This is a genomic window from Pseudomonas sp. GM_Psu_1, from assembly GCF_026544185.1.
In the GTDB taxonomy this organism is placed as follows: domain Bacteria; phylum Pseudomonadota; class Gammaproteobacteria; order Pseudomonadales; family Pseudomonadaceae; genus Chryseomonas; species Chryseomonas oryzihabitans.
The window spans coordinates 1-56420 of record NZ_JALNUX010000002.1 but is presented as its reverse complement, the minus strand read 5'-3'; the positions used below and the strand labels follow the sequence as shown (position 1 = coordinate 56420).

Genomic DNA, 56420 nt, shown 5'->3' with positions numbered 1-56420 from the left:
GTCAGCACCAATCCGGCCTTCAAGGACGCCGCCGGCGCCCTGCTGGGCGGCAACAACATGGCGGCGGTGCACCTGGCCAACGCCGTGGGCGGCAGCATCTTCCTCGGCTTCATCTCGGCGGTGGCCTTCGCCACCATCCTGGCGGTGGTCGCCGGTCTGACCCTGGCCGGTGCCTCGGCGGTCTCCCACGACCTCTACGCCAGCGTGATCAAGAAGGGCAAAGCCAACGAGAAGGACGAAATCCGCGTTTCCAAGATGACCACCGTGGCGCTGGGTGTGGTCGCCATCGCCTTGGGCATCCTCTTCGAGAAGCAGAACATCGCCTTCATGGTGGGCCTGGCCTTCTCCATCGCGGCCAGCTGCAACTTCCCCATCCTGCTGCTCTCGATGTACTGGAAGCGTCTGACCACCCGGGGCGCCATGATCGGTGGCTGGCTCGGCCTGATCACCGCGGTGGCCCTGATGGTGCTCGGCCCGACCATCTGGGTGACCATCCTCGGTCATGCCAAGCCGATCTACCCCTATGAATACCCGGCGCTGTTCTCCATCGCCGTGGCCTTCATCGGCATCTGGTTCTTCTCCATCACCGACAAGTCGGCGGCTGCCGAAGAGGAGCGGGCACGCTTCTATCCGCAGTTCGTGAGATCCCAGACCGGCCTGGGTGCCAGTGGCGCTGTGGCCCACTGACAGCCAGCTGCGACAAGACCAAGCCCGGATCTCTGATCCGGGCTTTTTTGTGCGCTGGCACCTGGGAGGCGGCGAGGGCGGGCAGGGTTAGCTGACGACGTCGGGATTTTCCGCCGCTGGCGCAGGTCCATGGAATAAGCCCGTCGCTTCGTATCATCCTGTTACGGCGGCGGTCGACCCTTGGCCTTCATGGAGAATGGCAGATGACTCTCTCGACCATCCTGGTTCTGGTGCTGCTGGTCCTGCTCATCGGCGGACTTCCGGTATTTCCGCATTCGCGCAGCTGGGGCTATGGCCCGTCCGGCATCGTGGGCGCCATTCTGGTCGTCCTGCTGGTACTGCTGCTGCTGGGCATGATCTAGGCCCTGACGGCCGCCTGAAAATGCCCCACAAAGGTGCGTTGGACAAAGTTCTTGCCCAATGCGGTGCAGCGCGGTAACGTCGGCTTTCCGGCCTGCCTTGCCGAGTGCTGTAAACAAAACCGGCGTCTGCGTGAGCAGACGCCGGTTTTGTTTTGCGCGTCAGTTGGCGACCGCGCCGTCCTGGCGGCTGCGCAGATAGAGGTCCAGCACCACCTCGTCGAGGATCGACGAAGCGCCCCAGGGGCGGCTGCTGTTGAGGATGGCGACCACCACCCAGTTGCGCGCATTGGCATCCCGTACGAAGCCCGCCAGGGCCCGTACGTTGTTCAGGGTGCCGGTCTTCATATGCGCCTGACCGGTGAGCGGCGAATTCTTCATGCGCTTGCGCAGGGTGCCGTCCATGCCCGCCAACGGCAGCGAAGAGATGAACTCCGGGCCGTAGGGACTCTGCCAGGCGGCGCGCAGGATCTCGGCCATCTCCCGGGCACTGACCCGTTCGGTGCGCGACAGCCCCGAGCCGTTCTCCATGATCAGGTGACTGGCATTGATGCCCTTGCGCGCCAGCCACGAGCGGATGACCCGCAGCGCCGCCTTGCTGTCGTCCGCATCCGCCGAGGTGCGGAATTGCGCCCCGATGGAGAGGAACAGCTGCTGGGCCATGGTGTTGTTGCTGTACTTGTTGATGTCGCGAATGATCTCGACCACATCGGGCGAGAAGGCCCGCGCCAGCACCTCGGCATTGCGCGGCACGCTGCCCTCGCGGGTACGGCCCTTGATGCTGCCGCCCAGTTCCTGCCAGATGGCCCGCACCGCGCCGGCGGTATAGGCCGGGTGGTCGAGCAGCGACAGATAGCTCTGGGCGTTACAGCCGTCCGGCAACTGGCCACTGACCACCAGGCTGGTACTGCCATCGGCCTGGGGCACCGGATTGAAGCGCACCTCCGGCCAGGCCGGGCAACCGCTCTTGCCGGTGGCGCGCATCTGGTTGTCGATGTTGACGTTGGTCAGCGGCGGATCCATGGAGACGCTGACCCGGCCATCGGCCGAGCGCACCACCATGCGCACCGACTTGAGATTGACCAGCAGCGAATCCGGACCGACCAGGAAGGTCTTGTTCTCGTCTTCGCCGTCGTCGTTGAAGGTCGGCAGATTGGGCTTCACGAAACGACCGCGATCCAGCACCAGGTCACCGGTGACTTCCAGGACGCCGTTGGCGCGCAGGTCACGCATGAGCAGCCACAGCCGCTCCATGTTCAGCTTGGGATCGCCACCGCCCTTGAGATAGAGGTTGCCGTTGAGGATGCCGTCCTTGAGGGTGCCGTCGGTATAGAACTCGGTCTTCCACTGGTAGGTGGGACCCAGCAGTTCCAGGGCGGCAAAGGTGGTGATCAGCTTCATGGTCGACGCCGGATTCACCGAGACGTCGGCGTTGTAGTAGTCGTTCTCGCCCGGGCCATCGAGGGGCAACATCACCAGCGACAGGTCGCTGCCGGGGATCTTGTTGGTCTGCATCGCCTTTTCGATTCGCGGCGGCAGGTAGGAGGTATCGGCACTGACGGGCAGGGAAAAGCCCAGGGCGCAGCAGCTCAGCAGCAGGCCCAGAGATCGGAAGGTCTTTCGCATCGGGACACACACCTTGGCAGGGTACCGGCCTAGTTGAAGAGAAAAGGGGCCGATAGACGTCGGAGTGTGGGCATTATGCAGTAAGGAGGGAGGGGCGAGCCAACCCCGCGGGGCAGGGCGCAGATAAAGAAACGACCGCCGTGGCGGTCGTTTCCGGAAAGGTCGGGATCAGTTGTAGCCCGTGGCGTCCTTGGTGCGGTCCGGACTGTTGGGCGAAGGGGGATTGCGCCCGTCGTCGGTCTTGGCGTGTTCGGTGCGCAGGGGCTTTTCGTCCTTGGGCAGTTCGCGTTCGTCGGCTTTGCGCTTTTCTTCGGCCATGGGATCCTCGTCTACGTGATTGCCGGTCAAGGTGTGACCGGTGCAGGCGTTTCGCCGTTCCCCTGGGGCGAGGAGCGGTCGGCGAAGGCGCCGGCGCTCTGCAGCTGGCGCAGGGCGTCGCCGAGCTGGCGGGCGAAGGTTTCCTCGATGGCGGTCCCGGCCTGATGGCTGGCGGCCAGGGGCAGGAACCAGACCCCCATCCAGGTGCGTACCGAACTGGCATTGCGCACCCGGGTGGACGGAGCGCTACCGGGTGCGATCCATTCGGCGGTCAGCACATAGTCGTCCTTGGCGGTACCCGGGACGAGAAAGAAGGTGGCGCCGGTGATCAGGCCACTGGCGATGGCGGCGGCGTAGGAGGTGCTGTTGTAGAGCTTGAGGCGCAGCAGGGCGTCGTCGGGCCTGCCGGGCTCCGGCACCAGGGTGATGCGGTCGAACAGATTGGAGCGTTCCAGGACCTCGCGCAGCCGGGGCTTCAGGCCTTCGCGGGCGACGGCGATCGACGTCGCGTCCTTGGCGTCCTCGACAGTGCCGCGATAGAAGTTGAATTCCACCAGCACCTTGGGCCGCTGCGGTTGCTCGCTCAGGGGCGCGCGGAACGGCTGGGAAGAGAGTTCATCGCCGGGAAAGGCGGCGCAACCGGCGAGCAGGAGCAGGCAGAGCAGGGCAGCGAAGGTTTTCACGAGACGCACCTCATCCCTAAGTGGCGATAGCAGAGGCTGGCGGGGCCAACGTCCGCGCAAAAAAAAGCCCAACCGGGGGTTGGGCTTTTTCGAGAAGGCGGGTGATTAGATCACCTGCACCTCATCGGCCTGCAGGCCTTTCTGGCCTTGCACGACCAGGAAGGAAACAGCCTGGCCTTCTTGCAGGCTCTTGAAGCCGTTACCCTGAATGGAACGGTAGTGAACGAACACGTCCGGGCCGCTCTGGGGGGTGATGAAGCCGAAGCCTTTCTCGTCGTTGAACCACTTGACGGTGCCAGTTTGGCGAGTAGACATGGATTTCTCCTTGAATAAGATGACGTTGTTGTCCGCGAAGGACGACAGTTTTGAAACGAGGAGAAACCCATGCCGCGAAAGCTGGCCCTGATGTACTCCAGGTTCTCGACAGGTCAGCCGCTCCGTGGAGACAGCCTCACCTGACAGCGAAGGATGGTCTCAGACTGGCTTGCGCAAAACAAGACCTTTGAGCAGCTCGATGTTGACTTTACCGACCATGGTCGAAGTGCGGGCTGAAGCGGGCGAACGGTGGTTGAAGGGGGGAGGCGTGGCGCGCTCTGGCACCGGGACCGGTCGATTGTGGCAAAGGCACCGTGCTGAATCGTTTCCCGGGCACGAAAGGGGCGCCGCGCGAAGCGCTGGGCAGCACCCGGCAGGCGCACGTTCATGGGCGCGTTCAGTCTCTTCGGCCAGTGGTAGCGAAACGGTGATGGCCTGCGCAATAAGGATAATGGCCTGGTGCTATTATCTTGTTCGAATCATTACCCCGGACCGCAACGGTCCAAGGACTTACCGTGAACAATGGGCTTGAAAGCGCAGGACGCGCCTTGGGCCACGGACTCGCCGGATACCGGGTCGAGCTCCGTCGCCTGAACCTCAATGAAATTCTCGTAGCCGTCTACCACGCCCACCAGTCGATCAAGCTGACCCAGCGCATCGTGACCAATGAACAGGCGACCAATCCGTTCTTGCTGAATGCGGTGGTGGCCGCCATGCGGGTCGAGGCTGACACCGTGGGTCTGTTCATCGAGATTCCCCTCGCCGACGACTGCCTTACCGCCTGAGTCGGACGCTTGCCAGAGGCGAGCCAAAGCGATCACCAGGCATCGCCTTCAAGACGCCCGCCGCCTCCACCTGCCGTGAGGCGTTCCTCCTCAAACAGCCTGGTCAGGTCTCCCGCACGGCAGTGTGCCGAGCGGTGGGGGCAAGGCCGATCGGGTCAAGATTCGCACTCACCCTGCTGCCAGCCACGCCTCGTGACCATTCAGCGACGAAGGGTCGCGACCAAGCGGTGACTCTGCTGATCGCGGTAAAATGCACCGCTTTCTACAGGAGTCTCCACTCATGGCCTTGCTGGGTCGCTTCAACAGCTTGCAGATTTTGCGCAACACCCCCATCGGTCTATTCCTGGATGCCGGCAATGACGGCGAGGTGCTGCTGCCGCGCCGCTATGCGCCTCGCGACGAACCCTGCGCCGAGGGCGACTGGCTCAACGTCTTCCTCTACCTGGACAGCGAAGACCGCCTGATCGCCACCACCGAGAAGCCGAAGGTGCAGGTCGGCGGCTTCGCCAGTCTGCGTGTGGTGGAGGTCGGCCGGGTGGGGATCTTCCTCGACTGGGGCCTGCCCAAGGACCTGCTGCTGCCGCATTCGGAGGAGAAGCGTCCGCTGCAGGTGGGCGATCATTGCGTGGTGCATGTGCACCTGGATGCCCGGACCCGGCGGATCGTTGCCACCGCGCGCCTGGATCGCTACCTGGATCGTGAACCGCCACGCTACAAGGTGGGTCAGCCGGTACCCCTGCTGGTGGTCGAGCGGACCGACCTGGGCTACAAGGTGATCGTCGACAACAAGCACTGGGGCCTGGTGCATCGCAACGAGGCCTTCAAGCCACTGCGCCTGGGGCAGCGGGAGCGGGGCTTCATTCGCGAGGTGCGGGCGGACGGCAAGATCAGCCTGACCCTGCAGCCTCAGGGAGCTGCCGCCGGAAGCGATCTCGCCGAGCAGATCATCGGCCTGGCCAAGGCACGCGGTGGGGTTCTGGAACTCAGCGACAGCAGTCCGCCGGCGCTGATCCATCAGCTGTTTGGCGTCAGCAAGGGCAACTTCAAGAAGGCCATCGGCCATCTCTATCGCCAGGGGCGGATCGTTATCGAGGACGACCGGATTTCTGTACGCGAGGACGCCGCGGGCTAGCGCCGCGGCGGGGTGTCAGATCGCTGTCGTGGCTGGGCTGCACCAGGGACTCGGGGTCGAAGGCGCGCGCCCGCTCGTCCGGCCCGGCTTCGCGCTCCAGATCGCCGACCAGGCGGGTGATGCGGTCGGCCAGCTTTTCCGAACTCAGACTCTCGCGCAACCGCTCGACCATGAGCGGCAGGGCGAAGGGTGAGGGATGGTCCAGCACCACTAGGCGCAGCGGCAGGGCGCCGGTGCGGATCAGCGTCTGCTGCAGGCGATCGGCATCGAGCTCCTGACGCAGGACCTCGGTCTGGGCCTGGCCGAGCAGCAGGTTGTCCGGATCGTATTGGCGAAACACCTGGTAGAAGAGGCTGCTGCTGGCCTGCAGCTGGCGATTGCTCTTGTGCGCCCCCGGATAGCCGGAAAAGATCAGCCCGGAGATGCGCGCGATCTCGCGAAAGCGGCGCTGGGCGAGTTCGGCGGCATTGAGGCTGGCCAGGGTGTCGCTGACCAGGTTGTCGGTGGTGAAGAGACTGGCATCGAGCAGCGCCTGCCAGTCCAGGCTGACCGGCGAGACCAGCTCCAGGCCGTAGTCGTTGACGGCGATGGAAAAGGTGCAGGGACGCCGCTGCGCCAGCCGCCAGGCCAGCAGGCTGGCCAGCCCCAGATGGGCGTGACGGCCGGCGAAGGGATAGAGGAACAGGTGCGAGCCCTCGCGGGATTCCAGCGTCTCGGCGAGCAGGTAGTGGGCGCTCGGTAGCGCCGACCACTGCCGCTGCACGTCCAGCAGCGGTTGCAGCAGGCGCATCTCCGGACTCTCGTAGCGCTGCGCCTCGGCGTCTTCCAGCAGCGCCAGGACGTGCTTGGCCAGGGTGTCCGAAAGCGGCATGCGACTACCGCTCCAGCGCGGGATGGCGGCCTTGCGCCCGGAGGCGCGGCGCACATACACCGTCATGTTTTCCACCCGCACCAGTTCCAGGGTGCGCCCGGCGAAGAGAAAGTGATCGCCGGGCCGCAGGCGGGCGATGAAACCTTCTTCGATGTTGCCCAGCCGATTGCCGCCGCCACCCTTGGACCAGAACTGCACATTGAGGCTGGTCTCGCTGACGATGGTGCCAATGCCCAGTCGATGCCGCTTGGCCAGCTGCTTGTCGGGGACGCGCCAGATGCCCTCGGCGTCGGGCTCGGCGCGGCGATAGTCCGGGTAGGCCGACAGCGAGGCGCCGCCGTTGCGCACGAAGGCCAGGGCCCAGATCCACTCGCCCTCGCTGAGGTCGCGATAGGCCCAGGCGCTGCGGATCTCCGGCAGCAGGTCATCCGGCTCGAAGCCGCCGCCCAGGGCAACGGTCACCAGGTGCTGCACCAGAACATCCAGGGGTTTGACCGGCGCCGTGCGCGCTTCGATCTCGCCCGCGGTGATGGCGCGGCGGGTGGCCGCGGCGTCCAGCAGGTCGAGGCTGTAGGTGGGTACCAGGGTGGCACGCGAGGCACGGCCCGGGGCATGGCCGCTGCGGCCGGCGCGCTGCAGCAGGCGGGCGATGCTCTTGGGCGAGCCGATCTGCAGCACCCGCTCCACTGGCAGGAAGTCCACCCCGAGGTCGAGGCTGGAGGTGCAGATCACCGCCTTGAGCTGGCCATTCTTGAGACCGCCTTCCACCCACTCGCGGGCCTGTTTCTCGATGGAGCCATGGTGCAGGGCGATCAGGCCGGCCCAGTCCGGGCGCGCCTGCAGCAGGGCCTGGTACCAGAGTTCGGTCTGGGCGCGGGTGTTGGTGAAGACCAGGGTGGTGGGGCTATCCTCCAATTCGCGGATGACCTGCTGTAGCAGGCGCATGCCCAGGTGCCCGGCCCAGGCGAAGCGCTCGACGCCGCCTTCGGGCAGCAGCGTATCCACCTGCAGGCGCTTGTCCTGGCGCCCCTGGACGAGATGGCCCGGGGCGCCGGCCAGCAGCACATCCAGCGCATGGGCCTGGTTGCCGAGGGTGGCCGACAGGCCCCAGGTCTGCAATCCGGGATTCCAGCGGCGCAGGCGGGCCAGGGCCAGTTGCGTCTGGGTGCCACGCTTGTTGCCGAGCAATTCGTGCCACTCATCGATGACCACCAGCCGAACCTGGCCCAGGGCCTCCTGGGCGTCTTCGCGGGACAGCAGCAGCGACAGGCTTTCGGGGGTGGTGACCAGCGCCGTCGGCAGGCGCCGATTCTGCCGCGCACGCTCGCTGCTGCCGGTGTCGCCGGTGCGCAGGCCCAGGGTCCACTCCAGTTCTTCGTCGAGTACCGGGCGCTCCAGGGCGCGCAGGGTGTCCGCCGCCAGGGCGCGCATGGGCGTGAGCCAGAGCACGGTGAGCGGCGGTGGTGCCTGCTTGCGCTTGCTGGGCAGGCCCTTGGCGGTGATCGGCTTGGGGGCGACGAAGGCATCCAGAGCGGCCAGCCAGACGGCGTAGGTCTTGCCCGAACCCGTGGTGGCGTGCAGCAGGCCGGATTCGCCGGCAGCGATGGCCTTGGCCACCTCGCGCTGAAAGGGAAAGGCCTTCCAGCCCTGGGCGGCCAGCCAGCGACTGCCTGGGCCCTTGCGCGTGCGGGGTGCGGTGGCCATCGAGGCGCTCCTTAGACCGGGTTCGAACGCCCGGTCATCTCGGCCGCCATGGCGGTGGCGTAGCTGTCGGTCATGCCGGCGATGAAATCGATCACCCGCATGAAGGCCTGGTGCAGCGTCCAGGACGGATCGGGCGCGCTGTTGCCCAGCAGGTCGAGGATGCGGCGGCTCTTGAACGAAGGCTCGCGTCCGCGGTGCTGTTCCAGGGCGGCGCCGCAAAAGGCATTGAGCAGGATTTCCAGGGTGGTGTAGGCGCCGATCTCGTGCAGGGTCTTGCGCTTGTCGTGGAAGATCTTTTCCCGGGCCAGGGCCTTGGCGCGCTGCACGCAGAGCTTGGCCGGACCGGCCATGTGCTCGACCAGGTCATCGCCCAGGGTGCCGGCGAGCAGGGCGTCCTGCTGGTCGACGAAGGCGCGGGCGGTGGCGTTGGTCAGGTGCTCGATGGCCTTGCCGCGCAGGATGGCCAGCTTGCGCCGCCGCGAATCCTTGGGGCCGAGCTGGCGATAGGTTTCCGGCAGGTCGTCGCCGACCAGGCCCAGCAGCAGGGCCTCGACCTCGGCATAGTCCAGCAACTCCATCTCCAGGCCGTCTTCCAGATCGATCAGGCCATAGCAGATGTCGTCGGCGGCTTCCATGAGGTAGACCAGCGGATGCCGTGCCCAGCGCTCCGGACCCAGCAGCGGCAGCTCGAGTTTCTCGGCGATCTGTTCCAGCAGCGGCAGCTCGCTCTGGTAGCAGCCGAACTTGTGCTTCTTGTAGCCAGGCGCCGCGGCATAGCGCGAGGTCCAGGGATACTTGAGATAGGTGCCGAGGGTGGCGTAGGTCAGGCGGGTGCCGCCGTCGAACTGGTGGTATTCGAGCTGGGTCAGTACCCGGAAGCCCTGGGCATTGCCTTCGAAGTGCAGGAAGTCCTGGCGTTCCGCCTCGCTCATGTCGTCCAGCCAGCCGCGGCCGGCGGCCTGGGTGAACCAGTAGCGGATGGCGTCTTCGCCCGAGTGGCCGAAGGGCGGATTGCCGATGTCGTGGGCCAGGCAGGCGGATTGCACCACCATGCCGAGATCGCTCGGATCGCACCACTCGGGCAGGGCACCCCTCAGACTCTCGCCCACGCGCATGCCCAGGGAGCGACCGACGCAGCTGACCTCCAGGCTGTGGGTCAGGCGGGTATGGATGTGATCGTTGCTGGTGACGGGGTGAACCTGGGTCTTGCGCCCCAGCCGGCGGAAGGCGCCGGAAAAGATGATGCGATCGTGGTCCTTGTGAAAGGGGCTGCGCCCCAGTTCATCCGGGCTGTGCAGGGGTTTGCCCAGCCGTTCGCGGATAAGAAGTGTCTGCCAGTCCAAGGCCGTCCTCGAGCTATCACCGATAAGGGGAGCGCCGGCGGTAGCCGTTCGGCGCTTCTGCGTTCTGACCTCGGCAACATACGATCATCACCGCTCAGTTGGCAAAGCCCGGCAATTGGCTGGCGTCCAGGTCGATCAGCAGCAGGCGCTGACCGCTCTCCAGGAATTGGCTGGCGGTCAGGCAGTACTGGTTGGTGGTGGCATCGCGATAGACCGTCGAAAGCGCCAGGCGCCGCTCGTTCCAGCCTTCGGCCAGCAGGGCATAGAAGTAGGGTCGCCAGGACCAGTTGTGGTTGAGGTAGCGGCGATTCTCGCGCCAGAACATGCCGTTCCATTCCAGGTTGGGGGTGATCTGGGTGCCGGTGCGGTCGCACTGGTAGATGCGCAGCAGCCCGGGAAACGCCTGGGGATCGGGCAGGGCGCTCAGGGGGCCGCCGTGTTCCGCCCAGGGCCTGAGCTGGGTGACGAAGTCGGCCAGTTGCTGGCGCAGCTCCAGCAGCCGGGTCTGCTGGGCCAGCTTGCCATCGACGAAGCGGCTGCGCAGGGCGGCGAAGCGCTGCTGATGGCTGTCGCTGGCGCCCAGCTCGGCGGTGGCCTGGGCGAAGAGGAAGCCCTGGACGTAGCGCGCACCGCACTCCAGGGCGAAGTCGAGTTCGGTCTCGGTCTCCACGCCCTCGGCGATCAGCCAGCACCCGGTCTTCTCGGCCATCTGCGCCAGGGCCTTGACCGCATCGCCACGGGTGCCACCCCGGGCCGCGGCCTGGAACAGGCGCATGTCCAGCTTGAGGATGTCCGGCTGCAGATCCAGCACCCGATCCAGTTGCGAATAGCCGGAACCGAAATCGTCGATGGCGATGCGGATGCCGAGTTCGCGATAGCGGGCGACGGCCTGGGTCAGGCTGGGCAGATCGCCAGCGGCCTCGGTGATCTCGTAGACGATCCGGCTCGGCGCGATACCGGAGCGCTCCAGCTGCGCCAGGCTGGGCAATTCGGCGCCCCTTTCCAGCTGACTGATCCAGCGCGGCGAGAGATTGAGGCTGAGAAACCAGTCATCCGGTGCGCTGGCGAAGCGCCGCAGCGCATCGTCCCGCAGCGTGCGGTCGAGGTGCAGCAGGTCCAGGGTCGGGGTGCTGGGATCGGCGAACAGGGGGCCGACGGAGGTATGGCTCCCGTCATCCTGGCGCAAGCGCCCCAGGGCTTCGACGCCGGCGATGCGCCCGGTCGCGGTGTCGATGAAGGGTTGGAAGAAGGCAGTGGGGTGGCCGGAAAACACAAGGCTATCCTTATCGTTTGAGTAGCGTTCGGCTTGACCATGCGATAAGGGTGCCAGATGACAGAATGGCTCCCGAGGGAGCCATTCTCTACCTAGCGCGGCGGTGGCAGCGGGTGTTCCGCCTGCCGTTGTTCACGATGGTGAGCCTGGAATCGGTTGACGATCGGATAGAGGGCCAGGCCGATGCGGGCCAGACGGCCCACCGCGCCCAGGCGTTTGCCGAACAGCGACAGGAATACCGTGGCGCCGAGCATCAGCGGCTTCTTCGCCGAGCTGGCGACCTTGTCCCGATTCGGCCGCACCAGATCGCCGATGAGGCTGATGGGGTTGTGCAGGGGCTGGGCGTTGTAGATCAGCTGCTGGCGATACATCTCCATGCGCAGCCGGACCAGTTCCTTGCGCTTGGCCTGGCTGGTGGCAGAGGTAAGCGGCTGGTTCATGGCAGTAGGCGCTCCCGGTTGCGGTTGAGTTCTTCCAGGGTGGCATGGAAGGGCGCGGCGCCCTTGACCAGGCTCAGGGCCCGCAGGATGCAGATCGCCAGCGCCACGGCATAGAAGGCGCACAGGCCCAGAGTCGCGGCCATGCGATAGGTATCCCAGAAGGCGATGATGACCGCCGCCGAGACGCCGACCAGCACCAGCAAGCCGAAGATCAGACTCAGCCCGGTAAAGAGGAACAGCTGGAAGGTCCGGACCTTCTCTTCCTGAACCTCGATGCCCAGCAGTTCCAGATGGCTCTGCAGTAGCCCTACCACCGCGCCGGCGAGACGCTTGACCGATGGCTTGGGCGCCTCGTCAGGCAGCTCCCGTGGAGGAGAGGAGGTGTCCATGGCAGTCCCCCAGGTTTAGCGGCGCGAGGCCAGCAGACCGATCAGGAAGCCGACGCCGGCAGCGATGCCCAGGGCCTTGAAGGGATTGTCGACCACGTACTCCTCGGTGGTCTCCTTGGCCGCAACGCCCTGGCGATAGAGATCGTCCTGCTTGGTCTTGAGGACGTCGCGGGAGCGTTCGAGGCTGGAACTCAACTTGGCGCGCAGCTCGTCCGCCTGCTCACCGGCCATGCTCGCGGTGTGCTTGAGCAGCTGCTCGGCGTCTGCCAGCAGGGTGTGAAATTCGTCGGTCAGTGCCTGCTCGGCCTCGCCCAGATGACGACGGACCCGGTCAGCGTTCTGCTTGTGTGCCTGCTCATCGATGTCAGCGGCAAGCTCGTCTTTGATCACGGGAGGGGTTTTGTCGGTCATGGCGCGCTCCTGGTAGGCGATGGGTATCCGTTTCAGCCCTTTCGAGTGAGCGCCTGGAGCAAAGGTTCCACCGGCCAGAGCCATCCGGGCGCGAGCCAGGCGCCTCTATAAGGTGACCAGACACGGCACCCGAAACGCAGCCCAAGGCGGACGAATGGTCATACCTTTTCGATTCAGCCTCGCCAAAAGTTCCATACCGAATACGGATTAGAAGAGCTGGCTCACAAAATCAGGCGCTAGCGCCATTGCTCGTCTTATTCAAGTAAGACACAAGAACTTTGCTGTTTCTATCACTGTCAGTTGCGTCGTATTTGATCGTCCATGCACTTCTAGACAAATAAGAGGGGGAAGAATGGAAAACGCCATAGATAGACTGACTGCCGCTTTCAGTACTTATAAATGCTCGGTTACGGCGCCTCGCCCTGACGGCAGTATTGTGCTGACGGTGCAGGATCAGCAGTGTGACGATGCGCGAGTGAACCGGGTGGTCAGCGCCCGGCAACTGGGCGAGAGCCAGCTGTTGAAAACGGTGATCGACGAGGTGCGCAAGGACGTGTCGCTGCGGGCCGGTGCGCTGGCGCCGCAATCCATGGCGGTGCTGCGGGCCACGGGCGCCAACATGCTGAGATATTCCGAGTAACACCACGGCTTCAAAGCTTCAGCGCGAGACTTGCAGTACGGATGCCCTCGGCATTCGTTGGTCTCGAACGTTGAAGATTAAAAGATGGCAATCAAGTAGTTAGCGTTAATCCCGCAACGCCTTCGTCAGCTCTTGCACTTCAGCAGACGGCATCCCGCGCAGGGAAGTTGAGTCGCAGGCAGCTGGTACATGGGGCAAGCGACGTCCACCACTCCCCAGGACGGAAAGCCCTGTCCGGCCTGCACGGCAGCCAGCCGCGCATTGGCGATCACACCATTGAGCAGCTCTTCTTCCCGATACAGCGCCTGGCGCAAGGTCGGCGAGCGATAGAGGATGCGTCCGCACCTGTCCAGCAGGGTAAAGGAAAACCGTCCGGTACGATCCGGCAAGGTCGGCCAGACCTTGAGCGGTGCCAGCTGTTCGTCGAGACGGGCGCAGGTCAGCTGATACAGCGAGGTGGGCGCCGGCTGCCGCTCGGGCGCCGCCGTTTCCAGACTGTCGAGCAACGGCGCGGCGTTCGCCGCCTGCATGAGACGAGGGGTGGAGCCTTCCATGGTATGCATAGCGCGGATCCCTGCTCAGTTCGCGACGGTCAGACGGGGCGCACCGCCAGTGCCACCGGCCAGCAGGGCCGTGACGCCATGGCCCTCGTCGATGGCGATACCCAGCCGGATGCTGTCGATCAGGCGCGCGAGGCGGGTGTGGTCATGCAATTGCTGCTTGCTGATCAACCGCTTGACCTTGACGCCACTGTCGTCGGACAGCGTCAGGCTGACGCTGCCGTCGAGACGTTCGATGCGGAAATTGACCCGAAAGTCTTGCTCGAAAGCCGCGGCGATGAGTTGGAAAGGGTTGTCCATGACGTACCTGACTGGCGTGAGCGGGGTCAGTGCCATTGACTTCCAGGGGCGGGGGTAGTTCTGGAGGAGATCCCAGAAGTATGACCGACGGCCCGTTTCAGCCGCTCACCTGAAGTTCGCGCTCGCTCCAGCACTGGGCGAAAGCCGCTTGCCAGTCGGGTAGCGGCTGCCCCAGCACCGCTGCCAGCTTTTCGGTGGACAGCCGCGAATTGATGGGGCGATGCGCCGGGGTGGGGTAGGAACTGCTGGGGATCGGATTGAGACGAGCCTTCAGCTGACCGGTCTCGCGCAGGCGCTGGGCGATCTGCTCGGCGAAGCCGAACCAGGAGGTGGTGCCGTTGGCCGTCAGGTGATAGGTGCCCCAGAGGCCATCGTCCTGGTTGCTGTGGGCCAGCAGGCGCTCGGTGGCGTCGGCGATGGTCCGGGTCCAGGTGGGTGCGCCGATCTGGTCGTCGACGATGTTCAGTTCGTCGCGCTCGCTGAGCAGCCGCACCATGGTGCGCAGGAAGTTGTTGCCCTGCCAGGAATAGACCCAGCTAGTGCGCAGGATGAGGTGGCGTTCGGCGTGTTCGCGCACGGCGTTCTCGCCAGCCAGTTTGGTCCGGCCATAGACATTGAGCGGACAGGTCGGATCCTCTTCCCGGTAACGGCCTTCCCTGGTGCCATCGAAGACGTAGTCGGTGGAGTAGTGGACCATGGGGATGCCCAGCTGCTGCGCCGCCCGGGCGAAGACCTGGGGCACCCGCTCGTTGATCAGGGTCGCGGTCTCGGCGTCGCTCTCCGCGGCGTCCACGGCGGTATAGGCGGCGGCATTGATGATGACATCGGGCTTTGCGGCCAGGACGCGGTCATGGAGCGCGTCCAGCTGGGTGAAATCCACCTGGGCCCGGCCGATGACGGTTACCTGGGCCTTGGTGGCCAGCAGTTTTTGCAGCGCCTGAGAGAGTTGGCCGTGTTGACCGGCGATGAAGACGTTCATGTGACTGAGCTGATTCCAGAAGGGCTGGCGCGTCCATGCCTGATTGACAGGGTGGGCGTCGCCACGACAGCCCTGAGCAAAAGCAGGCAGTCTACCCGATGACCGGCAGAGGACAAGGCTAGCCTTTGGCCTGCCCTCTGTCCTGGCTGTCGGCTCTAGCCTGCGGGCTGCCTCCGGCTACTGCCCTCGGCAAGGTGGCGCGAAAATTTGTTTCACGAATACTTGACAATTGTGCGACGGCTGACAGGTCTCCGTTGGTCATTTTCATCCGGAGTTGTGCACAAGTTGTGCTAGCGCTTGTCAAGCCCTCTTTCGCCCGGAGTTTTGCCTGCCGGAAATCCTGCTTTTAAATTAAGTTGTTGATTATGTTGAACTTATTAAAGTGATTAAAAAATGATCAACTTGTTTGAGGAGCCCGCAGAGCAAGGCTCCGGGTTCTTTTCCACCATGTTTTCAACAAAGTTATCAACAGAAGCTGTGGATTGTTCCGTCTCGCTGGGCCTCGGCAACCTTAATCGACGCTGAACGAAAGACCGGTCGGCAGCGTGCTCAGCCGCCCCGGTTTCGCTCAACCGGACAAGGCCAGTTGACGGCTCAGCAGGGCACGCAGCGAAGCCGGCTTCACCGGCTTGGGCAGGAAGTCCAGGCGCGCCTGGCGCACCTTGTCCAGGCATTCCGGGCGGCCATCGGCACTGATGACGATGCCGGGGATGTCCTGGCCCAGGGTCTGGCGAATCCATTCGGCGACATCCGGGCCGGTGTCGGCATCGCTCAGGTGGTAGTCGACGATGAGCAGCCGCGGCACCACGCCCTGGGCGAGCAGGGCCGCGCACTCCTCGCGGCTGCGTGCGGTCCAGACCTGGCAGCCCCAGCGGCCCAGCAGGCTGCGCAGGCCGAGCAGGATGCTGTCTTCGTTGTCGATGCACAGCACCGGATCGCCGGCCAGGGGCTGGGCCGCCTCGCTGGCGGCTGCGGCCTGGATGGCCAGGGCGGGGGCCAGGGGTACCTTGACGCTGAAGACGCTGCCATGGCCCGGCCAGGAGCGTACCGAGAGTTCATGACCGAGCACCCGGCAGAGACGGTCGGCGATCGCCAGGCCCAGGCCCAGGCCCTTTTCCGCGCGGGTCTGGTGGCTGTCCAGCCGCTTGAATTCCTCGAAGATCAGCTCGAGCTTGTCCGCCGGAATGCCTGGGCCGCTGTCCCAGACTTCCAGGCTCACGTGCTGGCCCTGACGGCGCACGCCGAGCAATACCCGGCCGTGGGCGTATCTCAGGGCGTTGGTGAGGAAATTCTGCAGCACCCGGCGCAGCAGCTTGCTGTCGCTGTTGACCACCAGGCGGCTGCTGCGGATGCGCAGGCTGGTGCCCTGATTCTGCGCCAGGGCCTTGAATTCGACGCCCAGGGCTTCGAACAGGGTGGCCAGGGAGAAGGGCGCCGGCGCCGCCAGGATGCGCCCGTTCTCCAGGCGCGAGATATCCAGCAGATCGGCGATCAGGTCTTCGCTTGATCTGAGGGCGCTGTCCATGTTGCGCACCAGTTCCTGGGCTTCCTGGGCCAGGCCGTCCTGGTGGGCGAGGGCGGCGGTGAACAGGCGCGCGGCGCTCAGAGGTTGCATCAGGTCATGGCTGACCGCGGTGAGAAAACGACTCTTGGACTGGTTGGCCGCTTCGGCGTGAGCCTTGGCTTCCTCCAGGGCCTGGTTGAGCTGGGACAGTTCGCGGGTGCGTTCCTCGACACGCTGCTCCAGGCCCTCGTTGGCTTCGCGCAGGGCGCGTTCGGCCTCGCGGAAGGCGGTGATGTCGGTAAAGCTCATCACGAAGCCGCGTCCGGGCATGGGGCTGCCGATCAGCTCGATCACCCGGCCATTGGGAAAGGTCCGCTCCGAGGTGTGGGGAATGCCCTGGCGCATCCGCTCCACCCGGCGTGCCACGTGCTCGTCGGGATCGCCCGGGCCACAGAGCCCGCGCAGGGCGTTGTAGCGGATGATCTCGGCAATGGGGCGACCGACCTGGATCATGCCGTCGGGATAGTCGAACAGCTCCAGGTAACGCTGATTCCAGGCCACCAGGCGCAGCGACTGGTCGACCACGCTGAGGCCCTGGGAGATGTTCTCGATGGCGCCCTGCAAGAGCGCCCGGTTGAATTCCAGCACCTCCGAGGCTTCGTCCGCGATGCGCACCACGTCGTCGACCTGCATGTCGCGGCCTTCGATGGCGGCCTTGACCACCGCGCGGGCGGAAGAGGCACCGATCACCCCGGCCAGCAGCCGCTCGGTCTGGGCGATCCATTCGCTGTTGGCGTTCATCCCCGGGTGATAGGTCAGGCCGCTCTGCTCGGCGAAGCGGCTGAAGCTCAGGCGGGCGCGCTCGTCGCCGACGAAACGCGCCGCGAGCAGCCGCAGGTCTTCCAGCTTGACCGCCAGCAGGGCGCGATTGCGCGGTCGGGGCAGGGCGTACTGGGCGATGAAGCGCCCGGCCTGCCAGTATTCCGAGACCCGGGTGCGCGAGAGCAGCGACACCAGGGCGAACAGCAGGAAGTTGCCGGCCAGGGAGACCAGGGCGCCGACGGTGGTCGGTTGCAGCGTCCGCTCCCCCGCGGGCTGCTCGAACCAGGCGAGGCCGGGAAAGGCCTCCAGCGACCATTGCAGACTGGTGGCCACCACCGGCAGCACCATCAGATAGCCCCAGAGCAGGGCTCCGGCGGTGAGACCGGCAAAGACGCCGCGGCGATTGGCGGCCTTCCAGAACAGCGCCCCGACCATGGCCGGTCCGAGCTGGGCGATGGCGGCGAAGGCGATCTGGCCGATGGTGGCCAGGCTGGCATTGGAGCCCAGCAGGCGATAGCTGCAATAGGCCAGGACCAGGATGACCACGATGCTGGCGCGGCGCACCGTGAGCATCCAGTGGCTGAACACCGCATGGGGACTCTCGACCTGACCGCGGCGCTTGAGCAGCCAGGGCAGCACGATGTCGTTGGAAATCATGGTGGAGAGGGCGACGCAGGCGACGATCACCATGCCGGTGGCCGCCGAGGCGCCGCCCAGAAAGGCCAGCAGGGCCAGCCAGGGACGCTCTTGGGCCAGCGGCAGGCTGATGACGAAGGAGTCCGGTAGCACACCGCCGGGCAGGTGCAACTGGCCGGCCAGGGCGATGGGGATGACGAACAGCGCGGCCAGCGCCAGATAGAGCGGAAACACCCAGCGCGCCAGGTTGACGTCCCGGGTGTCGGTGTTTTCCACCACGGTGACGTGGAACTGGCGCGGCAGGCACATCACGGCGATGAAGGCCACGCCGGTCTGGATCAGCAGCCCCGGCCAGTCCAGGGTTTCGCGCCAGTATTCCTGCAGTTGCGGCGCCTGCTGCGAGCGGGTGAGCAGATCGGTGAAGCCGTCGTGCAGGCCATAGGTGACCCAGAGGCCGACGGCGATGAAGGCGGCGAGCTTGACCAGGGATTCGAAGGCGATCGCCAGCATCATGCCGCGGTGGTGCTCGGTGACGTCCAGGTTGCGGGTGCCGAACAGGATGGCGAAGACCGCCAGCACCAGGGAGACGAACAGCGCGGTGTCCTGGGCGCGGGTGCTCAGGGACTCGGCATTGATGCCGGTCAGCAGGTTGACGCCGATGACGATGCCCTTGAGCTGCAGCGCCAGGTAGGGCAGGACGCCGACCAGGCAGATCAGCGCGACGACGATGGCCAGCGTCTGCGACTTGCCATAGCGGGAGGCGATGAAGTCGGCGATGGAGGTGATGTTTTCCTTCTTGCTGATCAGCACCATCTTCTTGACCAGTTGCGGCGCCAGCAGCAGGAAGAGGATGGGCCCCAGGTAGATGGGCAGGAAGGACCAGAGCTGGTCGGCGGCCTGGCCGACCGCGCCGAAGAAGGTCCAGCTGGTGCAGTAGACGGCCAGCGACAGGCTGTAGACCCAGGCCCGCAGGCGCGGCCTGAGCGGGGGCCGGCGATCGCCGTAGAAGGCGATGGCGAACAACAGGGCCAGATAGCCGAGGGTAACGGTGATGATCAGTCCGCTGGGCAGGGACATGGCGACTCCAGACATTCCAGGCGCCCATCGCGCCCGGACAAAGTGTCGCACCTTGGGGTGCCAGACGTCAGTTCTGGTGCGTTGGGGGATGCCAGTGGGTTGAGCCGGGCGGCCGGCCCTGTTAGGTTGGCGGGCTGATTCAAGAGCGAGAGACCGTCATGTTCCAAGCGCAGCCCATTTCCCTGCAACGTGGTGCGCTGCGCCTGGACCCCCTGGCGGAAGGCGACGTCCTGGAGCTGGTCAGCCTGGCCGAGCGCAATCGCGAAGCGCTGCACTACCTGAGCGGGCCCCTGCGTCCGGACTGGTATCGCCAGGCCCTGGCCGAGCAGCGCGAAGGACGCGCCTTGCCCTTTGCCGTGCGCATCGCCGACCGGCTGGTGGGCACCACCCGTTTTGCCGACTTCCTGCCGGCGCTGCCCGCCGCCGAGATTGGCTGGACCTGGCTCGACAGCGAGCAGCATGGCAGCGGACTCAACGGCAACATCAAGTACCTGATGCTGCGCCATGCCTTCGAGCACTGGCAGCTGGTGCGGGTGCAGCTCAAGACCGCCGCGACCAATCTCCGGTCCCAGGCCGCCATCGAGAAGCTGGGGGCGGTCCGCGAAGGCCTGCTGCGCCATCACCGGCGCCTGGCCGACGGACGTCTGGACGACACCGTGATGTACAGCATCACCGATCGCGAATGGCCCGAGGTGAAGGCGCGTCTGGAGGCGTCCTTCAACTAGCGGTGGCTCCTCGACTACCGTTCGTCGGCAGCCGCCGGCAGCGGTAGGGCTGGACCCCCTCTGCGTCGCTTGTCTGGCGCCGGTAATCCAGCGTAGCTGTCTTCCCGGGCCAACAGTTTTCCGCGAAACGGCCGACATGCCTGCTTAATGGCAAGAATTCGCCCGTCTCCTTTTGCGGATCGCTGTATGTCTTCACTGTCGCCTTCCTCTGCGCTGCGCACGCTGCGGGTCGTCTGGCCCTTCGTCATCATCCTGTCCTGCCAGGCGCTGGTCGCCATCGTCAGCCTGCAACTGCTGTCGACGGTGCGCGCCTATGTGTCCGCGGAAAGCCTGTGGAGCAAGAGCCTCGGCAACGCCATGCTGGCGCTCGGCGCCTACCTGGACGAAGGACGGCCCGAGTTCTATCACGCCTACCTCGCGTCCATCAGCGTCAACGACCTCGACCGGGCGGCGCGGCAGGAACTCGATAGCGGCGGCGACCGCGCCGAAGCGGCGCGGCTGCTGCGCCTGGCCGGCAACAGTCCGGACGACATCGACGGCCTCATCGCGCTCTTCCAGATGGCTCGCCATGTGGAACCCTTCGAAGGGGTGATCGCCCGCTGGCAGATCACCGATCCCTACATGGACGAATTCCAGGCCCTGGCGCGCACCGGCTTCGAGTTGATCAAGCTGCGGGGACCAGGACCGGCGCTGATTCCGCTGAAACGCCAGCTGCTCGATCTGCACGACCGGATGATGCCGGAAACCGTGGCCTTCTCGGAGCGCCTGGGGGTGGCGTCGCGGCAGCTGGTGGCGGCCCTGTTCATCGCCAACGTCCTGGTCGGCGCCTTGCTGGTGCTCCTGGCCATCTGGCGCATGCACAGCCTGGTGCAGCAGCGCTGGCGCTCCGAGCAGGCGCTGCAGGCGGAAAAAGAACATATCCAGGTCATCCTGGCGTCCCTCGGCGATGCCGTGCTGGCGCTGAATGCCCAGGGTCGGCTGCTCTATCACAACCCGGCCGCGGAGCGCCTGCTGGCGTGGCCGGGGCTGGCGGCGGGTACGCCCGTCACCCATCTGTTCGACATCCAGACCGAGGACCAGCCGGCGTCGACCCAGCCGCTGGCCGAGCGCCTGCGCAGCCAGGACTGGCTGGCGGGCAACGAGCCCCTGGCCCATCAGCTGGTACGCATCGACGGTACCCGGGTGCCGGTGGCCCTGACGGTGACCCCCCTGCCGCGGGGCGAGTCCGGCACCGGGGTGGTGCTGGTGATGCACGACCAGACCCGCGAGCGCGCCTTTCTGCACGATCTGGCCTGGCAGGCCAGTCACGATGCCCTGACCGGGCTGCTCAATCGCCGCGAATTCGAGACCCGGCTGGAGCGCCTGCTGGCCCGCGAGGACCTGGCCTGTGCCTCGCTGCTGTTCATCGATCTGGACCAGTTCAAGATCGTCAACGACACCTCCGGGCATTTCCATGGCGATCGCCTGCTGCGCCAGCTGTGCGAATTGCTCGCTCAGCAACTGGGCGAAGAGGATTGCCTGGCGCGGCTGGGCGGCGACGAATTCGGCGTCCTGCTGGAAAGCCGTACGCCGGCGCAGGTCGAGGCGGTCGCCGAGCGCCTGCGCTGCTGCGTGGGTAGCCTGCAATTCGAAGCGGCCGGACAGGGCTTTCGCGTCGGCCTGAGCATCGGCGTGGTGCACCTGGGAGGCCAGGCCCTGGCGCCCGAGGAGGCGCTGCGCCTGGCCGATCTGGCCTGCTACGCGGCCAAGGACAAGGGGCGCAATCGCATCCAGGTCTTTGCCCCGGGCGATGTGGAGCTGGATCAGCGCCATGGCGAGATGGCCTGGGTGCAGCGCCTGCACCGGGCGCTGGCCGAGGACAGGTTTCGGCTATACGTCCAGCCGATCCTGGGGCTGGGCCAGGAGACCGTCGCGGATCGCCACGTGGAGGTGCTGATGCGACTGGAAGAGGGCGAGCGGCTGATCGCGCCGGGCGCCTTCATCCCGGCCGCGGAGCGCTATGGCCTGATGCCGGACCTGGATCGCTGGGTGATCGCCGCGGCCCTGGCGCGCTTCGCCGAGCTGCCCGACGGGTTGCTCGACACCCTGGCCATCAACCTGTCCGGGCATTCGCTGGGCGAGGCGGGTCTGGCCGATTTCGTCAGGCAGCAGCTGCAGCGCTGGCAGATCGCGCCGGCGCGCATCTGCTTCGAGATCACCGAGACCAGCGCCGTGGCCAATCTGGAGGCGGCGCGGTTGTTCATGGACGAATTGCGTGGCCTGGGGGTGAGATTCTCGCTGGACGACTTCGGCGCCGGGATGTCGTCCTTCACCTACCTCAAGCACCTGCCGGTGGACTACCTGAAGATCGACGGCAGCTTTGTCCGCCACCTGCTGGAAGACGCCGTGGACAGCGCCATGGTCGAGGCGATCAATCAGCTGGGCCATCTCACCGGCAAGAAGACCATCGCCGAGTTCGCCGAGAACCCGGCGGTGGTGGCGGCGCTGACTGCCCTGGGGGTCGACTATGCCCAGGGCTACGGCATCGCCCGGCCGCAGCCCTTCACCGAGGACACCTGCCAGGCGCTGCTCCGGCAGGTGTGGCACGAGACTTCAGGGACGCGCGCCGTCGTCCTTGAAGCGGCGGAAGAGGGTGGCCAGTAGCGCCCCGGAGATGTTGTGCCAGACGCTGAACAGGGCGCTGGGGACCGCGGCCAGCGGCGAGAAATGCGCCGTGGCCAGGGCGGCGCCGAGCCCGGAATTCTGCATGCCGACTTCCAGTGCCAGGGATTTGCGCTGGGCCACTGGCAGCTTGCAGAACTTGCCGGTGAGATAGCCGAGCAGGAAGCCGAAGCCGTTGTGCAGGATCACCACCGCCATGATCAGCAGCCCGGATTCCGCGATACGCGCCTGGCTGGCGGCCACCACCGCGGCAACGATCACCACGATGCTCACCACCGAGGCCAGCGGCAGCACCTCGACCAGGGCGCCGACGCGCTGGCCGAGCAGGCGCTGGGCGACCAGACCCAGGGCGATGGGTAGCAGCACCACCTGCAGGATCGACCAGAACAGCCCGCCAAAGGAGATCGGCAGCCAGGTGGAGGCCAGCAGCCAGATCAGCGCCGGGGTCAGCAGGGGCGCGAGCAGGGTGGTCACCGCGGCGATGGCCACCGACAGCGCCAGGTCGCCCTTGGCCAGCCAGGTCATGACATTGGACGCCGTGCCGCTGGGGCAGCAGCCGACCAGGATGACGCCGACGGCGATCTCCGGCGGCAGGTGGAACAGCTGACAGAGCGCCCAGGCCACGCCCGGCATGATGACGAAGTGCGCCACCACCCCCAGCAGCACCCGCCAGGGGTGACGGCCGACCGCGGCGAAATCCTCGACCTTGAGCGTCAGGCCCATGCCGAACATGATCACCCCCAGCAGCGGCACGATGGCCACGCTCAGCGGCTTGAATACTGCGGGGGCGAAGAACGCCAGCAGGGCGGCGAGCAGCACCCAGAAGGCGAAGGTATTGCCGACGAAGCGGCTGAAGGCGGCCAGGGCACGCATGGCAAACTCCTTTTTTCAATAGGCAGAAAAAAGGCCGGTCTGCGCCGGCCTTGAGGTGAGCTTAGAGCCCCTGGGGCAATTCTTCACCACCCAGGGCTTCGATCAGCTGTGGCAGAAATTCCGCCAGGGTCATCATCATCAGCACGAAGCTGGCGTCCTGCTGGCCGAGGGCGTCTTCGCCGCCGTCCTGTTCGGCCTGGTCCTGCAGCAGGTCCTCGAACTTCAGGCGCTTGATGGTGACCTTGTCGTCCAGCAGCAGGGCCAGCTTGTCCTGCCAGGCCAGGGCCAGCTTGGTGACCAGCTTGCCGGCGCCCAGGTGGTTCTGGATCTCTTCGCTGGTCAGGTCCTGACCCTTGCAGCGCACCACGCCGCCGTCTTCGCCGGCATCGCGCAGTTCGCACTCGTCGAGGATGTAGAGGCCATGGGTGGCGTCACCGGCCTTGACCCAGTCGGTGAAGGTGGCCATGGGGGCCTGCTTGACGCCCAGCGGGCGGACCGGCAGCGAGCCCAGGGCATCGCGCAGGGTGGAGAGCAGGTCTTCGGCGCGCTTGGCGCTGGAGGCGTCGACCAGGATCCAGCCCTGCTTGGGATCGATGGCGGCATAGGTGGTCTGGCGCCGGATGAAGGCGCGCGGCAGGAAGGCCTGGACGATCTCGTCCTTGATCTGCTCCTTCTCCTTCTTGTAGACCTTGCGCATCTGCTGGTTTTCGATCTCGTCGACCTTTTCCTGCACGGCTTCCTTGACCACGCTGCTGGGCAGGATGCGTTCTTCCTTGCGCGCGGCGATCAGGAAGAAGCCCTGGCTTTCGTGCACCAGCGGCAGGTCCGGGCCCTTGCCGAAGGGGGCGACGAATCCATAGGTGGACAATTCCTGGCTGGCGCAGGGACGAGCCGGCTTGGCGGCGAGGGCGGCTTCGAGGGCTTCGGTCTCGAAGGCGACTTCCTGGGTGAGACGGTAGACGAGCAGATTACGGAACCACATGGTGTCACTCCCAAAAACGAAGCGCGCATTATCCGCGTCGCCCGCCCCGGAGGCCAACCCCGGATCGCGATGGTCGTCGGGAATGCGCGCTTTCTTAGGTGCGCCGGAGGGCAGCGCTAAGCCTTTGGAAGTGCTGGGAAAATTTTTTTGAAAAAGGGGTTGCCAGGTCGTAAACCCCTCCGTAGAATGCGCCCCACTTCGAGAGCAAACGGGTGATTAGCTCAGCTGGGAGAGCATCTGCCTTACAAGCAGAGGGTCGGCGGTTCGATCCCGTCATCACCCACCACTCGAGGTAATGCGCAGCGGTAGTTCAGTCGGTTAGAATACCGGCCTGTCACGCCGGGGGTCGCGGGTTCGAGTCCCGTCCGCTGCGCCATTCAAGGGTTGTCTGGTCCTGAACGCCAGCAACCATCGAGAAGCGGCCCTAGTGGCCGCTTTTTCGTTTGGGCGCGATTTTTCTGGTCGGGCTTTCTCGGGTTTTTCCTTCTCTATGTAGCTTGCTTGGGTCGAGGGTTCTTGCCCTTCGGCCTGTTCGCATGCCCCTGGAAAACGCTGCGCGGTTTTCCTCGCTACTGATTAATCATGGCCGCGGTGCTCCGCCGATATGGCTGCTTCTGCATTAGGGTTCTGATCGCGGCCATGGGCCGCTCCTACAGGCACGGATACCGCTGTAGGAGCGGCCCATGGCCGCGATCAGGGGGAGGGCAGGAGCGTTCAGCCCCGCACCGCATCCAGCACCGCTTCCAGCGGATGACGCAGGCGGCGGTCGTCGATGCGCTTGACCTGGCTGCGGCAGGAATAGCCGGTGGCCAGGGCTTCGCCCTGTTCCGCCGGGACGGCCACGGCGCGGGCCCAGGACTGGTCGTAGATCACCTTGGAGGTCGCCAGGTTGCGTGCCTCGTGACCATAGGTGCCGGACATGCCGCAGCAGCCGGTGCTTTCCGGCTTGAGGCCCAGACCTAGGCGTTCGAACACCTGCTGCCACTGGCTGACGCTGGCCGGGGCGTTGGTCTTCTCGGTGCAATGGCCGAGCAGGCGATAGACCTTGTCGCCGACCACCTTCTGCTCTTTCGGCAACACCTGCAGCAGCCATTCCTGGGGCAGCAGGACCTCGGGCATCCGGGCGATGCCGGGGACCTTGGCGTATTCCTGGCGATAGACCAGGGTCATGGCCGGATCCAGCCCCACCAGCTTGACGCCGAAGCCGGCCAGGCTGGCGAGCTGGGCCGCGTTGCGCCGTGCGGTGCGCTCGAAGGCGCCGAGAAAACCCTGCACCTGCAGCGGCTTGCCGTTGGCGCGATAGGGCGCGAGGAACACCCGCTGGCCCAGCCGGGCCGCCAGTTCGAGGAAGGCGGCGGTGAGCGGCGTCTCGAAGTAGCGGGTGAAGGCATCCTGTACCACCACTACGGTCCTGGCGCGCTCTTCCTCGCTCAACGCCAGCAGCCGCTCCGGCGTGGCGATCTGCACCTGCCACCGATGCATGACCGGCACCAGGTCGAAGCGGCTGAGCAGGGGACTGTCGACCATGCCGATGCGCTCGGCGAACAGCCGCTGGATCGGCGTCGCACCCATCACCGCGTTGTAGAGGCCCGGGGCGCGGGCGAACAGCGGCAGGCTGAATTCCAGGGAGCCGATCAGGTAGTCGCGGACGGGGCGCAGATAGCGACGGTGATAGAGTTCGAGAAAGCGCGAGCGGAATTCCGGCACATTGACCTTGATCGGGCACTGGCCCGCGCAGGACTTGCACGCCAGGCAGCCGGCCATGGCGTCATAGACCTCGCGGGAGAAGTCCGCCTCGGCCTGGCGGCCATTGCGCCAGCGCTGCGGCAGGGCCTTGAGCCAGTTCAGCGCGCCACGCGGCGCCGGGGCCAGGACATCGATGCCGGCCTGGCCCTGCAGGCGCAGCCATTCGCGGATCAGGGCGGCGCGGCCCTTGGGCGAATGGATGCGCTGGCGGGTGGCCTTCCAGGACGGGCACATGGCGTCGTCGGGATCGTAGTTGTAGCAGGCGCCGTTGCCGTTGCAGTGCATGGCGGTGCCGTAGCTCTGCCAGACGCGCTCGTCGAGGGTGCGGTCCAGCTCGCCTCTCAGGGTCACGCCATCGACCTTGAGCAACTCGGCGCCGCTGGCGAGCGGGGTGGCGATCTTGCCCGGATTGAGCTGGTTGTGCGGATCGAAGGCGCCCTTGAGCGCCTGCAGGGCAGGATAGAGGTCACCGAAAAGGGCCGGCGCGTATTCCGAGCGCACGCCCTTGCCGTGTTCGCCCCAGAGCAGGCCGCCGTATTTCTGCGTCAGGGCGGCCACCTGGTCGGAGATCGGCCGGACCAGCGCCGCCTGGCGCGGGTCCTTGAGATCCAGCGCCGGACGCACGTGCAGCACCCCGGCGTCGACGTGGCCGAACATGCCGTATTGCAGGTTGTGGCCGTCGAGCAGGGCGCGGAATTCGGCGATGAAGTCGGCCAGCCGCTCGGGCGGTACCGCGGTGTCTTCGACGAAGGGCTGCGGGCGGATCTCGCCCTGGACGTTGCCGAGCAGGCCCACCGCGCGCTTGCGCATGGTGTAGACCCGGGTCACGGCATTGCGGCCGACGGCCAGGGTGTGGCCGAGGCGCTCGACGGTAGGGTCCTGGCGCAGGTGCTCGAGGAAGCCCTGGACGCGGGCATCCACTTCCTCGGGATCGTCGCCGCTGAATTCCACCAGGTTGATACCCAGGGTGGGACGCGCGACGTCTTCGGGGAAATACTCCGCCACGCTGTGCCAGACGATGTCCTGCATGGCCAGCAGCAGGACCTTGGAATCCACCGTCTCGATGGACAGCGGCTTGAGTTCGATCAGGGCGCGGGCGTCGCGCAGGGCGTCCATGAAGCTGGCGTAGCGGACGTTGACCAGCACCGAATACTTGGGAATCGGCAGGACATTGAGTTTGGCCTCGGCGATAAAGGCCAGGGAGCCCTCGGCGCCGCAGAGCACGCTGTTGAGGTTGAAGCGGCCGTCCGCCTCGATCAGGTGCGCCAGGTCGTAGCCGGTCAGGCAGCGATTGAGCTTGGGAAAGCGCGCCTCGATCAGGTCGGCCTGCTGCTCGGCAATGTCCCGCGCGCAGCGATAGACGGCGCCGGTGCGGTCGTCGCGAGCGCAGAGGGCGTCCAGCTCGGCGTTGTCCACCGGGCGACTCTGCAGGCGCTCGCCGCCGATCAGGTAGGCATCCAGCTCCAGCACGTGGTTGCGGGTCTTGCCGTAGGTCACGCTGCCCTGGCCGCTGGCGTCGGTGTTGATCATGCCGCCGATGGTGGCGCGGTTGGAGGTGGACAGCTCCGGGGCGAAGAACAGGCCGTGGGGCCGGAGCGCGGCGTTGAGCTGGTCCTTGACCACGCCTGCTTGCACCCGCACCCAGCCCTCCGCGGCGTTGATCTCGAGGATCTGGTTCAGGTGGCGGGAGAGGTCGACCACGATGCCATCGGTGAGGGACTGGCCGTTGGTACCGGTGCCGCCGCCACGCGGGGTCAGGACCACGCCCTGGAAGCGCGACTCGCCCATCAGCCGGGCCAGGCGCTGGACGTCAGCGCTGTCCTTGGGAAAGACCGCCGCCTGGGGCAGGCGCTGATAGATGGAGTTGTCGGTGGCCATGACCGTGCGGCTGGCATGGTCCAGCGCGATCTCGCCCTGGAAGCCGCTGGCGGCCAGGGTGGTCAGGAAGTCGGTGTAGGCGGCGGCGAGGGGCGCCGGGGCCGGCAGGCGGGCGATCATGTTCATCAGGCGGGCTCTCTGGCGGCGGACGGCCGTCTCCTTCAGCGAGCGAAGGAATGGCGTCGACCTTTTCTGGCTATAGTAGGCATTCTCACCACAGCGCGGCGGCGCCACAACCGAAGATTCCGCCGCCTATGCCGGAAGATCCTGAATGAATCACCGTCGCCTGACGCCCTCCATGTCGCTGCTGCTGGCTTTCGAGGCGGCGGCGCGCCATGAGAGCTATACCCGGGCGGCCGAGGAGCTGTCGCTGACCCAGAGCGCCGTCGGTCGCCAGGTGCAGGCCCTGGAACAGTTGCTGGGATTGACGCTGTTTCGCCGCGAGGGGCGGCAGATCGTCCTTACCGATGTCGGTCGCGCCTACAGTCGCGAACTGGGCCTGGCCCTGGGGCAGATCCGCAGCGCCACCTTGCAGGCCATGGCCTTCGCCTCCGGCCAGGGCACCCTGCGCCTGGCGGTGCTGCCGACCTTTGGTTCCAAGTGGCTGCTGCCGCGCCTAGGCGACTTCTATGCCGCCCACCCCGGCATGCTGGTGCACCTGCATTCGCGCATCCAGGCGGTGGACTTCGCCGCCAGCGAGATCGATGCCGCCATCAGCGTCGGCAGCGGGGACTGGCCGGGGCTCCGTGCCCATCCGCTGCAAGCCGAGCACCTGGTGGTGATCGCCAGCCCGGCGACCCTGGCGGAATTGCCGGACGCCACGCCTGCCACCCTGGCCGACCAGCTGCTGCTGGGCGTGGCCAACAATCCCCAAGCCTGGGGCGAGTGGTTCCGGCATCACGAGCTGCCGCATCGGGCGATGCGCCCGGGGCCGAGTTTCGAGCTGACCTCGCACCTGATCCAGGCGGTACGCGCCGGCATCGGCATCGGCCTGGTGCCGCGGGTACTGGTGGAGGACGAACTGGCCCAGGGCGAGTTGCTGGCCTGTGGGCCGGCGCTGGTCAGTCGCCGCAGCTATTACCTGGTCTATCCGCCGCGCAACGAGGGGCTGCCGTCGCTGCAGGCCTTTCGGCAGTGGCTGCTGGCCGAGATCAATGAAGGAGAGGGACAGCCATGAGCAAGCCGGGACAGCGGGTACTGGCCGCGCTGCGGCAGATGATCCTGTCCGGCGAACTGGGCGCGGGCGAACGCCTGGCGGAGATTCCCACCGCCGAACGCTTTGCCGTGTCGCGCATGCCGGTGCGCCTGGCCCTGCGCACCCTGGCCGAGGAAGGCCTGCTGGAGCGCAGCGGTGCCCGCGGCTATCAGGTGCGGGCGCTGACCGGTGCCGATCTGGAGGGCGCCGTGGAAGTGCGCGGGGTGCTGGAGGGCCTGGCCGCGCGCCAGGCCGCCGAGCGTGGCCTGGACGCGCCGACGCGCGCCCGGCTGGAAGACTGCCTGCGCCGGGGCGATCTGCTGTTCGCCAAGGGGCATGTGCTGCTGGAGGATCTGGAGGAGTACCACGATCTCAACCGGGCCTTTCACCAGGCCATCGTCGCGGCCAGCGGCAATCCGGCCATCGGCCTGGCCCTGGGCCGCCACGAGCATCTGCCCTTCGCCTCGGTGAGCGCGCTGGCGGTGGATGCCGACAATCTCGAGCGCGAATACCGCCGCTTCAACTTCGCCCATCTGCAGCACCATGCGGTCTTCGATGCCCTGGTGCGCGGCCAGGGCGCCCGTGCCGAGGGCATCATGCGCGAGCACGCCCAGGCGACCCTGGGCTATGCACGCTGGTTCGGTGGGGAAGAGGGGGAGGCGGGGGCGGTGCGGGTGTTGGTGTAGGCCGGTTCCCTCACCCCGGCCCTCTCCCAGGGGGAGAGGGGGAGGCTAGGTGGGCTCGGGTCGTCAGAGATCCAGCACCAGCCGCTCGCCCTTGGCGCGGGAGCAGCAGGGGGTGAAGCGGTCGTTGGCGGCGTGCTCGGCCGCGGAGAGAAAGAGGTCGCGGTGCTCGGGTTCGCCCGCCAGCACCGGGGTCAGGCAGGTGCCGCAGAGGCCCTGACCACAGGACACCGGCAGGACGACCCCCATATCGGCCAGGACCTCGACCACGCTGCGCTCGGCCGGTACCTGCACGCGGCGCCCGCTGCGCGCCAGTTCCACCTCGAAGGGGCGCTGCTCGCCCTGGGCGGCGGGATCGGCGGCGAAATACTCCCGATGGATCTGGCCGGGTTGCCAGCCCTGGGCCTGGGCGGCGTCCACCACCGCGGCCATGAAGCCGGCCGGGCCGCAGACATAGAGGTGGTCGTCCGGCGCCGCCGGGCCGAGCAGGTGCTGGAAGTTGGGTCTCAGCGCCGGATCGTGCTGGTCGAAATGCACCCTGACCTGCTCGGCATAGGGTCGCGCCTTGAGCCAGGGGATAAAGGCCGCGTGTTCGCGGTCGCGCACCAGATAGCGCAGGGTGAAACGCGCGCCCTGCTGATAGAGCTGCTCGGCCATGGCCAGGAGGGGGGTGATGCCGATGCCTCCGGCCAGCAGCTGGGTGCGGCGCGCGCTCGGCACCAGGGCGAACAGATTGCGCGGCTCGCTGACCAGCAGGCGATCGCCCACCTGCAGGCGATGCATGGCCTGGGAGCCGCCGCGGGAGTCGGGGACGCGCAGCACGGCGATGCGATAGCGGGTCGGGGCGGGTTCGGGCGTTGCGCACAGCGAATAGTGGCGCAGCAGGCCGTCGCCCAGGGCGATCTCCAGATGGGCGCCGGCGGCGAAGCCGGGCAGGGGGCCGCCGTCGGCGCGGGCCAGGTCGAAGGCCAGGATGGTGGGCGCCTCGCGCTGCACGGCGGTGACGATCAGGTCGAGCATGGGAGGTCTCCTAGGCGATCTGCCGGACCGGGATGCCGGTGGCGGCCTGTTCGGCGGCCAGCAGGCGGTCGATGATCTGCCGCGACTGCACGCCGCCGGCGTCGATGTTGAGCTTGAGCAGGCCGCGCTCGGGATAGCGCAGGAGGTTCTGCTGCTGGCGTTCGAGCATCTCTAGGTCTTCGCCGAAGATCTTGCCCTGGCCCTCGCGGATGCTGGCGGTGAGCTCGGCATCGTCCGGCTTGAAGTTGCGCGCCATGCCCCAGAAGTACCAGATGGAGGTCTCGGTCTCAGGGGTGATGAAGTCCACCACCACGCTGGCGGCCTTGACCGCCGCCGGGGCGTCGTAGCCGCCATGGCCGGCATGGGCCACGCCTACCTCGATCATGACGTGGCTGGGCGGGGTGAAGCGGCAGATCTGCCAGCGATCCACCGGGACGTCATCGGCCAGGCCGTTGCCGCGCAGGGCCATGCGCCAGAAGGGCGGGGCGGAGATGTTTTCCATGTGCCGGCTGGTAATGACCTCGTCGCCTTCGACGCGAGTGGCCGGCGGCGCCTCGTCGATCTCCTTCTGGCCGATGCTGGAGGCGTGGACATAGGTCTCGTGGGTGAGATCCATGAGATTGTCGATCATCAGGCGGTAGTCGCACTGGATGTGATAGAGGCCGCCACCATAGGCCCAGTCCGGGCTCTCGGCCCATTCCAGGTGGGGGATCAGCGCGGGATCGGCCTTGGCCTGGTCGCCCGGCCAGACCCAGACGAAGCCGTGCCGCTCGACGGCGGCATAGGGGCGCACCGCGGGAAAGACGCCGACCCGCTGCCCGGGCATGCCCAGGGTCTTGCCGCCGCAGCCCATCTCCAGGCCGTGATAGCCGCAGACCAGGGTGCCGTCGCGGACGAAGCCCAGGGACAGCGGCGCGCCACGGTGGGGGCAGAAGTCTTCCAGGGCCACCACCTGGCCCTTGGCGTCACGATAGAAGACCAGGGGTTCGCCACAGATCTGGCGGCCCAGGGGCTTGTCCTGCACTTCGTCGGGGGTGCAGGCGACGTACCAGGCGTTCTTCGGGTACATGAACGAGACCTCTTGTTGTTGTGTATTGGATCCAATAATCGATTGAGGTCTTTAGGGGTGTCAATGCGGCTGCCAGGTCGTCGAGGGCGATTGCTGCTCGATAATCGCCCAGTAATTGGCCAGTGATCTGGGCCTTAAGGGAAGGGAATAGCCTTGATCGGCCAGCGCTTTCCGGGCAGGACAGAGGCTGGCGCCTGGATTCGATTGGAAAGCGGCATCTTGTGGATTGGATCCATATTTGCCAGCGTTAGCGGGCTGAGATTCCAACAACAAGAACCCAAGGATGCTCGCCATGTCAGTACGCCTCGCTGTCTTTCCGTCCAATCCCGGGCGCGTCCCGCGCGGTCGCCGTCACCTGTTCGTTGCGCGAGGTGGGCTATGACCGATCTGCGCGAGATCGTCGACCGGGGGCCCATGCGCGGCTTCCAGTACCTGGCCGTGCTGGTGTGCATCCTGCTCAACATGATCGATGGCTTCGATGTGCTGGTGATGGCCTTTACCGCGGCCTCGGTATCCCGCGAGTGGGGACTCTCCGGTGCTCAGGTAGGGCTGCTGCTCAGCGCCGGCCTGGTCGGCATGGCGGCCGGTTCGCTGCTGCTGGCGCCGCTGGCCGATCGCTGGGGACGCCGCCGGCTGATCCTGGTCTGCCTGCTGCTCTCGGGGAGCGGCATGCTGCTCTCGGCGCTGACGGGGTCGCCGCTGCAACTGGCACTGCTGCGCGGCCTCACCGGCTTGGGCGTGGGCGGAGTACTGGCCAGCAGCAACGTGATCGCCAGCGAATACTCGGCGCGCCGCTGGCGGGGTCTGGCGGTCAGCCTGCAGGGCATGGGCTATGCGCTGGGAGCGACCCTGGGTGGCTTGCTGGCGGTCTGGCTGCTGTCGCACTGGGGCTGGCGCGCGGTCTTCGGCGCGGGTGGCCTCATCACCCTGGGCGCCCTGCCACTGGTGCTCCTTGGTCTGCCGGAATCGCTGGATTTTCTGCTCACGCGGCGGCCGTTCGGGGCCCTGGTACAGGTCAATCGCCTGGCGCGGCGACTTGGCCAGCCTGAGCTCGCCGCGCTGCCACCGCAGGTGGCAAGCCCCAGCGCCGCCGGCACCGTTGGCCGGCTGCTGGCTCCGGCCTTGCGGCGGACCACCCTGCTGGTGTGGACGCTGTTCTTTCTGGCCATGTTCGGCTTCTACTTCATCATGAGCTGGACGCCCAAGCTGCTGACCACCCTGGGGCTTTCCGAGCAGCAGGGGGTGGCCGGTGGCGTGCTGCTGAGCGTGGGCGGCATCTTTGGCGCCGCCCTGGTGGGTCTGCTGTTCGCTCGCCTGCCGCTGTCCCGGGCGCTGGGCGGCTTCATGCTGACCACCGCGCTACTGCTGGTGGCCTTCGCCCATATGGACAGTTCCTACCTGGGCGCCCTGGCCATGGGGCTGCTGATCGGGCTCTTTGCCAATGGCTGCGTCGCCGGACTCTATGCGCTGCCGGCACTGGCCTATGCCGCCGAGGTGCGCGCCACCGGGGTGGGCTGGGGCATCGGGATTGGTCGCCTGGGCGCCATTCTCTCGCCGGTAGTAGCAGGACTGCTGCTCGATAACGGGTGGCCGCCGCTGCGGCTGTACCTGGTCTTTGCTGGCGTCTTCGTCGCGGCGGGGCTGCTGCTCCTGCTGACCCGCCCCGAAGGACGGCCGACGTCAGCAGGTTTGAGCGTGTCCGCGGGCAAGGCGCTGGGCTAGCCGCTTTTGGCAGGGTCATCATTTTGCCAAAAATAGTTAATTGACTTAACTAATTCCCTGGCGTAGCTTCAGTGCCATACCCACCCAACAACAAGAGGCACACGCCATGGGCAGTTACGACGGACGCTGGCAGACGGTCAAAGTGGACATCGAGGACGGTATCGCCTGGGTGACGCTCAATCGTCCGGAAAAACGCAATGCCATGAGCCCCACCCTCAACCGCGAGATGGTCGAGGTGCTGGAAACCCTGGAGCAGGACGCCACTGCCGGCGTGCTGGTGCTGACCGGTGCCGGCGAGGCCTGGACCGCGGGCATGGACCTCAAGGAATACTTCCGCGAGACCGATGCCGGCCCGGAGATCTTGCAGGAAAAGATTCGCCGCGAAGCCTCCCAGTGGCAGTGGAAGCTGTTGCGCATGTACGCCAAGCCGACCATCGCCATGGTCAACGGCTGGTGCTTCGGTGGCGGCTTCAGTCCGCTGGTGGCCTGCGACCTGGCCATCACCGCCGATGAGGCCACCTTCGGCCTGTCCGAGATCAACTGGGGCATCCCGCCGGGCAACCTAGTGAGCAAGGCCCTGGCCGATACCGTGGGCCATCGCACCGCCCTCTACTATGTGATGACCGGCAAGACCTTCAGTGGTCCCGAGGCCGCGGCCATGGGCCTGGTCAACCAGAGCGTGCCGCGCGACCAGTTGCGCGAGGTTACCACCGCCCTGGCCCGCGAGCTGCTGGACAAGAATCCGGTGGTGCTGCGCGCCGCCAAGGTCGGCTTCAAGCGCTGCCGCGAGCTGACCTGGGAGCAGAACGAGGACTACCTCTATGCCAAGCTCGACCAGTCGCGCCTGCAGGATCCGGAAGGCGGGCGGGAGCAGGGGATGAAGCAATTCCTCGACGACAAGAGCATCAAGCCCGGTCTGCAGACCTACAAGCGCTAGATCGCCACCGCCCCACATACAACAACAAGAGGTAGCGTCATGGTCGAGGTATCCCTGCTCATCGGCGGCGCCAGCCGCCCGGCCGGCGACGGTCGCAGCTATCAGCGTTGCCATCCGGTGACTGGCGCGGTGGTCTCCACGGTGGCCGCCGCCACCCTGGACGATGCCGACGCCGCGGTGGCCGCGGCCCAGGCCGCCTTTCCCGCCTGGGCGGCGTTGCCGCCAGGCGAGCGCCGCCGCCGTTTGCTGGCGGCAGCCGATGGCCTGGCGGCGCGCAGTGGCGAATTCGTCGCCCTGGCCGGGGAGACCGGAGCCATGGCCAACTGGTACGGCTTCAACGTCCACCTGGCCGCCAACATGCTGCGCGAGGCGGCGGCCATGACCACCCAGATCCAGGGCGAAGTCATCCCTTCCGACGTTCCCGGCAGCTTCGCCATGGCCTTGCGCCAGCCCTGTGGCGTGGTGCTGGGTATCGCGCCCTGGAACGCGCCGGTGATCCTGGGGACCCGCGCCCTGGCCATGCCCCTGGCCTGCGGCAATACCGTGGTGCTCAAAGCGTCGGAGCAGAGTCCGAGCGTGCACCGGCTGATCGGCCAGGTGCTGCAGGACGCCGGGCTGGGCGACGGCGTGGTCAACGTTGTCACCAACGCCCCGGAGGATGCCCCGGCCATCGTCGAACGGCTGATCGCCAACCCGGCGGTGCGGCGGGTCAACTTCACCGGCTCCACCCGGGTCGGTCGCATCGTTGGCGAGCTGTCGGCGCGCCATCTCAAGCCCGCCGTGCTGGAACTGGGCGGCAAGGCGCCGCTGCTGGTGCTGGAAGACGCCGACCTGGATGCGGCGGTCGCCGCGGCAGCCTTTGGCGCCTACTTCAACCAGGGGCAGATCTGCATGTCCACCGAGCGCCTGCTGGTCGACAGCCGTATCGCCGACGCCTTCGTCGAGCGCCTGGCGGCCAAGGTGCGCACCCTCAAGGCGGGTGATCCCAGTGCAGCCGACTCGGTGCTGGGCTCGCTGATCGACGCCAGCGCCGGCACCCGCATCAAGGCCATGATCGACGACGCCGTGGGCAAGGGCGCCCGGCTGGTCTGTGGTGGCCAGCTCGACGGCAGCATCCTCCAGCCGACCCTGCTGGATGGCGTCACCGCCGAGATGCAGCTCTATGCCGAGGAATCCTTCGGACCGGTCGCGGTGGTGATCCGTGCCGAGGGCGACGAAGCCCTGCTGCGCCTGGCCAACGACTCCGAATTCGGTCTCTCGTCCGCCATCTTCAGCCGCGACACCGCTCGCGCCCTGGCGCTGGCCCAGCGGGTGGAGAGCGGCATCTGCCATATCAATGGCCCCACGGTGCACGACGAGGCGCAGATGCCCTTCGGCGGCGTCAAGTCCAGCGGCTACGGCAGCTTCGGTTCGCGCGCCTCCATCGACCACTTCACCCAGTTGCGCTGGGTGACGCTGCAGACGGGGCCACGTCACTACCCGATCTAGCGTCCGCAGTCCCTAGCTCCTGTTGCAACAACAATAAGAGGCGCCTCCGGGCGCCAGCCCAGAGGAGAATTCAAGGTGAGTCACGTCACGCAAACCCGCGCGCCCGCCGATCAGCCGCTGCGCTATCGCCCGGTGACCCTGGGCCACCCCGGGGTCACGGTGGAAGAGCGCGGGGGACTGCTCTACATGGCCTCCCAGGAAGCCCTGACCCCACCGCCGCCGCGGCTGCTGGATCGCCTGCTGCACTGGGCCGAAGTGGCACCGGACCGCACCTTCTTCGCCGCACGGGAGGCCGGCGGCGCCTGGCGCGAATTTTCCTATGGCGAGATGCTGCAGCGGGTGCGCCAGCTGGCCGCCGCGCTGCTGGAGTTCGGCCTCTGCGCCGAGCGTCCGCTGGCGATTCTCTCCGGCAACGACCCCGAGCACCTGCAACTGGCCATGGCGGCGCTCTATGCCGGCATTCCCTTCTGCCCGGTGTCACCCGGCTATGCGCTGCTGTCCCAGGACCACGCCAAGCTGCGCCATGTCTGCGGTCTGCTGCAGCCGGGGCTGGTGTTCGTCAGCGACGGCCCGGCCTTCCAGAAGGCGCTGGATACCGTACTGCCCGCCGACGTACCGGTGATCGCGACCCGCGGCCAGGTGCAGGGTCGCAGCACCCTGGCCTTCGCGGCGCTGCTCGCCCGCGGCGAACTGGCCGCCGCCGAGCGCGCCTTCGCCGCCACCGGGCCGGACAGCATCGCCAAGTTTCTCTTCACCTCAGGTTCCACCAAGCTGCCCAAGGCGGTGACCACCACCCAGCGCATGCTCTGCGCCAACCAGCAGATGCTGTTGCAGACCTTTCCGGTGTTCGGCGAAGAGCCGCCGGTGCTGGTGGACTGGCTGCCCTGGAACCACACCTTCGGCGGCAGCCACAACCTGGGGATCGTGCTCTACAACGGTGGCACCTTCTACCTGGACGAGGGCAAGCCGACGCCCCAGGGCTTTGGCGAGACCCTGCGCAACCTGCGCGAGGTGTCGCCCACCGCCTACCTCACGGTGCCGCGCGGCTGGGAAGAGCTGGCCAATGCCCTGGAGCGCGACGCCAGGTTGCGCGAGCGCTTCTTCGCCCGCATGCGACTGTTCTTCTTTGCCGCGGCGGGGCTGTCGCAAAGCGTCTGGGATCGCCTGGATCGCATCGCCGAGGCCCACTGCGGCGAACGCATCCGCATGATGGCCGGCCTGGGCATGACCGAGGCCTCGCCCAGTTGCACCTTCACCACCGGACCGCTGTCGGTGGCCGGCTATGTCGGGGTGCCGGCACCGGGCTGCGAACTCAAGCTGGTACCGGTGGACGGCAAGCTGGAAGGGCGCTTCCGCGGTCCGCACATCATGCCCGGCTACTGGCGCGATGCCGCCCAGACCACCGCCTGCTTCGACGAGGAAGGCTTCTACTGCTCCGGCGATGCGCTCAAGCTGGTCGACCCGGCCAATCCGCAACTGGGCCTGATGTTCGACGGCCGCATCGCCGAGGACTTCAAGCTGTCGTCCGGGGTGTTCGTCAGCGTCGGTCCCCTGCGCAATCGCGCGGTGCTGGAGGGGACGCCGCTGGTACAGGATGTGGTGGTGGCGGCGCCGGATCGCGAGTGCCTGGGGCTGCTGGTCTTTCCACGCCTGGCGGACTGCCGGCAACTGGCCGGGCTGGACGATACGGTCGATGCCGCCACGGTACTGGCCAGCGCCCCCGTGCAGGACTGGTTCGCCGCCTGGCTGGGGCGCCTCAATCGCGAGGCCTCGGGCAACGCCAGCCGCCTGGAATGGATCGCCCTGCAGGAAGAGCCACCATCCGCCGACCGCGGCGAGATCACCGACAAGGGCTCGCTCAACCAGCGCAGCGTCCTGGCCCATCGCGCCGAGCGGCTGGACGCCTGCTACCGGGGAACGGCGCCGCTGTTGATCAGGGCGTAATTCGGCGGCTGGGGTTGCCCTCACCCCAGCCCTCTCCCAGAGGGAGAGGGGGCGTTCAGTGCCACTGCGTGACTTCCGTAGGTTGCGATTGAGCGTAGCGAAGCCCCACAAGGGGGTGAGTGGCTGACGACATCCCTCATCCTAGCCCTCTCCCAGAGGGAGAGGGGGCGTTCAGTGCCACTGCGCGACTTTCGTAGGTTGCGGTTGAGCGTAGCGAAGCCCTACAAGGGGGGCTGACGACATCCCTCATCCCAGCCCTCTTCCGTGGGAGAGGGGCGTTACGCGAGGGCGGCGGAGACTGGCGCCAGGGGCCGCCGGCCCTTAAGCCCGATCACTCATCCTTGCGTGGCTTGCGCTTCGCCTGATCCGTGCCGTACAGGGGCTTGCCGCCCAGGCTGCGGGTGAGTTCATCCGCGGCTTCGCGCAGGACCTCGTACAGGGTCTGGGCGCGTTCCAGGCTGAGGCGATTGGCCGGCCCCGAGATCACCAGAGCACCCAGCAGCTCTTCCTGGGCGTCATAGATGGGCAGGGCGACGGAAGAGGCGTGCGGATCGGTGGCACCGCAGGAGTAGAAAGGGGTAATCCCCGCCTTGGCCACCGCGTAGGGCGTCTGCAGGGCCTGGGCACCGGCCGCCTGGTCCATGGGACGCATGTCGCCGGGTTGGAGGTGCAGACGCAGGCGATGCGGGGAATTCACCCGGTACTGACAGAGTCGGTAGGCGCCGTGTCGTACATAGAAGGAGGCGGTTTCGCCACTCTCTTCGGTGAGCTGATGCAGCCGCGGCATGATATGGCGGCCGACATCGTGGGAGTCCTGATAGACGGCATTGAGGCGCACGACCTCGCTGGCCAGGATGTAGTTGCCATCGGCGAGCCGGGTCACCAGGCCGTATTTTTCCAGGGACACCACCAGGCGCATGATGGTGCTCTTGATCAGACCGGTGCGATTGGCCAGTTCGGCGAGACTCAGGGCGGCATCGCCGATGCGAAAGGCGGTGAGAACGGTCAAGACGCGATCAGCAGAGGCAACGCCGGAAACGCCTGGGCGAGGACGGTTGGTGTTCAAGCGAGTGTTCCTAAAGGGCAGCTATCGCCCCATTATCCGCGAGCGCCCGGTGTGCGCCTAGTGAGTCACTCACACCGGTCAGCTGTCCAGGCGCTGCTATCCACCTTTATTGATAGCTAGACATTTCAATGGCAATGGCCCACCCGCCCCGAGGTGAGCGTCCACCAATGCCCCGATCATGCCGTCAGGGCATTGCTTTGCTTGCGCCGCCGCTCAGATCGCCGCGCTGCGTTCCTGGATCTCCTGGCGCAGGAGCCGGTCGTTCTCGGAGTAGTCCAGGCTCTCTCCCCCGGGAATGCCGAAGAGGTATTCCACCCTCGTTTCCAGGCAACGAATGACCAGGCCGGCGGCCCTCATCATGGGTCCTGTATTCCTTTTTGAAGTGGGAAGGGCGTTCCGGGCTGGCGAGTGAAGCTGTGGGAATTCATGAGCGATCCTTTAAAAAAGAAATGTCATTTCAAAGTATATTTTTTGGCGGCTTCAGGAGTCTGGCTCACGCTGACCTTTAGGCCGTAAAAGGCTTGATAGGACTTTTTTGGTTACGAATTTTCGGCAGCGTAGCCAATGCCCTGTCTCGTTTACGAAATGGCATTCCATTATCTTGCTTCAACGGGTGCCGGCCGAGAGATCTTCCTTGCGGCCGGAAACGCTATCCCGTGATCAGCCAACGCCGGCAGCGTCGCCCTGGACGCCGCTGCCGCGCGTGACGCCTGGCCACGTCCATTCCAACAAAAACAATAGAGAGCTATCCATGACCAAGACCGCGAGTGCTGTGCTTGCCTCTTTCCTGGCGCTGTCCCTCAGCTCCTTCAGTGCGCAGGCCGCCTGGCCGGAAGACCGGCCGATCGAATTCCTGGTCGCCTATGCCCCCGGTGGCAGCACCGATGTCATGGCGCGTGCGATGCAGCCCTATCTGGAGAAGCGCCTGGGCGCGAAGATCGTCATCGTCAACCGCCCCGGCGCGGCGGGCGAGATCGCCTACACCATGCTGAGCAAGGCGAAACCCGATGGCTACACCTTCGCCTTCATCAATACCCCCGGCTTCCTCAGTACCCGGGTCCAGCGCAAGGTCGGCTACGACCCGGCGAAGATTCGCCCGGTGGCACGCATCGTCGACGACCCCACCGTGCTGGCGGTCCCCAAGGATTCCTCCTACAAGACCCTGGCCGATTTCACCGCGGCCGCCAAGGCCGCACCCGGCAAGTTCTCGGTCGGCACCTCCGGCGTCGGGACGGATGACCACCTAATGATGGTGGAGCTGCAGCAGCTGACCGACATCAAGCTCACCCACGTGCCCTTCAGCGGCGCTTCCGAATCCCGCACCGCCCTGATGGGCGGCCATATCAGCGCGGCCGGGCAGAACATCAGCGAGATGAACGCGGACGACGACTTCCGCGTGCTGGCGCAATTCTCCGCCGAGCGCATGCCGCAGCAGCCCAATCTACCCACTGCCAGGGAGCAGGGCGTCGACCTGGTCATGACCTCCGAACGGGGCATCGCCGCCCCGTCCGGGGTGCCCGAGGCCATCGAGCAGCGGATGGCGCAGGCGGTGAAAGAGGTCATCGAGGATCCGGCCTTCGTCAAGCAGGCCGGGGACCTGTCGCTGCCGCTGGCCTATCTGTCCGGCGAGGACTGGGCCGCCCAGATGCCGGCGCAGCTCGCGGGTTACCAGAAGCTGTGGAGCGTCTCGCCATGGGTGCAGTGACACGCGCGGCGCGCGGTAGCCGCCCCGACTTGCTCGCCAGTGCCATCTTCATCGGCCTGGGGGCGCTGGTGCTCTGGTCGTCGAAGGATCTGCCGTTCGGCAGCGCGGCCATGATGGGGCCGGGCTATCTACCGGTATTGGTCGGCTCGCTGGTGATCATCCTCGGCGTCGTCATCGGTCTGCTGGGTCTGTGGCAGCACGCGGAGTCCATCGGCGCCGTACAGCTCAGGCCTTTGTTGATCCTGTTGGCTTCCGTGGGCGGCTTCGCCCTGGCGGCCGAGTATGCCGGCTTCATCGTCGCGGCGGCCGGGCTGGTGATCTTCGGCAGCATGGCCGACCGCGAGTGGCGGCTGCGCGAGGTGCTGATCTCCAGCGTGGTGCTGACCCTGTTCGGCGTGCTGGTCTTCATCTATGGACTGGATGTCCAAATGCGTGTGGGGCCCTTCTGATGGAGATCTTCGACGCGCTCTACCTGGGCTTCTCCGAAGCCATGAGCCCGACCAACCTGGCGTTCTGCCTGATCGGCGCCCTGCTCGGAACCCTGATCGGCGTGCTGCCAGGCATCGGGCCCACGGCCACCGTGGCGATCCTGCTGCCGATCACCTACTTCCTGCCACCGCTGGCCGCCCTGATCATGCTCGCCGGCATCTTCTACGGTGCGCAATACGGCGGCTCGACCACGGCGATCCTGGTCAATCTGCCGGGCGAGGCCTCGGCGGTGGTCACGGCGCTGGACGGCCATGCCATGGCCAAGCGGGGGCGGGCGGGAGCAGCGCTTGCCACCGCCGCCCTGGCGTCCTTCTTCGCCGGGACCGTCGCCACCGTGGCCCTGGCGGTGGCCGGCCCTGTGCTGTCGCGCTTCGCCCTGTCCTTCGGGCCGGCGGAATACGTGGCGCTCACCGTCTTCGGTCTGCTGGCGGCGACCATCCTGGCCAGCGGATCGGTGATCAAGGCGGTCGGCATGGTCTGCCTGGGACTGCTGCTCGGCATGGTGGGCATGGATGTCAGCAGCGGCACCACGCGCCTGACCTTCGGTTCCACCGATCTCTACGACGGCATCGACTTCGTGGTGATCGCCGTGGGCCTGTTCGGCATCGCCGAGATCGCCGTCAACCTCGAATCCCGCGAGGCCCGCGGCACCCTGGCCGGCAAGATCACCCGGCTGTGGCCCACCCGCGAGGACTTCCGCAGGGCCTGGCCGGCTACCCTGAGGGGCACGGCGTTGGGTACCTTCCTCGGCGTCCTGCCCGGCGGCGGTGCGACCCTGAGCGCCTTCAGTGCCTATTCGCTGGAAAAGAAGGTCTCCAAGACGCCGGAGCAATTCGGCACCGGGATGGTGGAAGGCGTCGCCGCGCCGGAGTCGGCCAACAACGCCGGCGCCCAGTCGTCCTTCATTCCGCTGCTGACCCTGGGCATTCCGTCCAATTCGATCATGGCCATGATGCTCGGCGCCATGATGATCCACGGCATCACCCCGGGGCCCTCGGTGATCACCAACCAGCCGGCGCTGTTCTGGGGTCTGATCGCCAGCATGTGGATCGGCAACCTGATGCTGCTGGTCATCAACCTGCCGCTCATCGGCGTCTGGGTGCGGCTGCTGCAGGTGCCGTATCGGCTGCTGTTCCCGGCCATCCTGCTGTTCTGCTGCGTCGGGGTCTACAGCGTCAACAACCGCGGCTTCGATGTCGCCCTGGTGATCATCTTCGGGCTGCTGGGCTATCTGTTCCGCAAGGCCAAGTGCGAGCCGGGTCCGCTGCTGCTGGGTTTCGTCCTCGGCCCCTTGCTGGAGACCAACCTGAGACGCGCCCTGCTGATTTCCCAGGGGGATCCGTCCGTGCTCGTCCAGCGGCCGATCAGCGCCACCCTGTTCGCCGCCTCGGCCATCCTGCTGGTGATGATGGTGTTGCCGGCGTTTCGCCGGAAGCGGGAAGAGGCCTTCCAGGAGGAAGAGGCCTGAGGGGGGAGGGGGCGACGGGCTGAGCTCGCCGCCCCCTCGGCGTGCTAGCGACAGGCGACGTCGAAGGCCTGGGCGATGGTGTCGAGCAGGGCGCTTTCGGAGTCCTGCTTGCGGCGCGCCATGGCGAGTTGGCGAGTGGGCGCGGCGGTGCCGAGGGAGACCTCCCTTATCTCATAGGGCCCCAGGTGTTCCGGGCGCAGTCGCGGCAGCACCGAGACGCCCAGACCCAGGCCGACCATGGCGACGATGGCGTCGGCGCTGGGGACATCGAGCAGGGCCTCGCACTGGGGCACCAGGCCATCGACGAAGCGCGCCGCCAGGCGACCGACCACCAGCTTGCGATCCAGCCTGATCCAGGGATAGCGCCGCAGATACGCTTCGGGCTCCAGGGGCGCGAGCTGCGCTGGCACCACCAGTACCAGCGGCTCACGGAGCAGGTCATGCCAATGCAGCCGGGCCGAGCCGCCGCCTGGTGGTCTGATTAGGATGGCGGCATCCAGGCGATCCGCTTTCAGGGCGGCGATCAATTCGGGCGTATTGTGCCGCTCCAGTTGCAGGGTGATGCCGGGAGCGCGTTGCTGCAGTTCGGCGACCGCCTTGGGGAGCAGGGTGGTCAGGACCGAACCCGTCACCCCGAGACGGACGCGACCGGTCAGCGGCTGGGCGCGCTGATTGCGCAACTTCTCGAGATCGGCCAACGGCCGGGCCATGGTGTCGATCAATTGTCGGGCGAACCCCGTGGCTTGCACCGCCCGACCCGAGCGATCAAACAGTGACTGGCCGAAGTAGGCCTCGAGCTGCTTGATCTGCAGGCTGACAGCGCTGGGGGTCAGGTTCACCGCCTCCGCGGCGGCGGCGAAGGAGCCGCGCTCCACTGCCGCCTGCAAGGTCAGGAAGGCTTCGATCTTCATGAGTTTTTCTCGTCTTTGGATCGACGAAGAATAACTTTTCTTGGCGGGTCGGGCGCCTAAGATGGCCAAAACGACCAGGCCAGCGGCATGAACCAGACGAGCAGACTGCAAGACTATCCCTTGGCGTCCCACACCCTGCCCAAGGGCAGCGGCGGCTACCGGATACCCCGACGCCTGCAGGCGATTCTGTCCCTCGATGACTTCGAGGTGGCCGCTCGCCGCCACCTGCCCACGCCGCTGTTCGCCTACGTCAGCGGTGGCGCGGAAGAGGAAAAGTCGCTGCACGGGAACCGCTCGGGATTCGATCGCTATGCCTGGGTCCCGCGCGTCTTCACCGATACCTCGGCGCGCAGCCTCGAAACGACGCTCCTGGGGCAGCGCTACAGCGCGCCCTTCGGCATCGCGCCCATGGGCATCAGTGCCCTCACCGCCTTCGAGGGTGACCTCATCCAGACCCGGGCGGCCAGGGAGGCCAATATCCCGGCGATCATGAGCGGCTCCTCCCTGCTGCCGATGGAGGCGGTGGTGCAGGAAAATCCGGACGCCTGGTTCCAGGCCTATATGCCGGGCGAAGACGCCAAGATCCTCGCTCTCCTCGAGCGGGTGCAGCGCGCCGGTTTCAAGACGCTGGTGGTCACCGCCGACGTACCGGTGTCGGCCAATCGGGAGAATCTGATTCGCGCACGCTTTTCCACGCCGTTGAAGCCGGATCTGCACCTGGCCTGGGAGGGCATCACCCACCCGCGCTGGCTGCTGGGTACCGCCTTGCGCACCCTGCTCCGGCGGGGCATGCCGCACTTCGAGAATTCCGGCGTCGGCCGTGGCGCGCCCATCGTGTCGGCCAATGTGATGCGCGATTTCGGCGCCCGCGATCATTTGAGCTGGCGGCATCTGGCGCTGATCCGCCGCCACTGGCCGGGCACCCTGGTGGTCAAGGGCATCCTCGATCCGGCGGATGCCGTGCGCGCCCGGGAGGTCGGCGTGGAGGGCATCATCGTTTCCAACCACGGCGGACGCCAGCTGGATGGCAGTGTCGCGCCCCTCGCCATCCTGCCGCAGGTGGTCAAGGCGGTCGGTTCGGATTATCCGGTGATGATCGACAGCGGCTTCCGCCGCGGCGGTGACATCCTCATGGCGCTCGCGCTGGGGGCGACCTTCGTCTTCGTCGGTCGACCGATGAACTATGCCGGTGCCGTGGGCGGCCAGCCGGGCATCAAGCATGCGATCGGCATCCTGGCCACCGAACTGTCGCGCAACATAGCGCTGCTGGGGATCCAGAGTCCCGGCGAGGTCCGTCGCGACAGCCTCAGGATCGTGCGGTAACCACGGCCGATCTGCTATTTGATGATAGGCGGTAGGTATCCTTGGCCGTGCCGCTGAACAGCGCTGCCCGGTCATCCTTGTCCCAGCCCTGGGTCAGGCGCTTGAAGGCGTTCCAGAGCACCCCGTAGGAAAACATGCCCTTGTCCACGGGAAAGTTGCTTTCGAACAGGCAGCGCTCGGCGCCAAAGGCTTCCACGCAGGTCAGCACATAGGGCCGCCACAGGTCCGCCAGCTCCGCTGAGCTGGGCGGCGTGGCTCTCTCGTCGAAGGCGAAGCCGCCGACCTTCATGCCCAGGCCACCCAGCTTCAGGCGCAGGTTGCTGCACCTGGCCAGTTCCCGGATGGCCAGGGACCAGGTCTGGAACACCTCCTGGCGTTGGTGCGCATAGGGTCCGGCGCCAAGCGGGCCGCCGAAATGATCGAGGACGATCAACTGGTCGGGGAATCTGCGGGCGAGGGCCAGGACCTCGTCGAGCTGGGTGTGGTACGCCCAGATGTCGAGCGAGAGGTCATGCCGGGCAAGACAGGCCACGCCTTCGTGGAAGCGCTCGTCCGTGAGCACCTTGGCCGGCGGTGGTCGCGGATTGGATACCAGGCGCGGATCGCCATGCCAGGCAGTGGCGTTGCGGATGCCGCGCAGGCGTCCGCCGCTGCGCGCCTGCATTTCTTCCAGAACCGGGACGATCCCCTCGCCCTGGCGGAGGTCGGCGCCGGCGACGATGGCGGCGCAGAGCCGGCTCTCGCCATAGAGACCGCTGGCGCTCTGGGCCGCTATTCCGGCCGCGAATTCCACTTCCCCCACGGCATCGAAGGGCGCGGCCCGGTCCGCGCCGTACATCGACCGGCACTGCACATAGACCGAGGCCAGGATGCGATGGCCGCTACCGGTGTCCGCCAGGTACTCGGGCAGCAGGTAGCGCTGGCCGGGTCGGTCCCAGAGGTGGTGATGGGCGTCGATGATGGGCAGCTCGGGCTCCAGGATCGGTTCCTGGACCTGGGCCAGCCAGGCCTCGCGTACCGGGGCGTGGGGGGAAGCCGGAGCCTCAGCCATGGTGACGGCTCCAGGAGCTTCCTTTGGACGCTGAGCGAAGGCTCAATTCTGCATGCCCCAGCGACGCACCGTGAGCACCTCGATGCTGCGGAACACCAGGCCTTCCACCACCAGGCCGATGATGATGACCATCAGCAGGCCGGCGAAGACGTTGGAGGTCTCCAGGGCGTTGCGGTGCTGGAAGACGTACCAGCCCAGGCCGCCCGAGTTGCCGGAGACGCCGAACACCAGCTCGGCGGCGATCAGGGTACGCCAGGCGAAGGCCCAGCCGATCTTCAGGCCGGCGAGGATCGAAGGCACCGCCGCCGGGATCAGCACCTTGGCTACCAGGCGGATGCCGCGCAGCCCATAGTTGCGCCCGGCCATGCGTTGGGTCTGGCTGACCGAGAGGAAGCCCGAGTAGGTGTTGAGCGCCACCGCCCAGAGCACCGAGTGGACGATGACCAGCATCAGACTCTGGACGCCGAGGCCGAACCAGAGCATGGCCAGCGGCAGGATGGCGATGGCCGGCAGCGGATTGAACATGGCGGTGAGGGTGGCGAGGATATCGGTGCCCACCCGGGTGGATACGGCCAGGGTGGTCAGCAGCATCGCCAGGGCGATGGCCAGGCCATAGCTCACCATCAGTACCTTGAGCGAGCTGAGCACGGCGAGGGGTAGGGCGCCATTGACCAGATCGGTCCACAGCGCGACGACGGTGTCGCTGAAGGTCGGGAACATCAGCGGGTTGTCCAGATAGCGGGTATAGACCTCCCAGATCAGCGCCAGGGCGATCAGCACCAGGGTGCGGCGCACGCCGGCCTGGGCGAACAGGCGCTCGGCCAGGCCCAGGCGCCGGGCGATGTCGCCGACCTGGCCGGGGGCGACGGGGGTGTATTCGAGGTCCGGGCGCGGTTGCAGGATGACGGCGGGCTTAGTCATGGGCGGTCTCGCTGGCGTTGGGGCCGAACAGCATCTGGCTGATGCGATTGTGGAAGGCGGTGAAGCCGGCGGCGCCCTGCTGACGGAAGCCGTACTGGCTGGCATCGAGCTCGGCACGGACCTGGCCGGGATGAGGGCTGAGCACCAGGATGCGCGAGCCGAGCAGGATGGCCTCCTCGATGGAGTGGGTGACGAACATCAGGGTGAAGGGCGACTGCTCCCAGAGCCCGAGCAGTTCCTCCTGCATGCGCCGCCGGGTGAGGGCGTCGAGGGCGGCGAAGGGTTCGTCCATCAGCAGGATGGCCGGCTCCATGGCCAGGGCGCGGGCGATGGCCACGCGTTGCTTCATGCCACCGGAGAGCTGGTGCGGATAGGCATCGACGAATTTCTCCAGGCCCACCTTGACCGCGGCGGCCCGGGCGCGGTCGCGCAATTCGCCGGCGGGGAAGCGCCGGGTTTCCTGGAGCGGGAAGAGGATATTGCCGAGTACGGTCTTCCAAGGCATCAACTGGTCGAATTCCTGGAACACCATCATGCGATCCGGACCGGGTTCGCGGACGTCCTGGCCCTGGAGGCGGATGTGGCCCGCCGCCGGTTCGAGAAAGCCCGCGACGCTCTTGAGCAGGCTGGATTTGCCGCAGCCCGAGGGGCCGAGCAGGATGAAGCGGTCGTATTCGCGGACCGCGAAGGACACCTGGTGCGTCGCGGTGATCAGCTGTTCGCGGGTCTTGTATTGCAGGGTCACATTTTCGACCTGCAGCAGGCAGGCAGGGCTATCCGGTACGGCGGTGGGTGCGGAGGTCGGTACGGCGTTCATGTCAGTTGCCCTCGCCGGTGGCCACGGGATCGAAGAAGACCTGCTGCCAGCGTTGCGGTGCCTCCTTGAGAGCACCGCTGCCGACCATGAAGGTGGCCAGAGTCATGACGCCGATAGGCTGCACCGACCATTCGCCACTGACGCCACGCAGCATCTCTTCCACCTGATCGAGACTCAGGCTGGAGGGCTCCGACTGCAGGAAGAGTTCGGCAGCCTTGCGCGGCTCGGCCTTGATGAAGTCCTGGGCCTGGCCGATGGCGGCGACCACGGCGGCGCTGAGTTTCGGGTTGCGCTTGACGAACTTGCCGGTGGTGGTCAGCACCCCGCTGGTCATGCGCAGGTCGAGTTCCTTGGAAAAGTCGAAGAGCTTGGTGACCTTGGCGTCCTTGGCCAGCAGATAGCTGTAGGGGTTGGGGCCGATGTAGCCGGTGATCCCGGCCTTGTTGAGCAGGCTGGCGGTGGCGTCGGGATGGGGCAGGGCCACCATGAGGTTGTCCAGCCGGTGTGCCTGGCCCGGGCCGAAGGTGCGCTCGGCGGCCATCTGCAGCAGCAGAGCCTGCTGGCCGGTGGGAGAGCTCACGGCGATCTTCTGGTCGGCCTTGAAGTCCTTGAGTGATTTGATCGAAGGGTCGTTGACGAACAGGGCGTTGTCGCCGGCGACAAGGGCGCAGAGCGCGCGGATATCGAGTGACTTCTGTGTCTTCTGCCAGGCCACCAGGGTACCGGGCAGGCCGTAGCCGCCGATGTCGATGTTGCCGCTGATCAGGGCGTCGTTGATGGCCGGCGAACCGCTGATGCGCTTGATCTCGAACTGGGTGTCGGGCTGGCCGGCGGCCTTGGCCTGCTCGCGAAAGAAGCCCAGCTTGTCCGCCAGGGTCACGGGCAGATAGGCGTAGCCGTACTGGATGGCCAGGGTGACCTGGCTCTGTTCGGTCTGGGCCTGAGCGGGGAGGACGGTAGCCAAGGTGAGGCTGGCGGCCAGACCCAGGACGCGGGCGAGCTGACGCAGGGCGGGACGGGACGAGCGGCCGGACGGGTGCAGCATGGCGTTCTCCTTGTTATTTTTGAAATGCCATTTCTTTTAAGGAGTATTTAGAAAAGCCTTGCCTGTCAAGCAGCCTTGAGGATGCAGCCTTCGTTAGCTGAAAACTTTTGCTTGCAATTGGCCTTGAGTGTTTTATTTTTGCAACGGCATTTCGTTAAAAATAAAATTGCATAGCCCTTTTTGCCGAGGGGCTTCAGCCTCTCTCAGGTGCCTGGTCATGAGCTTTTTCGCTGCGCCGCCGACTATCCAAACCGCTGTCTTCACCCGCCTGCCCGATCGCTATCGCCAGCCGAAGCGCACGGCCTGGGCGGATGCCAACCGCCAGGGCAGGGCGATCGATTCCTTCCTCGAAGGCCCTTCTTTCGATCGACAGGGCAATCTCTATGTCACCGACATCCCCAATGGACGCATCTTCCGCATCGATCCCCAAGGGGAGTGGGAACTGGTCTGCGAGTACGACGGCTGGCCCAATGGCCTGAAGATCCATCGTGACGGGCGCATCTTCATCGCCGACTACAAGCGCGGCATCCTGCTGCTCGATCCGCTGCGCGGCGAGGTGGAGACGCTACTGGGCAGCGCCGGCTCGGAAGGCTTCAAGGGGGTCAACGACCTGGTGTTCTCGCCGGCCGGGGATCTCTACTTCACCGACCAGGGCCAGACCGGCCTGCAGGATGCCAGCGGCCGGATCTATCGCCTGAGCGCCGACGGCCAGCTCAGCTGTCTGTTGAACACGGTGCCCAGCCCCAATGGCATCGTCTTCGATCCGCGGCTCAACCACCTGCTGATCGCGGTGACCCGTGCGCAGCAGATCTGGCGTATTCCTCTGGGCAACGGCTCGCTGATCGGCAAGGTCGGGGTCTTCGCCCAGCTCCACGGTGGCCTCGGTGGTCCGGACGGCCTGGCGCTGGATGAGGAGAGCAACCTATATATCGCCCATACCGGTTTCGGCTCGGTCTGGCAGCTGTCGCAGGTGGCCGAGCCCCTCGCGCGGTTGAAATCCTGCGCGGGCATCAGCAACACCAACCTGGCCTTCGGCGGCCCCGAGGGGAGCAGTCTGTTCATCACCGAATCCGAGACCGGCAGCATCCTGCGGGTGGAGACCAGCGTACGGGGACTACCCCTGTTCTCTCATCTGTAAACAGCGCTCCGGCGCCCTTGTCAGCTCCACAATAATTACAACAGAGGTTATCCATGAGTCAGACCCCGCTGGGCGGCCAGCCGCCCTTGACCGATGCCGAAGGCGAACAGGTATTGCATCGCGCCCTGTGGCGCATCCTGCCGTTCATCTTCGCCTGCTATGTGATCAGCTACCTGGATCGCACCAACGTCGGCTTCGCGGCCATCAGCATGAACAAGGACCTGGGCCTGACGGCAACCATGTTCGGCTGGGCAGCGGGTCTGTTCTTCTTCGGTTATTTCATCTTCGAGATTCCCAGCAACCTGCTCATGCAGCGCTTTGGCGCGCGGATCTGGATTGCCCGGATCATGATCAGCTGGGGCCTCATCTCCATGGCCACGGCCTTCGCCACCGGTCCGGTCAGCTTCAGCATCCTGCGCTTCCTGCTCGGGGTGGCCGAGGCCGGCTTCACCCCGGGGGTCTACCTCTACTTCACCTACTGGTTCCCGGGGAAGTGGCGCGCCAAGGCGACCGCCGCCTTCCTGTTGGGCATCCCCACCGCCAACATCATCGGCTCGCCGCTGTCGGGCTTCCTGCTGGACATCCATGACTTCATGGGGTTGAAGAACTGGCAATTCCTGCTGGTGGTGGAAGCCTTGCCAGCGGTGCTGCTGGGTATCCTCTGTCTTTTCGTGCTGGTGGATTCGCCGGCCAAGGCGCGCTGGCTGTCGACTCGCGAGCGCACCTGGCTGACCGAACGACTGGCCCGCGAGCAGCGCGAGATAGGCGCGGCCCATGGCTCCACCCTGCGCGCTGCCCTCACCAATCCCAAGGTCTTCGTGCTGGCCGCCATCAACTTTTGCGGCATCGTCGGCTCCGTGGGGATCGGGATCTGGATGCCGCAGATCATCAAGAGCCTGGGCATGCAGAACACCACCGTGGGACTGGTGGCGACCATCCCCTATATCCTCGGCGCCGTCGCCATGACCCTTTGGGCGCGGCAGGCCAACCTGAGTGCGCACCGACTGCCCTATGTGGCCGGCGCGCTGGGGCTGGCCGCCTGCGGTCTGGTGGGCGCTGCGCTCTCGGCCGATCCGCTGTTGCGCATGAGTTGTCTGAGCGTGACGGTGGCCAGCATCCTGTCCTTCCAGGCGACCTTCTGGGCCATTCCCTCCAGCTTCCTGACCGGTAGGGCGGCAGCGGGCGGATTGGCGCTGATCGTCTCCATCGGCAACCTCGGCGGCTTCGTCGGGCCCTTCGCCATCGGCCTGGTCAAGGATGCGACCCAGAGTTACTCCGGACCCTTCTACGTGGTGGCCTCGGTACTGGCGCTGGGTGTCGTCATGATGCTCTGGCTGGGCGACCCGAGTCGCCGGGCGCCGGTGAAGCCAGTTGGTGGGACCGGGTTGGAGCCTGCGGGTCGCACCTGATTCAGGGGCGAGCCAGGAAGGGGGCGGCGATGAGCCGCCTTCTGCTTTTGTGGCTGGCTGCTCTTGGGCGAGAGGCCAGCGCTCCGGATAGGACCGGGCAGGAGATGCTGGCGGGATGCCGGCAGCTGGCGTCCTCGAACGTTGACGCCTCTCGATGGCGCGTCTCTTCGCAGCAGGGGGCTGGCCGCCTTGCCCTATGCTCCTGACACGTCGCGAGGCTGGTTGGCTTGAGTCGTCGTGGTGCGACCCTCCTGTCCCGGTTACTGCGCGACCTGTCGTGCCCGTCCAGAAGGGACAGGTTGAGTTCGACGAGCGCCAATGGACCCGATGCACAATAAAAAAGGCAGCACCAGGCTGCCTTTCTTCATTCGGGATACGGACTAGGGGAGGGCGCAACCCTTCTTCTTGAGCGATTCCAGCACCCAGCTACGGTCGTTGGTGCCTTCGGCGATCTGCCGCATCTGCTTTTCTTCCGCCGCGTGCTTGGCGGTGGCGCGGTCATAGACCTCGGCGACCTGGTCGTAGGGCACGCAGAGCAGGCCGTCGTCGTCGCCGATGATCAGGTCGCCCGGCTCGATGACCATGCCGTCGATGGCGATGGGCACGTTGATCTCGCCCGGGCCGTCCTTGTAGGGGCCGCGGTGGGAGATGCCGGCGGCGAACAGGGGGAAGTCACCCGCGCCGATGTTGGCGGCATCGCGGATGGCGCCATTGATGACGATGCCGGCCACGCCGCGCTTGACCGCATAGGCCACCATCATCTCGCCGATCAGGGCATTGGTCAGGTCGCCACCGGCATCCACCACGATGACGTCGCCCGGCTCGGCGATGTCCAGGGCGTAGTGCAGCATGAGGTTGTCACCCGGGCGCGCCTTCACGGTCAGTGCCGGGCCGGCCAGCACGCCCTGGCGGTGCATGGGACGCAGGCGCGAGCCGCCGGCGGTCATGCGGTTCATCGAGTCGCTGACATTGGCGACCGGAACCTCACGATAACGCGCGACCCATTCGGCTGCGACCTTGCGTTGGGCATTGAGAACTCTGAATCCGATGGTCATGGGCATTTCTCTTGTGGGCTTTGTTGGATGCCGCTGGAGCGGGTGTCGAATTTCAGAATGGCATTTCTTTTTTAAACATTCAACGGTCGGATGGGTGGCGTTAAATTCCAGGTTACGTTCAGTATTGCAACGCTATTCTATTATGCTAAGGTCAAGGCCTGCTCATCTGGCTGTCCGCTCGACGGACGACGTCATAACAACAAGGGATAACCCACATGACCCGCACCCTGCTTCTCACCGGCCCCGAACTCGCGCCCGACGCCATGGCCCTGGCTGCCGCCCACGGCATCCGCGTGGTACCCACCCAGCCCTACATGCCCCATGACGAGCTGGTCGCGCTGATCCGCCAGGAGCAGCCCGACGCCATCATCGTCCGCCAGGGCAAGCTGACCCGCGAGATGATCGAGGCCTCGGCCAAGCTCGAGATCATCGCCAAGCACGGCGTCGGCTACGACACCATCGATCTGCAGGCGGCGGCCGACCGAAACATTCCGGTCACCATCGCCCTGGGCGCCAATGCCCAGTCGGTGGCCGAGCACGCCTTCGCCCTGATGTTCAGCGTGGCCCGGCAGACCCCCTGGCTGAACGCGCGGATGCATGCCGGGCACTGGGACAAGGCCCAGGCCAATGGCACCGAGTTGTTTGGCAAGACCCTCGGCCTGGTGGGCCTGGGTTCCATCGGCAGCGTGCTGATGGACCTGGTGGCACCGCTGCGGATGCAGGTGCGGGTCTACGATCCCTACCTTCAGAGCCTGCCGGTGCGTGACCACGTGCGCCGGGAGGAGAGCTTCGATAACCTGTTGGCCGAGTGCGACATCATCAGCCTGCATTGCCCGCTGACGGAGGCCAACCGCCACCTGTTCGGTGCCGCCCAATTCGCCCGGATGCGTCCCGGCAGCCTGCTGATCAATACCGCCCGCGGCGAGTTGATCGACACCCAGGCGCTGGTCGCGGCGTTGCGCGACGGCCAGATCGGCGGTGCCGGCCTGGATACCTTCCACCCCGAGCCGCCGCCGGCCGACAGCGCCCTCTGGGGCCTGACCAACCTGGTCGCCACGCCGCACGTGGGCGCCAACACCACCGAGGCCCGCGACCGGGTCGGGCTGGTGGCGGTGCAGCAGGTACTCGATCGCTGGAACGGCAAGGCGGTGGAAACCCGTGCCGTGGTCAATCGTCACCTGATCGCGGCCTGATCCTCGCGTCAGGGCGGGCGGTCTCCTTCCCGGAGCCGCTCGCTACGTCTATCTCCACAACAATAAGACGGAGAGCCTGCATGACCTCTTCCACGTCCGAAATCAGTGAACTGGAACGCGCGACGATGCGCCGCGTCGCCTGGCGCCTCCTGCCGTTCCTGATCGTCTGCTACCTCATCGCCATCATCGACCGTGGCAACATCGGCATGGCCTCGCTGCAGATGAACCAGGATCTCGGCCTGACGCCGGCGATCTTCGGTTTCGCCAGCAGCCTGTTCTTCTTTTCCTATTTCCTGGTGGAGGTGCCGAGCAACCTGGCGCTGCAGCGCTTCGGTGCGCGCATCTGGATCGCCCGGATCATGATCACCTGGGGCCTGATCTCGGCCGGCACCGCCTTCGTCCAGGGCGCCAACTCGCTCTATGTGATGCGCTTTCTGCTGGGCGCCGCGGAAGCCGGCTTTTTCCCTGGCGTGCTGCTGTACCTCACCTACTGGCTGCCCTCCAACTATAGAGCGCGCATGGTCGCCATCTTCATGGTGGCGATCCCGGGCGCCAATTTCCTGGGTTCACCGCTCTCCGGCCTGCTGCTGAGCCTGGACGGCTGGATGGGCATGCGTGGCTGGCACTGGCTGTTCATCCTGGAAGGCATTCCGGCGGTGCTGCTGGGTATCGCCTGCCTGTTCGTGCTGACCGACCGTCCGGAGCAGGCCAAATGGCTGAGCGACGAGCAGCGCAACTGGCTGACGCTCAAGCTGGCCGAGGAGCGCAATCGCAAGACCAGCATCGGCCATATCTCGCTGTGGCAGCTGCTCAAGCACAAGGATATCTGGGTAATGGCGCTGATCTATTCCGGCGCCTCGGCGGCCGGTAGCACCATGAGCGTCTGGGCGCCGCAATTGCTCAAGTCCTTTGGCCTGTCCAACCTGGAGGTTGGCCTCACCAATGCCATTCCCTATGGCCTGGCCTCGGTGGCGATGGTCCTCTGGGGGCGCAGTTCGGATCGCACCGGCGAGCGTCGCTGGCACACCTCGCTCACCATGCTGTTGATCGCCGTGGGCCTGCTGGCGGGCATGTTCACCTCGTCCCTGGCCGCCACGGTGATCCTGCTGAGTCTGGTGCTGATCGGGGCCTATTCGATGAAGGGGCCGTTCTGGGCACTGGCCTCGGGCTGGCTGTCGTCCTCCACCGCAGCGGCGGGTCTGGCCGCCATCGGCGCCCTGGCCAACCTCATAGGCGGCGGGGTGATGGTCAACGTCTATGGCGCCATCCATGGCGCCACCCACAGCCATGCCCTGGCGGTACTGCCGCTGGCCACCCTGTGCGCCATCAGTGGCCTGCTGGTGCTGGTCATGGGCCGCAAGGCCGCGCGCGCCAAGGCAGATGCCCAGGCCGTAGCGACCAACGCCGGTTAAAGCTGATCGCTGCCGGCCCGTCCGGGCCGGCAGCCTTTCAAGGAATCCATCATGACCTTCAATCGTCGGCGCTTCCTGAAAGCGAGCGCCCAGGCCAGTGCCGCCCTGTGCCTTTTCGATGCCCTCGGCGTCCAGGCCGCCACTCCGTTCTCCAGTATCCAAACGGCACCGAGACTCAAGGCGCCGGCCGGCAGTATCGACTGTCACATGCACCTCTATGACGACCGCTACCCGGCGGCGCCGGGCGCCAAGCTGCTCCCGCCCAATGCCTCCCTGGACGACTATCACCAGCTGCAGGCGCTGCTGGGATTGCGCCGGATGGTCATCGTCACGCCGTCCACCTACGGCACCGACAATCGCTGCATGCTCGACGGCCTGGCGCGCAGCCAGGGCCAGGCCCGCGGTGTAGCTGTCCTCGACCAGAGCATCACCGATGCCGAGTTGCAGGCGCTGCACAAGGCCGGGGTGCGCGGGATCCGTTTCAACCTCAGCTATGGGGGCGCCGACCGGGCCGATCTGGAGCCCCTGGCGGCGCGGGTCGATGAGCTGGGCTGGAATGTCCAGGTGGTCGCCACGGGCAATCAGCTGACAGAGCTGGAGAGTCGGCTGCAACGGCTGCCGGCGCGGTTGGTGATCGACCACATGGGCCATGTGCCTCAACCGGAGGGGGTGAATTCGGCGACCTTCGCCGTGGTGACCCGCCTGCTGGACGGCGAGCGTACCTGGGTGAAGCTGTCGGGCCCCTATATCAGGTCGCGCAGCGGTGCGCCGGACTACGCCGATGTGGGCGCGGTGGCCCGGGAGCTGGTGCGTCGCCATCCGGAGCGGCTGCTGTGGGGCAGCGACTGGCCGCATCCAACGGTGCCGACCGGCAACAAGCCGGACGACGGGCGCATCTTCGACCTCCTGGCTGACTGGGCGCCGGATGAGCAGGTACGCAACGCCATCCTGCGCGATAATCCGGTCAGTCTGTACGGTTTCTGACGCTCATCGTGATGTTGCCGGAGCTGATGTAACTGAACATCTGCTCGGATAGCCCCCTCTCCCCTCGGGAGAGGGTTGGGGTGAGGGCGCCCCCTTGCCACCAAGTCTCCAGTGGAAAAGGCTGCGCCGTTTTCCACGCTACGTGATGTATCCCCGTAGCGACAATATAGTTGCTCCTATAGGGGTAGTGCTCTTGTAGGAGCGGCAACGATAGGGGGCGCATACCTGAGTGATGGCGGGAGGCAGAGGACACCCGGATAGGCGTGGCGTACTACCCCAACTCCCCATTGAGCTTGCGTAGCAGCCGCAACAGCTCGGCCCGCTCGGCGTCGTCCAGCGGGGCGCTGGCGGCGCGGTCGCTGGCGGCGGCGCGTTCCTTGAGTTCGCCGACCAGGGCGCGGCCCTGCTCGGTGAGGTGCAGGGCATAGGCGCGGCGATCCTGGGTGCCGCGCACCCGCTCGGCCAGACCCTGGCGTTCCAGCTTGTTCAGCAGCAGGACCAGTTGCGGCGGCTCGATGGCCAGGCGCCGGGCCAGGTCGGCCTGCATCAGGCCGGGCTCCTGCTCGAGGATCACCAGGGCGGTGAACTGGGCGGGGCGCAGGTCATAGGCGGCCAGGCTGTCCACCAGGTGCTGGAACATCTTCATCTGGGCGCGG

Annotated in this window: 50 protein-coding genes and 2 tRNA genes (1 of these 52 running past the window's edge); 24 read left to right on the top strand and 28 right to left on the bottom strand. The window is 66.3% G+C overall.

Going from position 1 to position 56420, the window contains the following annotated elements; genetic code table 11:
* Both OXS31_RS02925 and OXS31_RS02920 read left to right on the top strand, forming a co-directional pair.
* Window positions 1–687 carry the end of a cation acetate symporter gene (locus tag OXS31_RS02925; RefSeq protein WP_037007224.1) on the top strand. It extends 969 nt beyond the left edge of the window, so 687 of the gene's 1656 nt are visible here — the last part of the coding sequence; its start codon lies beyond the left edge, outside the window; the stop codon is at window positions 685–687.
* 203 nt (window positions 688–890) lie between these two features.
* Entirely contained in the window at window positions 891–1049 is a 159-nt protein-coding gene (locus OXS31_RS02920) for a DUF3309 family protein (protein WP_007159093.1), read from the top strand.
* Between the two features lie 159 nt (window positions 1050–1208).
* On the opposite strand, the gene dacB is transcribed toward OXS31_RS02920, so the two are convergent.
* The 4 genes from dacB to OXS31_RS02900 form a co-directional block, all read right to left on the bottom strand.
* Window positions 1209–2672 carry a D-alanyl-D-alanine carboxypeptidase/D-alanyl-D-alanine-endopeptidase gene (dacB, locus tag OXS31_RS02915; protein WP_267397904.1) on the bottom strand — a complete coding sequence of 488 codons (1464 nt, stop codon included), beginning with the start codon at window positions 2670–2672 and terminating at the stop codon, window positions 1209–1211.
* A 168-nt stretch (window positions 2673–2840) separates the two neighbouring features.
* Window positions 2841–2990 (bottom strand): hypothetical protein, encoded by a 150-nt coding sequence (locus tag OXS31_RS02910; protein ID WP_007159091.1) that lies wholly within the window; start codon window positions 2988–2990, stop codon window positions 2841–2843.
* A 26-nt stretch (window positions 2991–3016) separates the two neighbouring features.
* Window positions 3017–3673 (bottom strand): hypothetical protein, encoded by a 657-nt coding sequence (locus OXS31_RS02905; protein WP_267397903.1) that lies wholly within the window; start codon window positions 3671–3673, stop codon window positions 3017–3019.
* A 105-nt stretch (window positions 3674–3778) separates the two neighbouring features.
* Window positions 3779–3988 carry a cold-shock protein gene (locus tag OXS31_RS02900; RefSeq protein WP_007159089.1) on the bottom strand — a complete coding sequence of 70 codons (210 nt, stop codon included), beginning with the start codon at window positions 3986–3988 and terminating at the stop codon, window positions 3779–3781.
* Between the two features lie 515 nt (window positions 3989–4503).
* Here OXS31_RS02900 and OXS31_RS02895 point away from each other — a divergent pair.
* Both OXS31_RS02895 and OXS31_RS02890 read left to right on the top strand, forming a co-directional pair.
* Window positions 4504–4773 (top strand): hypothetical protein, encoded by a 270-nt coding sequence (locus OXS31_RS02895; RefSeq protein WP_267397895.1) that lies wholly within the window; start codon window positions 4504–4506, stop codon window positions 4771–4773.
* A 280-nt stretch (window positions 4774–5053) separates the two neighbouring features.
* Complete coding sequence (locus OXS31_RS02890) at window positions 5054–5905, top strand: S1-like domain-containing RNA-binding protein (RefSeq protein ID WP_007159087.1); 852 nt, start codon at window positions 5054–5056, stop codon at window positions 5903–5905.
* Here the strand turns inward: OXS31_RS02890 and OXS31_RS02885 are convergent.
* The 6 genes from OXS31_RS02885 to OXS31_RS02860 all read right to left on the bottom strand — a co-directional run bounded on the left by OXS31_RS02885 (window position 5859) and on the right by OXS31_RS02860 (window position 12336).
* On the bottom strand, window positions 5859–8480 hold the full coding sequence (locus OXS31_RS02885; RefSeq protein ID WP_267397894.1) for a ligase-associated DNA damage response DEXH box helicase: 2622 nt from the start codon (window positions 8478–8480) through the stop codon (window positions 5859–5861). The two genes, OXS31_RS02890 and OXS31_RS02885, sit on opposite strands and share 47 nt — an antisense overlap.
* Before the next feature lie 11 nt (window positions 8481–8491).
* Entirely contained in the window at window positions 8492–9823 is a 1332-nt protein-coding gene (locus OXS31_RS02880; protein WP_027596852.1) for a deoxyguanosinetriphosphate triphosphohydrolase, read from the bottom strand.
* Between the two features lie 94 nt (window positions 9824–9917).
* The gene (locus OXS31_RS02875; protein ID WP_267397892.1) at window positions 9918–11096 is read right to left on the bottom strand and encodes an EAL domain-containing protein; all 1179 of its coding nucleotides are present in this window, start codon (window positions 11094–11096) and stop codon (window positions 9918–9920) included.
* Between the two features lie 92 nt (window positions 11097–11188).
* A complete protein-coding gene (locus tag OXS31_RS02870; RefSeq protein ID WP_267397891.1) occupies window positions 11189–11536 on the bottom strand; it encodes a hypothetical protein in 348 nt (115 codons plus the stop codon).
* Window positions 11533–11925 (bottom strand): phage holin family protein, encoded by a 393-nt coding sequence (locus OXS31_RS02865; protein WP_037007225.1) that lies wholly within the window; start codon window positions 11923–11925, stop codon window positions 11533–11535. The genes OXS31_RS02870 and OXS31_RS02865 overlap by 4 nt, the downstream gene beginning before the upstream one ends.
* A 15-nt stretch (window positions 11926–11940) precedes the next feature.
* Window positions 11941–12336: a DUF883 family protein gene (locus tag OXS31_RS02860; protein WP_037007227.1), complete on the bottom strand. Its 396-nt coding sequence runs from the start codon at window positions 12334–12336 to the stop codon at window positions 11941–11943.
* A gap of 352 nt (window positions 12337–12688) precedes the next feature.
* Between OXS31_RS02860 and OXS31_RS02855 the strand changes: the two genes are divergently transcribed.
* Window positions 12689–12976 (top strand): DUF3509 domain-containing protein, encoded by a 288-nt coding sequence (locus OXS31_RS02855; RefSeq protein ID WP_007159080.1) that lies wholly within the window; start codon window positions 12689–12691, stop codon window positions 12974–12976.
* A 125-nt stretch (window positions 12977–13101) separates the two neighbouring features.
* Here the strand turns inward: OXS31_RS02855 and OXS31_RS02850 are convergent, their stop codons facing one another.
* The 4 genes from OXS31_RS02850 to OXS31_RS02835 form a co-directional block, all read right to left on the bottom strand.
* Window positions 13102–13539 carry a hypothetical protein gene (locus OXS31_RS02850; protein ID WP_027602752.1) on the bottom strand — a complete coding sequence of 146 codons (438 nt, stop codon included), beginning with the start codon at window positions 13537–13539 and terminating at the stop codon, window positions 13102–13104.
* 15 nt (window positions 13540–13554) lie between these two features.
* Entirely contained in the window at window positions 13555–13836 is a 282-nt protein-coding gene (locus OXS31_RS02845) for a DUF3509 domain-containing protein (protein ID WP_007159078.1), read from the bottom strand.
* A gap of 97 nt (window positions 13837–13933) precedes the next feature.
* A complete protein-coding gene (gene rfbD / locus OXS31_RS02840) occupies window positions 13934–14815 on the bottom strand; it encodes a dTDP-4-dehydrorhamnose reductase (RefSeq protein ID WP_027596847.1) in 882 nt (293 codons plus the stop codon).
* A 568-nt stretch (window positions 14816–15383) separates the two neighbouring features.
* Window positions 15384–18854, bottom strand: a complete 3471-nt coding sequence (locus OXS31_RS02835) for a PAS domain-containing hybrid sensor histidine kinase/response regulator (protein WP_027596846.1) — start codon at window positions 18852–18854, stop codon at window positions 15384–15386.
* 158 nt (window positions 18855–19012) lie between these two features.
* Here OXS31_RS02835 and OXS31_RS02830 point away from each other — a divergent pair, with 158 nt between their 5' ends.
* Complete coding sequence (locus OXS31_RS02830) at window positions 19013–19579, top strand: GNAT family protein (RefSeq protein ID WP_027596845.1); 567 nt, start codon at window positions 19013–19015, stop codon at window positions 19577–19579.
* A gap of 186 nt (window positions 19580–19765) precedes the next feature.
* Window positions 19766–22222 (top strand): EAL domain-containing protein, encoded by a 2457-nt coding sequence (locus OXS31_RS02825; RefSeq protein ID WP_267397885.1) that lies wholly within the window; start codon window positions 19766–19768, stop codon window positions 22220–22222.
* On the opposite strand, the gene OXS31_RS02820 is transcribed toward OXS31_RS02825, so the two are convergent.
* Together OXS31_RS02820 and rdgC are read right to left on the bottom strand one after the other, a co-directional pair.
* Complete coding sequence (locus OXS31_RS02820) at window positions 22172–23113, bottom strand: bile acid:sodium symporter family protein (RefSeq protein ID WP_150338388.1); 942 nt, start codon at window positions 23111–23113, stop codon at window positions 22172–22174. The genes OXS31_RS02825 and OXS31_RS02820 overlap by 51 nt on opposite strands.
* 61 nt (window positions 23114–23174) lie before the next feature.
* Window positions 23175–24095, bottom strand: coding sequence for a recombination-associated protein RdgC (rdgC, locus tag OXS31_RS02815; RefSeq protein WP_007159072.1), 921 nt, complete (start codon window positions 24093–24095; stop codon window positions 23175–23177).
* A gap of 210 nt (window positions 24096–24305) precedes the next feature.
* On the opposite strand from rdgC, the gene OXS31_RS02810 reads away from it, so the two are divergent.
* Window positions 24306–24381 (top strand) — tRNA-Val (locus OXS31_RS02810).
* A 13-nt stretch (window positions 24382–24394) separates the two neighbouring features.
* Window positions 24395–24471: transfer RNA gene (locus OXS31_RS02805), tRNA-Asp, on the top strand.
* Window positions 24472–24809: 338 nt separating this feature from the next.
* On the opposite strand, the gene OXS31_RS02800 is transcribed toward OXS31_RS02805, so the two are convergent.
* Entirely contained in the window at window positions 24810–27839 is a 3030-nt protein-coding gene (locus OXS31_RS02800) for an FAD-binding and (Fe-S)-binding domain-containing protein (protein WP_267398221.1), read from the bottom strand.
* A 151-nt stretch (window positions 27840–27990) separates the two neighbouring features.
* Here OXS31_RS02800 and OXS31_RS02795 point away from each other — a divergent pair, with 151 nt between their 5' ends.
* Window positions 27991–28896 carry a LysR substrate-binding domain-containing protein gene (locus OXS31_RS02795; protein ID WP_027596841.1) on the top strand — a complete coding sequence of 302 codons (906 nt, stop codon included), beginning with the start codon at window positions 27991–27993 and terminating at the stop codon, window positions 28894–28896.
* Window positions 28893–29600 carry a GntR family transcriptional regulator gene (locus OXS31_RS02790; RefSeq protein ID WP_027596840.1) on the top strand — a complete coding sequence of 236 codons (708 nt, stop codon included), beginning with the start codon at window positions 28893–28895 and terminating at the stop codon, window positions 29598–29600. The genes OXS31_RS02795 and OXS31_RS02790 overlap by 4 nt, the downstream gene beginning before the upstream one ends.
* 63 nt (window positions 29601–29663) lie before the next feature.
* Here OXS31_RS02790 and OXS31_RS02785 read toward each other — a convergent pair whose 3' ends face one another.
* Both OXS31_RS02785 and OXS31_RS02780 read right to left on the bottom strand, forming a co-directional pair.
* The gene (locus OXS31_RS02785; RefSeq protein WP_267397881.1) at window positions 29664–30617 is read right to left on the bottom strand and encodes a PDR/VanB family oxidoreductase; all 954 of its coding nucleotides are present in this window, start codon (window positions 30615–30617) and stop codon (window positions 29664–29666) included.
* A 10-nt stretch (window positions 30618–30627) separates the two neighbouring features.
* Window positions 30628–31686: an aromatic ring-hydroxylating dioxygenase subunit alpha gene (locus OXS31_RS02780; protein WP_267397879.1), complete on the bottom strand. Its 1059-nt coding sequence runs from the start codon at window positions 31684–31686 to the stop codon at window positions 30628–30630.
* Between the two features lie 378 nt (window positions 31687–32064).
* On the opposite strand from OXS31_RS02780, the gene OXS31_RS02775 reads away from it, so the two are divergent.
* The 4 genes from OXS31_RS02775 (at window position 32065) to OXS31_RS02760 (ending at window position 37777) form a co-directional block, all read left to right on the top strand.
* On the top strand, window positions 32065–33408 hold the full coding sequence (locus OXS31_RS02775; RefSeq protein WP_267397878.1) for an MFS transporter: 1344 nt from the start codon (window positions 32065–32067) through the stop codon (window positions 33406–33408).
* Window positions 33409–33514: 106 nt separating this feature from the next.
* Entirely contained in the window at window positions 33515–34345 is an 831-nt protein-coding gene (locus OXS31_RS02770) for a p-hydroxycinnamoyl CoA hydratase/lyase (RefSeq protein ID WP_108581880.1), read from the top strand.
* A gap of 39 nt (window positions 34346–34384) precedes the next feature.
* The gene (locus tag OXS31_RS02765; RefSeq protein ID WP_267397877.1) at window positions 34385–35833 is read left to right on the top strand and encodes an aldehyde dehydrogenase; all 1449 of its coding nucleotides are present in this window, start codon (window positions 34385–34387) and stop codon (window positions 35831–35833) included.
* Window positions 35834–35908: 75 nt separating this feature from the next.
* Window positions 35909–37777, top strand: a complete 1869-nt coding sequence (locus OXS31_RS02760; RefSeq protein WP_267397876.1) for a feruloyl-CoA synthase — start codon at window positions 35909–35911, stop codon at window positions 37775–37777.
* 331 nt (window positions 37778–38108) lie between these two features.
* Here the strand turns inward: OXS31_RS02760 and OXS31_RS02755 are convergent, their stop codons facing one another.
* Both OXS31_RS02755 and OXS31_RS02750 read right to left on the bottom strand, forming a co-directional pair.
* Complete coding sequence (locus OXS31_RS02755) at window positions 38109–38843, bottom strand: helix-turn-helix domain-containing protein (RefSeq protein ID WP_044341414.1); 735 nt, start codon at window positions 38841–38843, stop codon at window positions 38109–38111.
* Window positions 38844–39056: 213 nt separating this feature from the next.
* A complete protein-coding gene (locus OXS31_RS02750; protein WP_181902038.1) occupies window positions 39057–39203 on the bottom strand; it encodes a hypothetical protein in 147 nt (48 codons plus the stop codon).
* Window positions 39204–39594: 391 nt separating this feature from the next.
* On the opposite strand from OXS31_RS02750, the gene OXS31_RS02745 reads away from it, so the two are divergent.
* Genes OXS31_RS02745 through OXS31_RS02735 form a run of 3 tightly spaced genes read left to right on the top strand, consistent with a single transcriptional unit; the run spans window position 39595 to window position 42505 of the window.
* Entirely contained in the window at window positions 39595–40548 is a 954-nt protein-coding gene (locus tag OXS31_RS02745; protein ID WP_051399074.1) for a tripartite tricarboxylate transporter substrate binding protein, read from the top strand.
* The gene (locus tag OXS31_RS02740; protein ID WP_027596833.1) at window positions 40536–40997 is read left to right on the top strand and encodes a tripartite tricarboxylate transporter TctB family protein; all 462 of its coding nucleotides are present in this window, start codon (window positions 40536–40538) and stop codon (window positions 40995–40997) included. Before OXS31_RS02745 ends, OXS31_RS02740 begins: the two co-directional genes overlap by 13 nt.
* On the top strand, window positions 40997–42505 hold the full coding sequence (locus OXS31_RS02735) for a tripartite tricarboxylate transporter permease (RefSeq protein ID WP_027596832.1): 1509 nt from the start codon (window positions 40997–40999) through the stop codon (window positions 42503–42505). Before OXS31_RS02740 ends, OXS31_RS02735 begins: the two co-directional genes overlap by 1 nt.
* A 44-nt stretch (window positions 42506–42549) precedes the next feature.
* Here OXS31_RS02735 and OXS31_RS02730 read toward each other — a convergent pair whose 3' ends face one another.
* Window positions 42550–43416 carry a LysR family transcriptional regulator gene (locus OXS31_RS02730; RefSeq protein WP_027602765.1) on the bottom strand — a complete coding sequence of 289 codons (867 nt, stop codon included), beginning with the start codon at window positions 43414–43416 and terminating at the stop codon, window positions 42550–42552.
* Between the two features lie 120 nt (window positions 43417–43536).
* On the opposite strand from OXS31_RS02730, the gene OXS31_RS02725 reads away from it, so the two are divergent.
* A complete protein-coding gene (locus OXS31_RS02725) occupies window positions 43537–44739 on the top strand; it encodes an alpha-hydroxy acid oxidase (RefSeq protein WP_267397874.1) in 1203 nt (400 codons plus the stop codon).
* Here OXS31_RS02725 and OXS31_RS02720 read toward each other — a convergent pair.
* The 4 genes from OXS31_RS02720 to OXS31_RS02705 are packed head-to-tail and all read right to left on the bottom strand — an operon-like array spanning window position 44723 to window position 48573.
* Window positions 44723–45790, bottom strand: a complete 1068-nt coding sequence (locus tag OXS31_RS02720) for an amidohydrolase family protein (protein WP_027602767.1) — start codon at window positions 45788–45790, stop codon at window positions 44723–44725. The genes OXS31_RS02725 and OXS31_RS02720 overlap by 17 nt on opposite strands.
* 42 nt (window positions 45791–45832) lie before the next feature.
* A complete protein-coding gene (locus tag OXS31_RS02715; protein WP_267397872.1) occupies window positions 45833–46711 on the bottom strand; it encodes an ABC transporter permease in 879 nt (292 codons plus the stop codon).
* Complete coding sequence (locus tag OXS31_RS02710; RefSeq protein ID WP_267397871.1) at window positions 46704–47528, bottom strand: ABC transporter ATP-binding protein; 825 nt, start codon at window positions 47526–47528, stop codon at window positions 46704–46706. The genes OXS31_RS02715 and OXS31_RS02710 overlap by 8 nt, the downstream gene beginning before the upstream one ends.
* A 1-nt stretch (window position 47529) precedes the next feature.
* The gene (locus OXS31_RS02705; protein WP_027596826.1) at window positions 47530–48573 is read right to left on the bottom strand and encodes an ABC transporter substrate-binding protein; all 1044 of its coding nucleotides are present in this window, start codon (window positions 48571–48573) and stop codon (window positions 47530–47532) included.
* Window positions 48574–48790: 217 nt separating this feature from the next.
* Here OXS31_RS02705 and OXS31_RS02700 point away from each other — a divergent pair, with 217 nt between their 5' ends.
* The gene (locus OXS31_RS02700; RefSeq protein WP_074584701.1) at window positions 48791–49711 is read left to right on the top strand and encodes an SMP-30/gluconolactonase/LRE family protein; all 921 of its coding nucleotides are present in this window, start codon (window positions 48791–48793) and stop codon (window positions 49709–49711) included.
* Window positions 49712–49764: 53 nt separating this feature from the next.
* The gene (locus OXS31_RS02695) at window positions 49765–51120 is read left to right on the top strand and encodes an MFS transporter (RefSeq protein WP_044341410.1); all 1356 of its coding nucleotides are present in this window, start codon (window positions 49765–49767) and stop codon (window positions 51118–51120) included.
* Between the two features lie 380 nt (window positions 51121–51500).
* Here OXS31_RS02695 and OXS31_RS02690 read toward each other — a convergent pair whose 3' ends face one another.
* Window positions 51501–52175, bottom strand: coding sequence for an RraA family protein (locus OXS31_RS02690; RefSeq protein ID WP_074584700.1), 675 nt, complete (start codon window positions 52173–52175; stop codon window positions 51501–51503).
* A 215-nt stretch (window positions 52176–52390) separates the two neighbouring features.
* On the opposite strand from OXS31_RS02690, the gene OXS31_RS02685 reads away from it, so the two are divergent.
* From OXS31_RS02685 to OXS31_RS02675, 3 genes are all read left to right on the top strand, one after another.
* Window positions 52391–53368 (top strand): hydroxyacid dehydrogenase, encoded by a 978-nt coding sequence (locus OXS31_RS02685; RefSeq protein WP_027596823.1) that lies wholly within the window; start codon window positions 52391–52393, stop codon window positions 53366–53368.
* A gap of 80 nt (window positions 53369–53448) precedes the next feature.
* A complete protein-coding gene (locus OXS31_RS02680) occupies window positions 53449–54780 on the top strand; it encodes an MFS transporter (protein WP_144960406.1) in 1332 nt (443 codons plus the stop codon).
* A gap of 51 nt (window positions 54781–54831) precedes the next feature.
* A complete protein-coding gene (locus OXS31_RS02675; protein WP_267397859.1) occupies window positions 54832–55764 on the top strand; it encodes an amidohydrolase family protein in 933 nt (310 codons plus the stop codon).
* A 271-nt stretch (window positions 55765–56035) separates the two neighbouring features.
* Here the strand turns inward: OXS31_RS02675 and OXS31_RS02670 are convergent.
* Window positions 56036–56420 (bottom strand): MarR family transcriptional regulator (locus OXS31_RS02670; protein ID WP_267397858.1); only part of this gene is annotated, 385 nt, incomplete at its 5' end.

Coding starts and splice junctions, on each gene's coding strand:
- OXS31_RS02920 (WP_007159093.1), top strand. CDS start 891: ATGACTCTCTCGACCATCCTGGTTCTGGTGCTGCTGGTCCTGCTCATC.
- dacB (WP_267397904.1), bottom strand. CDS start 2,672: ATGCGAAAGACCTTCCGATCTCTGGGCCTGCTGCTGAGCTGCTGCGCC.
- OXS31_RS02910 (WP_007159091.1), bottom strand. CDS start 2,990: ATGGCCGAAGAAAAGCGCAAAGCCGACGAACGCGAACTGCCCAAGGAC.
- OXS31_RS02900 (WP_007159089.1), bottom strand. CDS start 3,988: ATGTCTACTCGCCAAACTGGCACCGTCAAGTGGTTCAACGACGAGAAA.
- OXS31_RS02890 (WP_007159087.1), top strand. CDS start 5,054: ATGGCCTTGCTGGGTCGCTTCAACAGCTTGCAGATTTTGCGCAACACC.
- OXS31_RS02885 (WP_267397894.1), bottom strand. CDS start 8,480: ATGGCCACCGCACCCCGCACGCGCAAGGGCCCAGGCAGTCGCTGGCTG.
- OXS31_RS02870 (WP_267397891.1), bottom strand. CDS start 11,536: ATGAACCAGCCGCTTACCTCTGCCACCAGCCAGGCCAAGCGCAAGGAA.
- OXS31_RS02865 (WP_037007225.1), bottom strand. CDS start 11,925: ATGGACACCTCCTCTCCTCCACGGGAGCTGCCTGACGAGGCGCCCAAG.
- OXS31_RS02860 (WP_037007227.1), bottom strand. CDS start 12,336: ATGACCGACAAAACCCCTCCCGTGATCAAAGACGAGCTTGCCGCTGAC.
- OXS31_RS02855 (WP_007159080.1), top strand. CDS start 12,689: ATGGAAAACGCCATAGATAGACTGACTGCCGCTTTCAGTACTTATAAA.
- OXS31_RS02850 (WP_027602752.1), bottom strand. CDS start 13,539: ATGCATACCATGGAAGGCTCCACCCCTCGTCTCATGCAGGCGGCGAAC.
- OXS31_RS02845 (WP_007159078.1), bottom strand. CDS start 13,836: ATGGACAACCCTTTCCAACTCATCGCCGCGGCTTTCGAGCAAGACTTT.
- rfbD (WP_027596847.1), bottom strand. CDS start 14,815: ATGAACGTCTTCATCGCCGGTCAACACGGCCAACTCTCTCAGGCGCTG.
- OXS31_RS02835 (WP_027596846.1), bottom strand. CDS start 18,854: ATGTCCCTGCCCAGCGGACTGATCATCACCGTTACCCTCGGCTATCTG.
- OXS31_RS02830 (WP_027596845.1), top strand. CDS start 19,013: ATGTTCCAAGCGCAGCCCATTTCCCTGCAACGTGGTGCGCTGCGCCTG.
- OXS31_RS02825 (WP_267397885.1), top strand. CDS start 19,766: ATGTCTTCACTGTCGCCTTCCTCTGCGCTGCGCACGCTGCGGGTCGTC.
- OXS31_RS02820 (WP_150338388.1), bottom strand. CDS start 23,113: ATGCGTGCCCTGGCCGCCTTCAGCCGCTTCGTCGGCAATACCTTCGCC.
- rdgC (WP_007159072.1), bottom strand. CDS start 24,095: ATGTGGTTCCGTAATCTGCTCGTCTACCGTCTCACCCAGGAAGTCGCC.
- OXS31_RS02800 (WP_267398221.1), bottom strand. CDS start 27,839: ATGATCGCCCGCCTGCCGGCCCCGGCGCCCCTCGCCGCCGCCTACACC.
- OXS31_RS02795 (WP_027596841.1), top strand. CDS start 27,991: ATGAATCACCGTCGCCTGACGCCCTCCATGTCGCTGCTGCTGGCTTTC.
- OXS31_RS02790 (WP_027596840.1), top strand. CDS start 28,893: ATGAGCAAGCCGGGACAGCGGGTACTGGCCGCGCTGCGGCAGATGATC.
- OXS31_RS02785 (WP_267397881.1), bottom strand. CDS start 30,617: ATGCTCGACCTGATCGTCACCGCCGTGCAGCGCGAGGCGCCCACCATC.
- OXS31_RS02780 (WP_267397879.1), bottom strand. CDS start 31,686: ATGTACCCGAAGAACGCCTGGTACGTCGCCTGCACCCCCGACGAAGTG.
- OXS31_RS02775 (WP_267397878.1), top strand. CDS start 32,065: ATGACCGATCTGCGCGAGATCGTCGACCGGGGGCCCATGCGCGGCTTC.
- OXS31_RS02770 (WP_108581880.1), top strand. CDS start 33,515: ATGGGCAGTTACGACGGACGCTGGCAGACGGTCAAAGTGGACATCGAG.
- OXS31_RS02765 (WP_267397877.1), top strand. CDS start 34,385: ATGGTCGAGGTATCCCTGCTCATCGGCGGCGCCAGCCGCCCGGCCGGC.
- OXS31_RS02750 (WP_181902038.1), bottom strand. CDS start 39,203: ATGATGAGGGCCGCCGGCCTGGTCATTCGTTGCCTGGAAACGAGGGTG.
- OXS31_RS02745 (WP_051399074.1), top strand. CDS start 39,595: ATGACCAAGACCGCGAGTGCTGTGCTTGCCTCTTTCCTGGCGCTGTCC.
- OXS31_RS02740 (WP_027596833.1), top strand. CDS start 40,536: ATGGGTGCAGTGACACGCGCGGCGCGCGGTAGCCGCCCCGACTTGCTC.
- OXS31_RS02735 (WP_027596832.1), top strand. CDS start 40,997: ATGGAGATCTTCGACGCGCTCTACCTGGGCTTCTCCGAAGCCATGAGC.
- OXS31_RS02730 (WP_027602765.1), bottom strand. CDS start 43,416: ATGAAGATCGAAGCCTTCCTGACCTTGCAGGCGGCAGTGGAGCGCGGC.
- OXS31_RS02720 (WP_027602767.1), bottom strand. CDS start 45,790: ATGGCTGAGGCTCCGGCTTCCCCCCACGCCCCGGTACGCGAGGCCTGG.
- OXS31_RS02715 (WP_267397872.1), bottom strand. CDS start 46,711: ATGACTAAGCCCGCCGTCATCCTGCAACCGCGCCCGGACCTCGAATAC.
- OXS31_RS02710 (WP_267397871.1), bottom strand. CDS start 47,528: ATGAACGCCGTACCGACCTCCGCACCCACCGCCGTACCGGATAGCCCT.
- OXS31_RS02705 (WP_027596826.1), bottom strand. CDS start 48,573: ATGCTGCACCCGTCCGGCCGCTCGTCCCGTCCCGCCCTGCGTCAGCTC.
- OXS31_RS02700 (WP_074584701.1), top strand. CDS start 48,791: ATGAGCTTTTTCGCTGCGCCGCCGACTATCCAAACCGCTGTCTTCACC.
- OXS31_RS02695 (WP_044341410.1), top strand. CDS start 49,765: ATGAGTCAGACCCCGCTGGGCGGCCAGCCGCCCTTGACCGATGCCGAA.
- OXS31_RS02690 (WP_074584700.1), bottom strand. CDS start 52,175: ATGACCATCGGATTCAGAGTTCTCAATGCCCAACGCAAGGTCGCAGCC.
- OXS31_RS02685 (WP_027596823.1), top strand. CDS start 52,391: ATGACCCGCACCCTGCTTCTCACCGGCCCCGAACTCGCGCCCGACGCC.
- OXS31_RS02680 (WP_144960406.1), top strand. CDS start 53,449: ATGACCTCTTCCACGTCCGAAATCAGTGAACTGGAACGCGCGACGATG.
- OXS31_RS02675 (WP_267397859.1), top strand. CDS start 54,832: ATGACCTTCAATCGTCGGCGCTTCCTGAAAGCGAGCGCCCAGGCCAGT.